The organism is Bacillus sp. FJAT-27245 (assembly GCF_001273955.1).
Taxonomy (GTDB): Bacteria; Bacillota; Bacilli; order Bacillales; family Cytobacillaceae; genus Bacillus_D.
This window is the reverse complement of the sequence record NZ_LIGI01000001.1, coordinates 158,552-209,351: the sequence shown is the minus strand read 5'-3', so window position 1 is coordinate 209,351 and position 50,800 is coordinate 158,552. Positions and strand designations below refer to the sequence as shown.

General features: G+C 42.2%; 43 protein-coding genes, 2 tRNA genes, 1 rRNA gene, 2 pseudogenes and 2 riboswitches. Of the genes and pseudogenes, 6 read left to right on the top strand and 42 right to left on the bottom strand.

The features are described from left to right. Positions 1-619: 619 nt before the first annotated feature. The 7 genes from ptsG to ADU24_RS01055 form a co-directional block, all read right to left on the bottom strand. Entirely contained in the window at positions 620-2,689 is a 2,070-nt protein-coding gene (ptsG, locus tag ADU24_RS01085) for a glucose-specific PTS transporter subunit IIBC (RefSeq protein WP_053364900.1), read from the bottom strand. A gap of 201 nt (positions 2,690-2,890) precedes the next feature. Continuing rightward, entirely contained in the window at positions 2,891-3,733 is an 843-nt protein-coding gene (gene glcT / locus ADU24_RS01080; protein WP_053364899.1) for a glucose PTS transporter transcription antiterminator GlcT, read from the bottom strand. A gap of 248 nt (positions 3,734-3,981) precedes the next feature. Then, positions 3,982-5,313, bottom strand: coding sequence for an NCS2 family permease (locus tag ADU24_RS01075; RefSeq protein ID WP_053364898.1), 1,332 nt, complete (start codon positions 5,311-5,313; stop codon positions 3,982-3,984). A gap of 130 nt (positions 5,314-5,443) precedes the next feature. Beyond that, positions 5,444-5,545: riboswitch (purine riboswitch) on the bottom strand. 96 nt (positions 5,546-5,641) lie between these two features. Beyond that, on the bottom strand, positions 5,642-7,162 hold the full coding sequence (gene guaA / locus ADU24_RS01070; protein ID WP_197277552.1) for a glutamine-hydrolyzing GMP synthase: 1,521 nt from the start codon (positions 7,160-7,162) through the stop codon (positions 5,642-5,644). Positions 7,163-7,319: 157 nt separating this feature from the next. Next, positions 7,320-7,421: riboswitch (purine riboswitch) on the bottom strand. Positions 7,422-7,463: 42 nt separating this feature from the next. Continuing rightward, positions 7,464-9,683 (bottom strand): transglutaminase TgpA family protein, encoded by a 2,220-nt coding sequence (locus ADU24_RS01065; protein ID WP_053364896.1) that lies wholly within the window; start codon positions 9,681-9,683, stop codon positions 7,464-7,466. Beyond that, entirely contained in the window at positions 9,680-10,900 is a 1,221-nt protein-coding gene (locus ADU24_RS01060) for a DUF58 domain-containing protein (protein ID WP_053364895.1), read from the bottom strand. The genes ADU24_RS01065 and ADU24_RS01060 overlap by 4 nt, the downstream gene beginning before the upstream one ends. After that, complete coding sequence (locus ADU24_RS01055) at positions 10,901-11,857, bottom strand: AAA family ATPase (protein WP_053364894.1); 957 nt, start codon at positions 11,855-11,857, stop codon at positions 10,901-10,903. It lies immediately after the preceding gene. A gap of 202 nt (positions 11,858-12,059) precedes the next feature. Between ADU24_RS01055 and ADU24_RS01050 the strand changes: the two genes are divergently transcribed. Continuing rightward, positions 12,060-12,530: a GNAT family N-acetyltransferase gene (locus ADU24_RS01050; protein WP_053364893.1), complete on the top strand. Its 471-nt coding sequence runs from the start codon at positions 12,060-12,062 to the stop codon at positions 12,528-12,530. A gap of 77 nt (positions 12,531-12,607) precedes the next feature. Continuing rightward, positions 12,608-12,916 (top strand): hypothetical protein, encoded by a 309-nt coding sequence (locus ADU24_RS01045; RefSeq protein ID WP_442853730.1) that lies wholly within the window; start codon positions 12,608-12,610, stop codon positions 12,914-12,916. Between the two features lie 103 nt (positions 12,917-13,019). On the opposite strand, the gene ADU24_RS01040 is transcribed toward ADU24_RS01045, so the two are convergent. From ADU24_RS01040 to cpaB, 15 genes are all read right to left on the bottom strand, one after another. Further along, positions 13,020-13,604, bottom strand: coding sequence for a hypothetical protein (locus tag ADU24_RS01040; RefSeq protein ID WP_053364891.1), 585 nt, complete (start codon positions 13,602-13,604; stop codon positions 13,020-13,022). Positions 13,605-13,993: 389 nt separating this feature from the next. Then, positions 13,994-14,197 carry a hypothetical protein gene (locus ADU24_RS01035; protein ID WP_053364890.1) on the bottom strand — a complete coding sequence of 68 codons (204 nt, stop codon included), beginning with the start codon at positions 14,195-14,197 and terminating at the stop codon, positions 13,994-13,996. Between the two features lie 209 nt (positions 14,198-14,406). Next, complete coding sequence (locus tag ADU24_RS01030; RefSeq protein WP_053364889.1) at positions 14,407-15,126, bottom strand: hypothetical protein; 720 nt, start codon at positions 15,124-15,126, stop codon at positions 14,407-14,409. A gap of 2 nt (positions 15,127-15,128) precedes the next feature. After that, a complete protein-coding gene (locus ADU24_RS01025; RefSeq protein WP_053364888.1) occupies positions 15,129-15,938 on the bottom strand; it encodes a hypothetical protein in 810 nt (269 codons plus the stop codon). Positions 15,939-15,950: 12 nt separating this feature from the next. Continuing rightward, positions 15,951-16,754 carry a hypothetical protein gene (locus ADU24_RS01020; protein WP_053364887.1) on the bottom strand — a complete coding sequence of 268 codons (804 nt, stop codon included), beginning with the start codon at positions 16,752-16,754 and terminating at the stop codon, positions 15,951-15,953. Positions 16,755-16,765: 11 nt separating this feature from the next. Next, entirely contained in the window at positions 16,766-18,070 is a 1,305-nt protein-coding gene (locus tag ADU24_RS01015; protein ID WP_053364886.1) for a hypothetical protein, read from the bottom strand. 59 nt (positions 18,071-18,129) lie between these two features. Beyond that, positions 18,130-18,795 (bottom strand): hypothetical protein, encoded by a 666-nt coding sequence (locus ADU24_RS01010; protein WP_053364885.1) that lies wholly within the window; start codon positions 18,793-18,795, stop codon positions 18,130-18,132. After that, complete coding sequence (locus tag ADU24_RS01005) at positions 18,792-19,181, bottom strand: TadE family protein (RefSeq protein WP_082306769.1); 390 nt, start codon at positions 19,179-19,181, stop codon at positions 18,792-18,794. The genes ADU24_RS01010 and ADU24_RS01005 overlap by 4 nt, the downstream gene beginning before the upstream one ends. A 19-nt stretch (positions 19,182-19,200) precedes the next feature. After that, positions 19,201-20,574: a vWA domain-containing protein gene (locus ADU24_RS01000; protein WP_053364884.1), complete on the bottom strand. Its 1,374-nt coding sequence runs from the start codon at positions 20,572-20,574 to the stop codon at positions 19,201-19,203. Positions 20,575-20,600: 26 nt separating this feature from the next. Continuing rightward, on the bottom strand, positions 20,601-20,822 hold the full coding sequence (locus tag ADU24_RS00995; RefSeq protein ID WP_053364883.1) for a hypothetical protein: 222 nt from the start codon (positions 20,820-20,822) through the stop codon (positions 20,601-20,603). A gap of 110 nt (positions 20,823-20,932) precedes the next feature. Then, positions 20,933-21,874, bottom strand: coding sequence for a type II secretion system F family protein (locus tag ADU24_RS00990; RefSeq protein ID WP_053364882.1), 942 nt, complete (start codon positions 21,872-21,874; stop codon positions 20,933-20,935). A gap of 6 nt (positions 21,875-21,880) precedes the next feature. Next, complete coding sequence (locus ADU24_RS00985) at positions 21,881-22,807, bottom strand: type II secretion system F family protein (protein ID WP_053364881.1); 927 nt, start codon at positions 22,805-22,807, stop codon at positions 21,881-21,883. A gap of 5 nt (positions 22,808-22,812) precedes the next feature. Continuing rightward, entirely contained in the window at positions 22,813-24,153 is a 1,341-nt protein-coding gene (locus ADU24_RS00980) for a CpaF family protein (RefSeq protein ID WP_053364880.1), read from the bottom strand. A 20-nt stretch (positions 24,154-24,173) separates the two neighbouring features. Continuing rightward, positions 24,174-25,334 carry an AAA family ATPase gene (locus ADU24_RS00975; RefSeq protein WP_053364879.1) on the bottom strand — a complete coding sequence of 387 codons (1,161 nt, stop codon included), beginning with the start codon at positions 25,332-25,334 and terminating at the stop codon, positions 24,174-24,176. A gap of 120 nt (positions 25,335-25,454) precedes the next feature. Further along, the gene (gene cpaB, locus ADU24_RS00970; RefSeq protein WP_082306768.1) at positions 25,455-26,219 is read right to left on the bottom strand and encodes a Flp pilus assembly protein CpaB; all 765 of its coding nucleotides are present in this window, start codon (positions 26,217-26,219) and stop codon (positions 25,455-25,457) included. Positions 26,220-26,668: 449 nt separating this feature from the next. Between cpaB and ADU24_RS22850 the strand changes: the two genes are divergently transcribed. Continuing rightward, positions 26,669-26,878, top strand: coding sequence for a hypothetical protein (locus tag ADU24_RS22850; protein ID WP_156324481.1), 210 nt, complete (start codon positions 26,669-26,671; stop codon positions 26,876-26,878). A 113-nt stretch (positions 26,879-26,991) separates the two neighbouring features. Here ADU24_RS22850 and ADU24_RS00965 read toward each other — a convergent pair whose 3' ends face one another. From ADU24_RS00965 to groES, 11 genes and pseudogenes are all read right to left on the bottom strand, one after another. Further along, the gene (locus ADU24_RS00965) at positions 26,992-27,966 is read right to left on the bottom strand and encodes a LacI family DNA-binding transcriptional regulator (RefSeq protein WP_053364878.1); all 975 of its coding nucleotides are present in this window, start codon (positions 27,964-27,966) and stop codon (positions 26,992-26,994) included. Positions 27,967-28,123: 157 nt separating this feature from the next. After that, a complete protein-coding gene (locus ADU24_RS00960) occupies positions 28,124-29,371 on the bottom strand; it encodes a mechanosensitive ion channel family protein (RefSeq protein WP_053364877.1) in 1,248 nt (415 codons plus the stop codon). A 338-nt stretch (positions 29,372-29,709) separates the two neighbouring features. After that, the gene (locus tag ADU24_RS00955) at positions 29,710-30,981 is read right to left on the bottom strand and encodes a RidA family protein (RefSeq protein ID WP_053364876.1); all 1,272 of its coding nucleotides are present in this window, start codon (positions 30,979-30,981) and stop codon (positions 29,710-29,712) included. Positions 30,982-31,745: 764 nt separating this feature from the next. Beyond that, positions 31,746-32,143 (bottom strand): annotated as a pseudogene (locus tag ADU24_RS22445) (SF0329 family protein). A gap of 68 nt (positions 32,144-32,211) precedes the next feature. After that, complete coding sequence (locus ADU24_RS00950) at positions 32,212-33,477, bottom strand: lanthionine synthetase C family protein (protein ID WP_053364875.1); 1,266 nt, start codon at positions 33,475-33,477, stop codon at positions 32,212-32,214. Continuing rightward, positions 33,474-36,608, bottom strand: a complete 3,135-nt coding sequence (locus ADU24_RS00945) for a lantibiotic dehydratase (protein ID WP_053364874.1) — start codon at positions 36,606-36,608, stop codon at positions 33,474-33,476. The genes ADU24_RS00950 and ADU24_RS00945 overlap by 4 nt, the downstream gene beginning before the upstream one ends. Positions 36,609-36,834: 226 nt before the next feature. Further along, a complete protein-coding gene (locus ADU24_RS23245; RefSeq protein WP_197277456.1) occupies positions 36,835-36,954 on the bottom strand; it encodes an FDLD family class I lanthipeptide in 120 nt (39 codons plus the stop codon). A 262-nt stretch (positions 36,955-37,216) separates the two neighbouring features. Beyond that, positions 37,217-38,137, bottom strand: coding sequence for a helix-turn-helix domain-containing protein (locus ADU24_RS00940; RefSeq protein ID WP_053364873.1), 921 nt, complete (start codon positions 38,135-38,137; stop codon positions 37,217-37,219). 717 nt (positions 38,138-38,854) lie between these two features. Further along, positions 38,855-39,717: pseudogene (locus tag ADU24_RS22845) on the bottom strand (YitT family protein). 231 nt (positions 39,718-39,948) lie between these two features. Further along, entirely contained in the window at positions 39,949-41,577 is a 1,629-nt protein-coding gene (groL, locus tag ADU24_RS00930) for a chaperonin GroEL (protein ID WP_053364872.1), read from the bottom strand. Positions 41,578-41,634: 57 nt separating this feature from the next. Then, positions 41,635-41,922, bottom strand: coding sequence for a co-chaperone GroES (gene groES / locus ADU24_RS00925; RefSeq protein WP_053364871.1), 288 nt, complete (start codon positions 41,920-41,922; stop codon positions 41,635-41,637). 256 nt (positions 41,923-42,178) lie between these two features. Between groES and ADU24_RS00920 the strand changes: the two genes are divergently transcribed. After that, positions 42,179-42,913 carry a CPBP family intramembrane glutamic endopeptidase gene (locus ADU24_RS00920; RefSeq protein WP_053368716.1) on the top strand — a complete coding sequence of 245 codons (735 nt, stop codon included), beginning with the start codon at positions 42,179-42,181 and terminating at the stop codon, positions 42,911-42,913. Then, entirely contained in the window at positions 42,910-43,110 is a 201-nt protein-coding gene (locus tag ADU24_RS00915; protein ID WP_053364870.1) for a YdiK family protein, read from the top strand. Before ADU24_RS00920 ends, ADU24_RS00915 begins: the two co-directional genes overlap by 4 nt. A gap of 13 nt (positions 43,111-43,123) precedes the next feature. Here ADU24_RS00915 and ADU24_RS00910 read toward each other — a convergent pair whose 3' ends face one another. Continuing rightward, positions 43,124-43,798, bottom strand: coding sequence for a redox-sensing transcriptional repressor Rex (locus tag ADU24_RS00910; protein ID WP_053364869.1), 675 nt, complete (start codon positions 43,796-43,798; stop codon positions 43,124-43,126). Between the two features lie 65 nt (positions 43,799-43,863). Further along, complete coding sequence (gene moaC, locus ADU24_RS00905; RefSeq protein ID WP_053364868.1) at positions 43,864-44,358, bottom strand: cyclic pyranopterin monophosphate synthase MoaC; 495 nt, start codon at positions 44,356-44,358, stop codon at positions 43,864-43,866. Positions 44,359-44,717: 359 nt separating this feature from the next. On the opposite strand from moaC, the gene ADU24_RS00900 reads away from it, so the two are divergent. Then, positions 44,718-46,634 (top strand): ABC-F family ATP-binding cassette domain-containing protein, encoded by a 1,917-nt coding sequence (locus ADU24_RS00900; protein WP_053364867.1) that lies wholly within the window; start codon positions 44,718-44,720, stop codon positions 46,632-46,634. Between the two features lie 217 nt (positions 46,635-46,851). On the opposite strand, the gene tsaD is transcribed toward ADU24_RS00900, so the two are convergent. From tsaD to rrf, 7 genes are all read right to left on the bottom strand, one after another. Next, positions 46,852-47,874, bottom strand: coding sequence for a tRNA (adenosine(37)-N6)-threonylcarbamoyltransferase complex transferase subunit TsaD (gene tsaD / locus ADU24_RS00895; protein WP_053364866.1), 1,023 nt, complete (start codon positions 47,872-47,874; stop codon positions 46,852-46,854). Next, entirely contained in the window at positions 47,871-48,341 is a 471-nt protein-coding gene (rimI, locus tag ADU24_RS00890; protein ID WP_053364865.1) for a ribosomal protein S18-alanine N-acetyltransferase, read from the bottom strand. Before rimI ends, tsaD begins: the two co-directional genes overlap by 4 nt. Further along, a complete protein-coding gene (gene tsaB / locus ADU24_RS00885) occupies positions 48,334-49,035 on the bottom strand; it encodes a tRNA (adenosine(37)-N6)-threonylcarbamoyltransferase complex dimerization subunit type 1 TsaB (protein ID WP_053364864.1) in 702 nt (233 codons plus the stop codon). Before tsaB ends, rimI begins: the two co-directional genes overlap by 8 nt. Then, positions 49,016-49,492, bottom strand: coding sequence for a tRNA (adenosine(37)-N6)-threonylcarbamoyltransferase complex ATPase subunit type 1 TsaE (gene tsaE, locus ADU24_RS00880; RefSeq protein ID WP_053364863.1), 477 nt, complete (start codon positions 49,490-49,492; stop codon positions 49,016-49,018). The genes tsaB and tsaE overlap by 20 nt, the downstream gene beginning before the upstream one ends. A 702-nt stretch (positions 49,493-50,194) precedes the next feature. After that, a tRNA-Asp gene (locus ADU24_RS00870) sits at positions 50,195-50,271 on the bottom strand. Positions 50,272-50,274: 3 nt separating this feature from the next. After that, positions 50,275-50,348 (bottom strand) — tRNA-Met (locus tag ADU24_RS00865). A gap of 43 nt (positions 50,349-50,391) precedes the next feature. After that, positions 50,392-50,507 (bottom strand): 5S ribosomal RNA (gene rrf / locus ADU24_RS00860). Positions 50,508-50,800: the final 293 nt, after the last annotated feature.

Genomic DNA, 50,800 nt, shown 5'->3' with positions numbered 1-50,800 from the left:
AAAAGAGTTGAGTCATGCTCAAAATGTTACGTTGGCTAGTGATCCGAAGATCACTATATTATTGTTTGTTGACGCTTGTTTGTTTAGTTTTCAAAGAGCAATTTTGTTAAGACAACTATTCTAGTATAACATTTCGTTATCTGCTCTGTCAACAAGTTTTTTTAACTCTTTATTAACGAGTGAAACTTGGCTGACGAGGCAACTTTCTAAATATAACACCCTGACTCCAAGCTGTCAACAAGTTTTTAAAAAAATACTTGGAATAAAAGCAGCTTTCAATCGGGTGTTATCTATAATATCATCGCTTTACATTTTCGTCAACAAACTCCACATTACCAATTTATACCTAAATTCAACTTTCTTCAGTTTGCTTTTTCAAAACATTCTTCTATATTATATATTGAGCTTTTTCGACAAGAGCATTCAGTTGAATACTAATTGCAAGAAAGCAGCTTTTCACTGCATAGGGTATTGAGGATTTTCGAGGAGCCGTTTCCTTCCGCTACAATCAACATGCCCCCTAAACCTTATTGCAACTATTTATTTCAACTTATATAGACATTCCTCATACATTTAAAAGAACCGGGTGCAAATTACCCCGGTTCTTTTCATTAAGTAACTACTTTATTTCAATGATCCCTACTTCGCCTTGATCAACAATTCCAGATTTCTTAATCAGAATACTTTCGCCCTCATGAAGATTTGTAAATACGATTGGCGTAATTGTAGAAGTAGCATTCTTTTTAATAAAATCGAGATCGAACCTTAACAGCGGCTGGCCTTTTTTAACCAGTTCATTCTCCTTCACAATGGTTTCAAAGCCTTCCCCTTTAAGGTTTACTGTATCGATTCCAACATGAATCAGAATTTCTTTGCCGGAATTCGATAATATCCCTATTGCATGTTTTGTCGGGAACAGATTAATGACTTTCCCATCTACCGGAGAAACAACAAGCCCTTCGGAAGGCTCGATTGCAAAGCCATCGCCCATCATTTTTCCTGCAAAAACCTGATCTGGAACATCAGTAATTGGTTTGATTTCCCCTTTTAAAGGAGAAACAATTTCAAGAGCTAAATCTGTTTCCGCTTCATTTTGCAAAGCTTCAGGGTTCACTTCCTCAATTTGCTTGCGGACTTCCGTGGATTGGTTTGTTTCGGTCGGCCTAGGCCTCTTTCCACTCATTATATCCTTTATCTGACCTTTGATTGTTTCTGAGCGCGGACCGAAAATGGCTTGGATATTGTTCCCGACTTCCATGACTCCCGCTGCCCCGAGTTCTTTCAGCTTCTTTTTATCTACATCACCTATGTCTTTAACTGAAACACGGAGCCTTGTGATACATGCATCCAGGTGGGCAATATTCTCTTTCCCTCCCATTGCTTCAAGAATATTGTACGGAAGGTCGCCGGCTTTTCCTTTTTCTTTTCCCGGTGTTTCCCCTTCATCTTCTGTTACTTCACGGCCCGGAGTTTTCAAATTAAACTTGGTAATCGCAAAACGGAAGACAAAGTAGTAAACAACGGCAAACCCAAGGCCTAAAATAATTGTTATCCACCAAGGTTCTCTTCCCGGCAGGACACCAAATAGGAAGAAATCAATCGCTCCGCCCGAGAATGTATACCCCAAATTCACGCCGAGCGCGGCCATTAATACGAAAGAAAGCCCATCAAGTATGGCATGGATAACGAACAGGAATGGCGATACAAACATAAACAAAAATTCAATCGGCTCAGTAATACCTGTTAGGAAGGATGTTAATGCAGCCGATCCAAGCAAACCGGCTACTATTTTTTTCTTTTCCGTCCTTGCTGTATGGTACATGGCTAAAGCCGCTGCAGGCAAACCAAACATCATAATTGGGAATTCCCCCGCCATAAAGTTACCGGCAGTAATTTCCACCCCATCCTTCAATTGAGAAAAGAAGATTGTCATATCCCCGCGGACGATTTGGCCGGAAGCTGTCGTATAGGAACCAAATTCATACCAGAATGGTGCATGGAAAATATGATGAAGGCCAAAAGGTATTAGCAAACGTTTAATAAACCCAAAGAAGAACGCCGCAATATACGTTCCGCTCCCCATAAGCCAAAGGGAGGCGCTGTTCATCGCATGCTGTACCGGGGGCCAGATGACCAGAAGCAATAGCCCGGCAACAAGAGAGGCAGCAGCCGTGACAATCGGAACGAACCGTTTACCAGCGAAAAATCCAAGGAAGGACGGCATCTCAATATCATGGTAACGATTGTAACAATACGCGGCAATGAGACCGACAATAATCCCCCCGAATACACCAGTTTGCAGAGTAGGGATCCCTAACACACTCGCAAAACTCGGATCCTCGGCAATCATGTCCGATGTAACGCCAAGCCACGAACTCATAACCTGATTCAATACGAGATAACCAACAATAGCCGCAAGTGCAGCCGCTCCGTCAGCAGCAAGCCCAATTGCAACCCCGGCTGCAAAAATCAGTGCGAGGTTGCCAAAAATAATCCCACCAGCGTCCTCCATTACACTGGCAATCAACTGTATCCAATGCATATCCAGGAATGGCAGATATTGAAGCGTCGATTCCTGCTGCAGCGCATTCCCTATACCCAGCAGTAAACCAGCAGCTGGCAAAAGTGCTACCGGAAGCATTAGGGCTTTACCGATCTTTTGCAGAACGCCAAATATTTTCTTAAACATTGAATAGCCTCCTAACTTTTTTTGCCCATTAAAGTAACCGCTAACAAAAGAGCAAACAAAAAAGGCATGAACATAGAAAGAACTGAACAGAAGACGGATTGCAACACCCGTACAAGAGAAGGATTTTTCCCCTCTTCTTCCCATTCAATTCATTTCTGTGCTCATGCCTGATCGAATCAGTAACACGCAAGAAAATGATTGCTATTTTGTTTTTTTATGAAGCCGCTGCAAATGCATTGTCAGATAAACTGCCTCTGCATCATATACCGGCGTTTTTAATGTTTGCTGCATTATTTTAATGAGCTTCCAGGACAAATTATAGCATTCAGGGTACTCCTTTTTCAATAGCAACGTTATTGCTTCAGGTTCCTCAACCTTTTCACCGGATTTGACACGTTCGATGGCAAAACGCAAGTGGCGTACGAGCCTCATGTACTCAACACTGTCTTTATTAATCGTTATGTCGAGCTGCTCTTCAATCAACTTTACCAAAGTTGCCACAAGTTGAGAGTGCTGGTTCACCTCGGAAAGCTCCCTGTTCGTTATGGCACTATGAATGTGAAGGGCGATGAAACCCGCTTCTCCCTCCGGCAGCAAAATCCCCGCTTTCTCTTCAAACAATTGAAGAACATCTTTAGCAATCCTATATTCGAGAGGGTAAAGGGTTTTCGTTTCTATTAAAAATGGATTGCGGATTTCCATCCCATTTGCAACCCGGCTAACCGTAAACATTAAGTGGTCTGTAAGGGCAACGTGTATATGCTCGTTCAATGAACCGCCGGCTTCTTTCTTTATCAGTTCAATTGCGGAAATAATTAGCCGTTGCAGATCTTCTTCCAGGAATGGCAGAAGCTTTATATAGTTCCGTTGTTCTTTCTCATTTTTGAGGACAAAGACTTTCTCAGCGACTGAGGGATCGAGACGATCATTCTGTTTACGGCTAAAGGCGATTCCTTTGCCAATCAGGACCACTTCCCCATATTCCGGGTGTTCCGCAATCAGGACATTGTTATTCAATATTTTGTGGATAGCCAATGTTGACATAGTTACTCCCCGCTCTATGCATAGTATTTCCATCGTATAAGAGGGGCAAGTTTTCGTCAACTAACTAGAAATTTATGCATTTTTCTGCTCAACAAAAAGCCTTTTAGTGTTTTCCGGAAACTTTTCATGAAGCAATGTTGCATTGGAGTTCCGTTGGGAACGTGTGTACCGGAGGTGGAAATCAACTATTTCGTTTAACAGATTCTTCAAACAAAAAGAACCAGCCTAATAAGCTGGTCCTACAATTATTAATTGGTTAAGAAGATAAAATAAAGCAGGAAGATGATAAAGAAAATATACATAATTGGGTGAATATCTTTTCTTTTGCCCGCCACTAGCATTGTAATCGGATAGAAGATGAAACCTGCCGCAATCCCGGTTGCTATGCTGTAGGAAAGAGGCATCGCAATGATTGTAAGGAAGGACGGCACGGCAATTTCAAACCGTTTCCAATCAATTTTCCCAATGGACGAAACCATCAGGACGCCGACAATGATCAATGCTGGTGCTGTTACCGGCGCTGTTACGATGGACAGCAGCGGATAAAAGAAGAGCGCCAGGATAAAGCACCCTGCAGTAATCAGCGCGGCAAATCCGGATCTGGCACCCGATGCAACTCCGGCACTCGATTCGATGTAGGACGTAGTCGTTGATGTACCAAAGATAGAACCAACCATTGAAGCAATCGAATCGGCAAAAAGAGCGCGGCCAGCACGGGGAAGCTTGTTGTCTTTCATTAGGCCGGCCTGATTGGCAACAGCCACAAGCGTACCAGCGTTATCAAAGAAATCAACGAAAAGGAAAGTCAGGATTATACCGAGCATTGCGGTTGTATAAAAAGAACTATCATTAAAGGAAGTAAACAAAGCACCGAATGTCGGCTCAAGGCTCGGAACCCTTTCGACAACTTTCGCAGGAGGATCAATAAGATTAAAGGCAATGCCTACAATAACGGTAACGATCATTCCATAAAAGACCGCCCCCTTGATGCCCCTCGTCATCATAATAACGGTAATCAACAGTCCAAAGATTGCCAAAAGTGTTTCGGGATTCCCCAAGTGGCCAAGGCCAACGAGTGTTGCATCATTTTTAACAATGATTTTTGCATTTATTAAACCAACAAAGGTGATGAACAATCCGATACCTGCGCCAACCGCATATTTGAGTTCAACCGGGATGGCATTGATGAGTTTTTCACGCCACCCAGAAATGGTCAGCAATAGGAAAAAAACACTTGAAATAAATACAGCGGCTAGAGCGTGCTGCCACGAAGCTCCGTGCCCAAGGACAACCGAATAAGCAAAAAACGCATTAAGGCCCATCCCCGGCGCGAGAGCTATCGGGTATTTCCCGATCAAGCCCATGATAATCGAACCTACAGCAGCTGCAAGGGCGGTTGCAACAAATACCGCTCCATGATTCATACGGACTTCATCAGGAAGCCCATCCACATTTTCGAGTGTTAATATCAGCGGGTTGACTACAAGGATGTAGGCCATCGCCAGGAATGTGGTCAGGCCGCCGATAATTTCACGGCGATAATTTGTGCCAAGTTCTTCAAACATAAAGTACTTCTTCATAAAAATCCCCCTAGATATTGGTTCGGCTTTTCGAAAGCTCTCTCTATATCCCAGGAACGCAAAAGCGCCCCGGCTCAAGTTGCCGGGGCGCTGACATGAAGCATGCAAAAATAAATGGACAGAAGAAGCCCTTTATTGTTACACACTTCGTAGTCAAGCTATTTACGGCAGCCTGGTAGAAACTTCTGGGCCATATCCCCAGTATTATACGAAGCAAAATATAAATAATCAGTACCCTGTCATTTTAACAGCTTCAGGAAATTCAGTCAACAAAAAATCCGAACGTTCGACATATTTTTAGAAATTTCGTTCGACAAAATCCATCCTTTTATTCCCACTCGATTGTAGCAGGCGGCTTGGAGGTAATGTCATAAACGACCCGGTTAACATGGGGTACCTCGTTAACAATCCTCGTGGAAATCTTTTCAAGTAAATCCCACGGAATCCTTGCCCAATCCGAAGTCATTCCGTCTATGGACGTCACTGCCCGAATGCCAATTGTATAATCATATGTCCGGGTATCCCCCATGACGCCGACACTGCGGATATCCGGAAGGACCGTAAAGTATTGCCAGATTTCGCGCTCGAGTCCCGCGTTACGGACTTCCTCACGCAAAATCGCATCGGATTCACGGACAATTTCAAGCTTGTCCTCTGTGATTTCGCCGAGGACACGGATGCCAAGTCCAGGGCCAGGGAACGGCTGCCTCCAGACAATTTCGTCAGGTATGCCAAGCTCTGTGCCCAAAGCGCGAACCTCGTCCTTGAAGAGGGTATTCAGCGGCTCAATTAGCTTAAATTGCATATCTTCAGGGAGTCCGCCTACATTATGGTGTGATTTGATTGTTTGGGCAGTGGCTGTTCCGCTTTCGATAATATCCGTATAAAGCGTTCCCTGTGCCAGGAATTCAATGCCTTCAAGTTTATGGGCTTCATCATCGAACACATAAATAAATTCATTTCCGATGATTTTACGCTTTTGCTCAGGATCGGAAACGCCACGTAGCTTCTCCATGAACCTTTCACGCGCGTCCACTTTAATAACATTCATATGGAAACCGTCAGCAAAAGTTTTCATTACCTGGTCTGCCTCGCCTTTTCGCAGCAGGCCATGGTCTACAAAAATGCAGGTCAACTGGTCGCCGATCGCTTTATGGATAAGGACCGCTACTACCGAGGAATCAACACCGCCACTCAGTGCGCAAAGCACTTTTTTGTCGCCGACTGTCTGGCGGATTTTTTCCATTTCGATTTCAATAAAGTTTTCCATCGACCAGGTGCCACTGCAGCCGCAAACTCCGAGGACAAAGTTTTTCAGCAATTCATTCCCATGGACGGAATGGCGCACTTCCGGGTGGAACTGGACAGCATATAGTTTCCTGCCTTCATCGCTCATTGAGGAAATTGGGCAAGACGGACTGTCGGCATCCGCAGTGAATCCAGGCGGAACAGCGGTAACAAGGTCGCCGTGGCTCATCCAGACGACTTGGCTTTCCGGCAGACCTTTAAACAAAGCCGTTTCATTTTTGACCGCTATTGCCGCCTTTCCATACTCGCGGTTTTTGGCCTTTTCAACCTTGCCGCCGAAATGGACGGACATCAATTGCATGCCATAGCAAATGCCGAGCACAGGAAGGCCAAGGTCAAAGATTCGTTCATCACAACGGAACGAATTTTCATCGTACACACTATTCGGGCCCCCGGAGAAAATAATCCCCTTTGGATTCATCGCCTTGATTTCTTCCGCGGTGATTGTGTGCGGATGCAATTCACTATACACGCCAAATTCCCTAATCCTTCTCGTAATCAATTGGTTGTACTGGCTCCCGAAATCGAGAACCACAACCATTTCCTGTTCATGAAGTTCTGTTTTTCCAGACAAGTTCTCCACCTCTTTCTCACTTATTAGTATACACCTAAAGTTTTGTCGCAATAAAAAAAAACCGGAATTGCCCCCTTTTCATAAAAAAGAAGGCAGAATTCCGATTTATCATGGCGAAACATATCCCCGAAATTACTGCCTTCATAGTCAGGCCATTTACGGCGGCCCGGTAGAGACTTTCGAACCATATTATCGAGGATATATGAAGGGTAAGTACAGATTCAGTTTTTTTATTATCTTACCATTTTATCTGTACGCAATTTACTGGTCAAGAGATTGTCTTTTTAATTAAATTTTCCCACAATTGCCTTGTTTCCTTCCAGGTTCCTTCAGGCATTTCCCTTCTATACAGGAAATGCTCATACTTTGAGGTTAGTTTCCCCATTTCCCTTGTTGTGAAGAAGGAATCAACATAGCTTGCGTAATTCCTGAGCGTCTGTCCATCCTGCCTCGGCAGGCCGTACCGCTGCAGCTGCTTTAGCAAGGAAAGATACGCTTTACCAAATTGCTCGTCATTTTGGGTGAGCTTATATCTGTAAATCAAATAGTACGGAAGCCATCTTCCCCGGTTGCTGTATGCGAACCATATGGCGGCAATCAAGGCGGCGGTGCCTGCGGCAAGCTTTTTCCATTCCTTTTTGAAAAATAGCTTTATTTCCTTTAAAACATTTGTTTTCGCTTTTACCTGCTTCGGAATTGGGTCGTTATCTTCCAGTTTGTTAAGACGGTCCGGCCGGTTCGGGTCATTTTGGGATGAGCCGGGTGAAACAGGGTTGTTCGAAGGGTTGGTTGTCGTTTCATAATCGATGTGAATATTATTTGAAAAGCCCTTTGTTGGCTCAAACGGAATCCAGCCAAGGTTCGGGAAAAACACTTCCACCCATGAGTGGGCATTGTTGTTGGTTACTTCATAAAGCTTGTTCTTCAACTCCCCGTCACCGAATGACTTCAATTCCCCGTACGTATATCCCTTTACCCATCTGGCAGGAATGCCCAGGCTCCTAAGCATGACGACCATCGAAGTCGAAAAGTTATCGCAGTATCCCGTTTTCGTATCGAACAGGAACTGGTCGACATAGTCTTCATCATTGCGTGGAACTGCAACATTTTTCTGGTCATACGTAAATTCACTGCGGTCAAAATAATTTTCGATGGCCCGCGCTTTGTCATACCAGTTTGTTTTTTCTCCAGCTATCTCATTCGCAAGTTCCTTTACCCTTGACGGCAACGTTTCCGGCAGCTGGGTATAGCGGATAATAAACTCCTCTTCGACTCCGCCATTATCCGATCCATCCGCCCATCGCAATTCTTCCAATTTAAACGCTGGTTCATCATAAATGAAGCTATAATTATCGAGCTGGGCCGGTTTGTTCCAAGGTTCCATCGCCTGGATTTTTTCTGTTGCCGTATTAAGGCGGAAGGTCACCTGGCCTCTCGCCATTATTTTTTTAATTCCTAGCGGGTAGACAAGGTGAGGGTATTTTAAATACATATAAACCCTTGAATTATATTCTTTTTTCTTCACACTTTCCGGATATCCCTCGAGGGGAACGGGGTCATCGTATGTAAAGCCGATGCCGCCATTTACGAGTTCGGACAAAATCCATCCTTTCCCTGTATACACATCCTTTGTTTCCACACGCCAATAATGGCGGCTTTCAGCATCCGCGCGGAAGACAATTGTGTTATCAGGCAAAAATGGGCCTCCGAGCCTGGAATCATTCGTCCCATAGCCAATCCGCGAAACACCGCCTGTCCCGCCACCGGCATTCTCATTTAACGATTTCAAAAACGGTACCGGATCCGGCCAAATCGGGGCGGCTTTTGGCGCTGCAAAGCCTGCCGCCGTGCTGAAAGCAATCATCCCTGAGAGCGCAACCGCCCATTTCCTTACATGCCTTTTTCCTTCCCCAGACGATTCGCTGCCGAAAAGACGGAAAAATGTCAGCATTCCCATAACCGAAAAACCGGCTATGACCGTCCTGACAATCGCGCCATCCCCTTTGTATGTCGTAAATGTATCAAGGACGGTAATATAGATGATCGTCATCAGGAAAAACACAAAAATCCGGCGCCTGTTCAACAGCCAATATTGAATAAGGTAGACCATAAGCCATAGAAGGATAAAAAATAAAATAGTCCGGAAGACATTGGTCAGCTGCTGGTAATCCTGGCTTAAAAGCAGGCCTACATTCATCTTCAAATCAGCGATCAGATTACCTAGCCAACCGGCACTGAAAAAACCGCCTTCAAAATAAAATCTGTAAATGGCATAGAGGATATAAAAGCTTTTAATAAAAAATTGCAGCATCTTTCCAAGGTGGAAGATGGATGATGCAAACGCGATGACCAGGAAGATAATAAAGACTTCGATATTATCTGTATCTGTCAGTTCATCAAGCGGCCTGAGCCATTCCCAAATGAGCAGAAAGCCAAATCCGTATAGCAGCAAAGCACTTAAATCAAGTTTGTCCTTCTTGTCATTCATCGCAGGCTCACCTCCGAGAATGCCGAATCAAATTGATTCTCATGCACAAGTATAACCCTAACGCCGCGGGCAATCCCCATGGCTTTCAGAGCCAATTCCTCATTTGTTGGGGATTCTTTTTCATCTTTGATCAAAAACACTGTGGCCATCCCCTTCCTATGGCCAAGCACACCCGCTTTTTCTATTAATGTCCTTGTAAGGCGCGCGGTTACAATCATCATCGTCATATTCTGGCCGGAATAAAAAGTTTCCGCCTCGAGTACGGTATCGATCGCGACCGGACAGGCCGGCTGTACTTTTGCCAGATGGTAAAAGATTTGCTGGAGCTGGGTTTCCCCTCCCCTGACCGGGAACGCCACCCTTTCCTTGCTGACGGAAAGCAGTCCCGCCTGGGCACCTTTTTTCAAAATCGCCCTTGAAATTGAAGCTGTAAAGGAAACAATTCCTTCAAAACGCCGGTCCGGGACACAGTCCATAACAATAAGTACGTCGTGTGACTGCCTTTGCTCGAATTCTTTTGTCATAATTTCATTTCGTTTTGCGGAAGCTTTCCAATTAATCCATGAAAAACGGTCGCCCGGCTGATAATCCCTGACACCGATTGCCATCGTTGTATCACGCTGGACCCTTTCCCTGGAAGCGGCGGCTCCTTGGTCATAATGGTTTTCAAAAGGACGGTATAATAATTCCGTGTACGCGGGATACACAAGTATTCTGTCTTCCGATTGTGCGTTTTGCTCCTTTTCAATCAGGCCAATCAGGTCTCCGGTTTTAAGCATTATTGATTCGAACATATGCTCACCGCGGGGCAGTTCATCAATTGTATAATCAAATACGATTTCCTTTGAGAATCCCGGAAAAAGCAAGGCTTTCGTCTTCTCTTTTGGAATGGCATTCCTCAGCGAACCGCCAATCTGTTCCTCCGCAAGCAGGTAGAAAAGCGGAAAGGACCTTTCCCTTTTTAAAATGGTACGTACTTTCAACGCCTCGCCTGCAACAAATTCCTGCTTTGGCAACCGCCTTTCTGCTTTAATGCCGTCCTGGACCGGGTAAAAAGCTACCGCCAGCGAATAGGCAGCGAAAGGAAGGAAGCTGTAGAATAAAAACCAGCTGACAAATCCTCCCTGGAACATCGCGTAGCTAAACGTAATGACAATAAGAAGGATAAGGATACCCAGTTTCCACATATGGTTCATTGCACGAAGTTTTTCTTTCATTTACTTCACAAGCCTTTGAACGGGAACCGGCACACGGGCGACAATCCTGCTGATGATTTCCTCAGCGGTTATCCCTTCGAATTTTGCTTCAGATTTAAGGATTATCCTATGGGAAAGGACATATGGAGCCAGGTATTGGATATCATCAGGAAGGACAAAGTCACGTCCGCATATAAAGGCGTATGCCTGTGCCGCCTTCATGAGGCCAATTGAGCCGCGCGGACTTGCCCCGAGGTAGACGTTTTCATGGATTCTAGTCCGGTTGGAAATGTCCACTATATACCGCTTAATGGTATCCTCAACAAACACATTTTTTATTTCATATTGCAGCGCCCTTAGCTCTTCAAGGCTGACAACAGGCTCCAGTTCTTCGATTGGAGGAATTTTTTGCGCCCGGTTGAGCACTTCCATTTCCTCATGGACCTCCGGATACCCCATTTTCATTTTTAACAAGAAACGGTCGAGCTGCGCTTCCGGAAGCGGATATGTTCCTTCATATTCAATCGGGTTCTGGGTTGCCATGACGAAGAACGGTTTTTCAAGGCGATGGGTAACACCGTCAATGGTCACGCTGCTTTCTTCCATTCCTTCAAGGAGGGCGGACTGGGTCTTTGGCGATGTCCGGTTAATTTCATCTGCGAGGATAATATTGCCCATAATCGGCCCCGGGCGGAATTGGAATTCCATTTCTTTCGGGTTGTAGATTGACACGCCCGTCACGTCCGAAGGCAGCAAGTCAGGGGTGAATTGAATCCTCCTGAATGTAGCCCCCACCGATTTTGCAAGCGCGCGGACCATCATCGTTTTCCCTACCCCCGGCACATCCTCAAGCAGGACATGGCCCTCGGCAAGCAAAGCAACAAGGCTTAATTCGGCGACCTTTCTTTTCCCAGTCATGACTTTCTCAATATTTGCCAGGATTCTTTCAATATTAAAATTCATAATATCACGCGACATTTTCATCCTCCCGCTTTCATTGATTGTAGTTTCGCAGACCATATAGTAAGTTTAACATATAAAGACAATTCTATATATTCTGTCAAATACCTGTATTCTAACTGAATATGTTAGAAACCCCGTCATTATTTGACGAAAAGGATTGGTAAAAAGTTTCAAATTATTTAAAAAAAGTTAAAGAGTTGTAGAGGAGCTAAAGAGAATGGACCTGAAAATCAGCAAAATGACCGAGCACTATGCAGCTGAAATTACAAGCTGGAAGTATGAACCTCCGTATGATTTTTACAACAACTCTACGACTACTGAAGGGATCGGAGAACTAATGGATCACCCTTATTACGTTATACTGGACGCGACTGGCGAGCTGGCTGGATTTTTCTGCGCCGGTAAATCGGCACAGGTGCCGGCTGGAGAAAAATTTGGAGCTTATTCAGAAGGATTCACTGATATTGGCCTTGGGATGAAACCGGAGTTGACTGGAAAAGGGTTCGGCTTTGCGTTCTTTTCACAGATCCTTGAGTATTTACACGGTACGCTTCCGGGGGAATCCTTCCGGCTTACAGTGGCAGCATTTAATGATAGGGCGATCCGTCTTTACCGGAAAGCGGGTTTCAAGGAGTCGATGCGTTTTTACAGGGGGGACATTGAATTCATTGTTATGGAAAAGGTTTAAGAAAATCGGCTATCGTGAATCTTTTAAAGAATTTATTCGTAAACAATAGTTAACTTATGGAAAGAGGGGAAATGAAAGTGAGAACTTCAACGATTTTAAAATGGGTTACCGGCGGACTTGAGGCGTTGCTGGGAATCCCTGTGCTCGGCGGCCTTATCATTCTTTCTACAGCCTGGACGCCTTTATTTCTTATGGCCATCCTGCATATTGTCACGATTGTATTCGCTGTAAGGGAAGATGAGACAAAAGCGGGAAATATCCTTGGCCTTGTCACATCGGTGATTGGCTGGATTCCTTTCGTCGGCATGGTCATGCATATGATATCCGCCGTCGTCATATTGCTTGATGCCTACAGGGCAAATACAAGAACCTACCATCAGTATTAAAAAAAAGCAGGCTGCCCGGTACTTCCCGGCAGCCTGTTTTTGTCTATAAAAATATCAATTGGTAAAGTGAAGGCCAAACCTATAAACCTTCAATGGGTTGATTTTACTTGTCGAAGGCTCCGTATTTTTTTTCGATGGCCACAAGCTGGAAGCGGGCATGGAAGATGCCCACGACGATAAGCATAGCTGCGAATCCGACAGGGCCTGCGATATGTACGCCAATTGTCTGGGTGGAAATATAGCCAATCATTGCCCCTGCACCGCTTCCGACGGTTCCAATCAAAATAAGCCCTTTGCCAAATTTAGTCTTGGGAGAATGGATTTCATCCAATAATCTTTCGGCAAATTTATGGCTTATAACAATCGCTAAGAGCATTAGTAACAGCAATAGTATGCCGGGAAGAAGTTTGCCGTAAGCCCTGGCGATAGTCAACGCAAAGAAGAGCATCATGGAATCGGTGAATAACAGCACCAATCCCAGCCGCCAATTTAGATAATATTGGAGGTTCTTTACTTTGGTAACTACAGAGGCGGCAACCATCACCGAGCTTGCGATGATGCCAATTATTACAGCGGTATCACTTTTATCCGGATAGAACATAAAGGAAAAAATACTGATGAGAGGGAATAACGCAAATGGGATGACATTGTTCGAAAGCGGGTCCTCCCGGTACGGTCCTAAATTCATTTCGCCACCTCCAGAAATAGTTACTATTGAAATATTTTATCATCATTCCATATTGTTGATTTAATGATACAAGTACCAGCCCAAGGCCGCCTGCTTGGGATTGGGAGTGTTGGAATTCTTAACGTTTCAACCATTTACTCCAGAATTTTCACCTGGATTACCTTCCCATGTTTCCCCTTCCCTGGGGGTTCCTTCCCAGGGAGCGCCCCGCTCAAAGGCTTCTCAGCGAAAAGTCACCAAAAGCCAAAATCAAGCAATGGACAATACAGCAGCTATATTCTCACGTGTTTGTGCACACGACAACCCCAATTCTCCTCTCTATTTTATTTTAATAAGCTAAAATGTCTGGCTGTCCATATTTCCAGGAAAAAGCTTGATTTCGTGGAGAATCAAGCTTCCTCATTTCTCTTTTCCTTAATCTGGATCAAGTGGTTTTTCCGAATGAATGGCAGGCCCACTCCGACCACTACAGCCGCAACGGGAATACCGCTGTCCCCGCCCAGCCATTCCAAAAGCGAGATTGGTACATAAATAGCATAGAAAAAAATCATCATGAACAAATAAAACCTTTTCCAGCTCTTTTCCGATTTCATCTGGCCTCTCCACACCTTTAATTGAGGTTTGATATCCTTTGTATCCAGGGATCTTTTAGTTCTAACATTTGGCGTAAAAACGTAAGAACTAGTTAAGCAGAATCAGAGTTTTTGTAAAAATCATATGGCCAGCCTGGGAATTCTGCATTTCTAAAAATAAAACAGGCTGCCCTTCAATCGCTGGAAGCCTGCGTTTGTCTATAAAAAACTCAATTAGTAAAGCTGAATTGTTTTTCAAGGACTTGCATTTCATTCCTTTCCAATTCCCAATCCACATATAGATATGTAAGCGAAAAAATGAATAATGGCATAATAAATGAATTGATTATAAGCAGTGCCATATTAATGATAAAGAAGGAACTGGTCAATCCAGCACTTAGAAAGAAAACAGTACTGCTTAGGATGGAATCCACAAGGATAAAAAGCAGCAGCAATAAGAGAATCTTTCCAAAGGATTCCCGGGTGAATTTCACCGTTCTCTTGGCTGCCCGCCACGGCCGCCTCTCCCTTAAAAAAAGGATCTGGGTAAAAGCAAGCAGGAAAAATGCTAAAATGATTCCCGGAATTAGGAAAAAGACCAATCCTGCAGCAATCCCGATGGCTGCTAGCAGCCCAGCCACATAAATCCTGTGCGCTTTTGAAAAAAAGTCATCCACTATTTTCCGAAAGCTGACATCATCCTCTTCTTCATCCTGTTTTAAAATGCTGATAAAAGGAATTTCGATTAAAGGGAGCGCAATAAAAATAAACATCACCTGGATTATGCTCGTCCAAAGCTGGTTCCCGAATAATTGGAACGGGGCAGATACATAATTTACAAAAAATGTATTCGTAAGTTGAATAGGCAACGCGAACAGCAAAATCGCCCAGAAAACTTTGCTGAAGTACAGCCGGTATAGTGCAGCTGCTTTTTTTAATGCTAAAAACATATTCATTCACCCCGCTTTGGATTGCGAATAAGCGCAATCAATTCTGACGCGTTGTCTAATTCATCAATAGGCTTATCTTCCCGGACCATCTCCCTTAGTTCCGCCATATCTTCCCCAGTTGGCGAATCGGAGGCCAGCAAATTTTTTTCCTTCTTTTTAATCGAGATGTAATCAATCAGGATGGAAGGACTGGATAGGAGCTGGCTTTCCAGGTAGCTTATCAACGCCTTTCGGCTTCTTTCACAATCTAGCTGCTCCTGGTTTTGCCTGACCGCGGCCCTCGAGGTTTCGACCACGTACTGCCTCAGCTGTTTTTGCTCCGTTTCCGAAACATACTCTGTCTCGTTCGCATGGTCGACCAAGTCAACCGCTTTTCTAAAATACTCTTCGATAAGCAGTTGATCCTCAACTATCTTTTCGCATGCGGTTAGGAATCTTTGAAGATCTTCCAAATTAGACCCTGAGAGTTTGTTCCCTAATTTTCGTTCGACTGATTTTAAATTTTGGACAAGGCTTGAATAATTTTGTTTTGTTTTTGATTTGGCCCATCGCTGGACAGTTTCCAGCATGGAAGTCCAGGAAGTATGATAGACGGTTACAATCAACATCGGCCGTGTCATCTCTTCATGGCCAGGAACCTCGCCATCTTCCCTTACAAATAACATTTCCTTCGATGGGGCGTACACAAAAACATAATAGAATTGCTCTTTATAATGGAACTTCGATGGCAGAACATCTATTTTTTCATTTCTTGTATTAAATTTTTCAGCGATCTCTTTTATATCCACTGGCAAATTCTGAAGGGTAATCATTTTGGAATCTCCCTATTTCCTTGGATTGCGGATCCGCGCAATCAGTGCCTCCGTACCATCCATTTCATCAACCGGCTTATCTTCCCTTACCATTTCTTGGAGTTCAGCCATGTCTTCCCCAGTTGTTGAATTCAGGGTTAACAAATTCTTTTCCTTTGATTTAATTGATAAGTAATCAATCACAATGGAAGGAGTAGATAGCAGCTGGCTTTCCAGATAGCTTATCAAAGCCTTCCGGTTTTGTTCACAGTCCAGCTGTTCCTGATTTTGCCTGACAGCAGCCCTTGTCATTTCTACGACATATTGCCTAACAAGTTTTTGCTCCTCCTCGGAAACGAACTCGGTCTCATTAGCCTGGTTAATTAAATCAAGTCCTTTATGAAAACAATCTTCGATAATCCTTTGATCATTCAAAATTCTTTTACAGGCAGCAAGAAAGCGTTCAAGATTCTCCATTTCATCCCGCGGTGCCTTATTTTTAATTTTGATGCTGATAGATTCAAGGGATTTGATAAGGGCAGAATAATTCTTTATGGTTTTTGAAGATACCCACCTCCTGCCAATGGTCAAAATAGTATTTCCAGAATTCTCATACACTGACACAATTAGCATGGGCCGTTTTACTTCTTCAAATAAAGGAACCTCTCCATCTTCGGTTATAAACAGTGTCTCTAACGAAGGCAGATAAGTAATTGGGTAATAGACAACATTCCCATAATGAAATTTGGAAGGAAGCACATCCAGCTTTTCTTTTCTGTTATTGAACTGCTCGGCAACCTTTTTGATATGTTCCGGTAAGACATTATAAGTAAGCATATAAATCTCCTTTAAAACCAGCCACCAATGGCCTTTCCTATGTTACCTATTCCCTTTGCCACTCTGCCGGCACCATCCATTACTGCCTTTGCCCCGTCCTTGATTCCCTTTATCGGGTTTTTAGCAAAGGCTGCAATTGCTTTCCGATGCTGGTACAGCTTTGCTCCAGCCCACAGCAGGCCGCCAGCAACTGCCATGCCAGCCGCAATTGGTGCTCCCACGCCTGTAGCCGATGCAATTACGGCGCCAGACATCAGCATCTCTCCGATGTTGGCGACTCCTTTGGTAGTTTCACCCTTTTTGAAATTCGAATAGGCTTCACCGGCTGAAAGTACAAGGCTGATTCCTGCGGTCCAAGGCGCAATCTTTCCTCCAATTCCAGTTGTCAGCTTTGAAGGGGCTTTAGAAACATCATTAAAAAAACTACCTGTTGTTGCCAACCCATTTTTAATGCCCTGTGCACTTCTTAAAGTGTCCTTAGCAGATGCAGTAGTTTTGACTGCATTCCAAGCCGCCTTAATTTCATCCTTTGTCTTAAAATAACCCTGGACTGTTTTATAGTTGTCAACTGCGGTAAACGAGTCCAATGTGGCGAGTGCGATTTTGGAACCGTCATCTTTGCCAGTAATGGATGCAGCAACAGCTGCCAGAAACGATTTTTCAGCGACCTTGCCCCAATCCATATTTTTAAGGGTATTATTTGCGGCAGTTTTCTGCCATTCACTCGGCCAGTTCAAAAAATGAGGACTTGCAGTTTTTGCAAATTCGTCTACTGAACCCATTATCATACTTTTCCCGACTACTTTTCCGGTCTTATACCAAGGTGAATCGATATAGGTTTTCGGGGGTCCTTCATCCCCGGAACCACCTGGTGTAACCGTGGTAACGTTGTTGCCGCCTGGGGCTTCGCCAGGAGGAGTCGTGGTATTCCCGCCAGGAAGCTGACCTCCGGGAAACTGGCCGGTGGATGTTCCCCCATTCCCGCCGGGGTTTTGCCACTGAGGTCCGGTTTGCTGTCCTGGATTCTGCCACTCGGGAGCGGTTTTCCAGGAGGAATCCTGCCATTCAGGGGCTGTTTTCCATGAGGGGTCCTGCCATTCAGGGGCTGTTTTCCAAGCCGGGTCCACCCACTGCGGAGCGGTTTTCCATGTTGAATTTTCCCATTGCGGAGCATTGTTCCAAACAGGTCCGTTCCATTGGGGGCCATTATTCCATTCACCCCATGCAAATGCACCTATTAGCCACGGGCCTGATTGAACAAACATAACCGCCATAATGATAACAAAGGAAACTATAACTCTTCTCATTTTTTTCATATCATTCACATCCATTCCTCGGGATGAAAAATTAATAGGCCCAGGTAACGAAAGTTCAATTACGGTAGTGTAAGTTCCCTATTGCTCCAACCTGAAAGGCTCTTAATAAACTCAAACTTTGGCCCCTGCCCGCTCTGTCTGATATTCCTTTTATCATCCGGAAAAAGCTCGTCAAAACCCAGCGCTTTAAATGCTGCCGCTGTCTTGACTTCCACACGATTATTATGATTAAAAAGGAGAATCCTGGTATTTGAAACTTCTCCTCCATTGTCTTCAATATTTTGCTGAACTAGATAGGGGATTTCATTGGATGATTTCCGAAGGCCTGCGCTGATATAATCACTCAGAATTGGATTTCGGCCGAGCTCTCGTTTCAGGACTCGGTCCACAGCCTTATACCGGGCCTCAAGGTCAGAAAAATCAGGATGGGAATTTTTCAGGCGATCTGTTTCCTGGCTGATTTTTTCATTGATGGATTCGGAAAGGAAATCCTCCACCACCCCAATCAATGAACGGTCATAGTCGTCAACTGCGCGCTGAAGATTTTCGTAAATATTCGCACTTGCGACAATGCTGGCCTGTTCCGCATTGTTGGCGGCCTTTTCCTTATAAACGAACACATTGGCAAAACTGCCAACTATGATGAACATCAGGGCCATAATGCTTATTGAACCCAAGATAAACAGCATCGTGTTTCCTTTATCGTTTTGAACTGCTTTTATCATTCCATCACCCGGCCGCTGATTGTTCTTGAAAAATTAATTGGCGGCAGATAGCCCGCCCACTTTTTGGGAAGAAATAATAAATGCATATCTACATTTACGGTCATCGTGAATTTTTTATTGCCGGATGGCGCAGCTGATCTCAAGCTTAGATTGTTCCCGGCATTATCAATTACTTTCCTTGCCGCATTTTCTGCTTCCACCGAATCTTTTGTTACGGAATAAACTTTTGCTGCCTCATTTGCTGCAGACTGTGTAATGATGACAGCATATCCTGCAACAAGGAACTGCCAGAAAATCAGCATGATTAGTAAAACGAGGGGGACCATTGAAAGGAATTCAATGGTCGCCGAACCTCTTTCATCATTCAAAATGGCTTTGCCTTTCACCTGAAAGTCCCCCTGCCCTTTATTTCTGAGAGACATTTTCCTCATAAATAGTGTCAATTTCAGTTAAGGTTGAATTTAAATCCTGCTTGTTAGAATTAAGGAGTGTTTTTTCAAGTTCTTTTAGCAGTGAAAGTTCTTTATCAAAGAATTGTTTAGCTTTATTAAAGACCTCTTTGTTTTGTTCGCTGGTGATTTTCTTTTGGTTTTCGAGGTATACAAGTGAAAATTGAACTAGGTATTGTTCCTCGAAAACTTTGAATTGCCATTTATTCGTTAGATCGAATATATCCATTTGCTGCTGGTTGGATTTATTTATCGCATTCAAAGATTCTTTACTTTTCCAATCAATCCAAGCCTTTGATTCCTGAACGGATTTCTGGAATTCACTCTGGAGGCCGTTTTGGTCTTGAACGTTTTTGTAGACTCCGCCTGCAGCTTTTGCAATTTTCTCAAGCTGTTGGGCATCTTTTGCATTTACGTCAAACCCAATAATATTCACTACCGGGTCAATTCCTGAGGCCTTCAGGCTTTCCGCGGCTGCAACTGGGTTTCCTCCGCATGTTTCAATTCCGTCACTCACAACATAAATGATATTTTTATTCTCCTTGCCTTTATAGGCTGCAAGGTCATTTTGGGCTGCCTTGATTGCCTCAGCAAGAGGCGTCCAGCCAGCTGGCTTGAATTTTCCAAGCGCGGCGTCAAGTTCTGAAGCATTGAAGGTTTGCGGGCTGTAAACCAGCTCATTAGAACCACATGAAAGCTTTTTATCTTTCTCAGATCCTGTTCCTTTATGCCCATACACGCGAAGGCTGATATTTGCTTCTTTCGGGAGGGATGCAGCGAACTTCCGAATTGCCTCCTTGGCCAGCTCCATCCGGGTTTTTGATCCCAGTTTATTGGCCATGCTTCCGCTGGAATCGAGAAGAATTTCAACATTATAGGCCCTTTTTTCAGCCGGTGCATCCTGGGAACCAGGCGTGGTGCCAACCTGCTGGGCCTTAAAGGCTTCCCTCGGATCTTCATAACTTCGTTTATATAAAGAATAAAGATGTTTTAGAAGGTTGTTTAACTCTTCTTCGTTGGCATCTTCCGCTATTTTAGGAATTGCCTCTAATTCAGCCTTGGTATCGTCGTCAAAATCCTGTGCCTTTTTTTCGGAAAATTTCCCGGCAGGATATTCCAATGCCTCTACAAGATTGGCGGGAAGTTCTGGGGCGTCCGAACCAAACGTACTGCTGTTTACATCCGGCTGTTTGGTTGTTTCCTTTTCCTTAGCTTTTGCCGCCTGTTCTTCCTTGACAGGTTTCTTTACTGTCTCCTTATCCTGCTGGCAACCCGTTAACAAAGCGAAACAGAGTGTCAGCGCAGCTAGTTTTCTGTAATGTTTGAACATCAAACTCCCCCAGGTAAAAATTATAGTTAGTCTCCGATTTTACCGATCATGGTTTGTAGTTTCCCGACAATCGTGCTTGCAAGGCTTGCCCCTTGGCTATCCATCGCTTTGGAAACAGTAAACATCAAAGCAACAACAACAGCCGCCAGTCCAACCCATTCAATAGTAGAAACCCCTCTTTCATCCGCAATCCTTTCTTTTACGTTTAGATAAAAACGAGTCATCATTTCATTAAATTTTGCTTTCATGTTAGGTTCCTCCTAATTAATAAATAATAGATTTATAAAATCCAAGAAAAAGACTGCCGCGGACAATTAACTATGAATCCCGCAAAGCACCACCCCTTTCAAGATTTTGATTATGACTCAGTAAAGAAATTAAAAAGGCTGTTCTCCCCATAAATCATGTTTAATATCACAAGCCCAATTATCATGAGCATGATTAAAGGGGCAATGAGAAATGATGTAATGAGTGTTACCTTTGGCGATGCTTTCGCTGCCTGCTCTTTGACCTGTTCCAGGCTGATCCTTCTGATTTCTTCAGCCTGGTCCTTAAAGGTTGCCGCTATAGGCACTCCAAGTCTTGTAGCCTGGATTAATGATTTGATAAAGCTTTGAAATTCTTCATTGTCATTCCTGGATTGAAGGTGCTGATAGGCTATCTCTCTCGGAACGCCCAGTTCGATTTCCTGAATGAACTTGGTAAATTCATCTCTTATTGGGCCAGAAAAGTACTTCAAAMCCTCTTTTAGCGCCCCGTCAAGGCTTGAACCCGCCTGCAGGCTGATGCTAACTGTATCTAAAAAGTCGGGCAGGTCGCGCCTGAGCTGTTCCTGCCTTTTTTTCGCCATCGACCGGATAACCAAAATCGGTAGGAAAAATCCCGCCACAGGAAGAACAACAAACGCCATATTTGCCAATGGAAATCCGATGACTACCATCATTGTTCCGATAATAAAACCGATGATGATACAGACAATCTTAAAGCCTTGAAATCTCGGAACAGACATTTCATATGGATTGCCAGCTTTCACTAACAGATCCTTGACCTCTCCCGATTCACTAAAGAAGTTAACCCTTTCTCCGATCGAGGAAAGATCATCCGCATAACGGGCAAGAAATTTGATTGAACGATCTGTAAATGTATCTTTTTTAGGTTTTATAAAGGAAGACGCTGCAACAATTTCATTGAGATGGCCTGCCAGTATTTCCTTTGCTTTTATATATTGATACCAATTAACAAGGCTTAATAACAGGAACAGCAAAAAGAGCATGACGGAAAATAGAATAATAGAGTCCATGTTTGCTTACACCTTTATATTTGTTACGGCTCTTACCAACAGGAGTGAGATAACCATCCCTACAAGGAAGATGCCGGTTAAAATTGCCCCGGGGAGGGTAAAAATCAAATCCAAAAAACCGTCCATCATGCTGTTCAGCATGAATAATAGAAAGATAGGCATAGCTGGAAGGATATAGGAAACAAACCTTTGCTCCGCTGTCGCAGTTTTTATGGTCTGCTGCAGGATTTTACGTTCTTCAAGTGTGCGGGCCATTTCTGATAATACCTTTGTCAGGTTTCCGCCTGAACGTTTCTGAATCATTAGTGCGGAAATGAATAGTTTGAATTCCCTTGTCGGTACTTTTTTTTCCAGCCCCTTTAGGGCTCGTTCAAACTCAACGCCAAGCCGGAGATTATGCGCAAGTTCCTTAAATTCCTCTTTTGCCGGCGATGCTATTTCCGCAGCCACCAGTTCAATGCCCTGATTAATCGTCAGTCCCGCTCTCGTGCTGTTGCTCAAGAGCCTGCATACTTCGGATAATTGCCCATTCAGCCTTTCAAAATATTTATTGCGGCGAACTAGAAACAGCAGGAAATAGGATGCCGCGCAGGCGATGGCTGAAATGAAAATCCCCAATGAAAACGGAATATCGAAAAACCCGTTCATTAAAAGGACAATCGCAAACCAGACGAACAGCATGATGGCAAAGAATTCAGAGGGAAGAATCGCAATATTGGCATAACTCAACTTCTGTTTAAACTCCTCTGCGTATGGGGTTTCATCGAAACGGTCTCCGAATTTGGAGATAACACTTTTCCGGTTGTCCTTCTTTTCGAACATTCCTTCAAACTGCCTGCGGATTTCCCGTTTTTCCTTCCGGTAGCCCAGGAAATTGTACATCCCCCAGATCAGCGTCAAAACCGACAGGGTCATTAAAATGAATATTTCCATTCCATTCACCCCCTCGAATGAAACAAATTATCAGGAAGATTAATTCCAAAGATTTTGATTCGCTCTATGCATCTAGGCGCCAATCCGGTAGAAGTAAAGTATCCTTCGACCTGTCCGTTTGATTTCATGCCGGTCCTCTTGAATTTAAAGATTTCCGTGATACTGATCTCTCCGTCATCCCGGCGGTGGATTTCACAAATGGAGGTAATCTTCCGTGAACCATCCGTCAACCGTTCCGCTTGGACAATGATGTCAAGTGCTCCGACTATGTATTCCCTAACAATATGGGTTGGCAGGTCCATTCCCGCCATAATAACCATTCCTTCTACCCTTCGGAGTGCATCGAAAGGGGTGTTGGCATGAACTGTTGTGATGGATCCTTCGTGGCCAGTGTTCATTGCCTGGAGCATATCGAACGCTTCTGCCCCGCGGACCTCACCGACGATAATACGGTCCGGTCTCATCCTTAGGGAGTTCTTGACTAGATGGCGAATTGTGATTTCACCTTGGCCTTCCATATTTTCCGGGCGTGCTTCGAGGCCTACCACATTGGGCTTCTCAAGTCTCAATTCCGCAGAGTCCTCTATCGTAATCACCCTCTCCCGCGGAGGAATCGAGTTGCCAAGAACATTTAGGATGGTCGTTTTTCCGCTGCCTGTTCCCCCTGAAATCAGCACGTTCATCTTGGCTTTTACAATCGCGTTAAGGAAAACAGCCATTTCATTACTCAATGTTTGAAATTGAAGCAAATCTTCCATCCTGAAAGGTTCTTTCCTGAACTTCCTGATTGAAACAAGCGGACCATTCAGGCTGATTGGCGGAATAACGGCATTTACACGGCTCCCGTCCGGCAGCCTGGCATCGACCATTGGTGAACTTTCGTCAATTCTTCTTCCAAGGGGGGCGACAATTCTGTCAATGACATGCCGGACATGGCTGTCATCTTTAAAAGAAACGGGAACCTGCTGGAGCTGTCCCATTTTTTCAATAAAAATTTCATTATGGCCATTAATCAGGATTTCTGTTATAGCCGGATCATTCAAGAGTGGTTCCAGAGGCCCATACCCAATGGACTCATCGATAATCCTTGTTAGAAGTATCTCTTTGTCATGCCTTGGAAGAATGATTTTTTCTTCGCTCATGAACGTACTGATGAGCTGCTCAATCCGAAGCTTCATTTCCCCTTGCGGAAGGCTGGTGAGAAGTTCAAGATTCGCTTCTTTTAAGAGCCTTGTTTTATAGTGGTCGACAAGTTCTCCGATATACTGGTTTTCATACGCAGCCTTATTTCGCCCTGAGGGTTGCAGCGTTAATTTTCTTTCGGTTTTCCTTTCGAACAATGACATCTGCCATCAATCCTTTGAGTTTATTCCAAAATAAAGCTGACCCATTTCCTGATTTCTTTTGCAAAAGGAACAAGTTTCTTCTCGTTCGGCTCTTTCCGGAACGGAATGCTCTTATTGATATGCGCCTGGACGCCCTTGACATCCCTTGGGAGTTTCGCCTGGATTGGGTAGTCCGTCAGGCTTGCGATGTCCTTCGGTTTAATCTCATTCTCGCGCCCGACTTCATTCAGCAAAAGTTCCATCCTTCCGTGCTTTTCGATGCCAAGCCTTTCAAAAAGGACTTCTACCTGCTTCAGCATGCTGACTGAAGGAGTATCAAGATTCAGTACATAAAAAATTTTGTCGGACTCCTCGAGGGCCGAGTATGTATGTTCATTCATTGCAACCGGTAGGTCAACCAGGACAAAGTCATAGCTTCTCCGGCAGGTCCTTAACAGCGTCGAAACAAACCCTTCCGGAAGGTTTTCCGCAACTTCCGCATCCCTTGGGCTCAGCAGAATTTCCAGCCTGGAGAATGGTTCCTTTTGGGAAACATTCCGGATGTGCCCTTCATTCAGTTCATTTATGACAGGGAGTAAATCCGCGATGGATCGGTTTGATTCAATAGATAAATAGGTCTCCACTCCCCCAAACTGGAGATTCAGGTCAATGAGAAGGACCTGGGCAGTTGATTCAAATTTCAGCGTCTGGGCAAAGGCAGTAGAAATAATCGTTCTCCCGCTTCCCCCTTTGCCGCTGTAAAAGGAGATAATCCTCCCCCTGCCCCGTTTAAAGGACTGGCTGGCAGAAGCCGTTTCATTCAACTGCTGCTTGTGCTGGAGCGCCATCTGCACAAAGTTTTCCATCCGTCCGAACAGCATCGCATTTTCATCCGGAAGGACAAAATAATCAATGACTCCTGACCTTGTTACATTCCGGAGCATGTCAAAGTCCGGAGATAGTGCAATAAAAACGATTGGAAGAAGAGGGTTTACCAAGTGGATGTATTCGATTAAATCGATTGAGGCATCCTTTTCATCTTCAACGAGGAAAACCAGGTCCGGCGCAATCCGGTCCAATTCGGTCCTGGCCTCCCGGTATGCAAGGACGTCCACACTTTCAAATTCCGTAAAAAAGCCTCTTAGCATATTGATGGATTGTTCCTGATTTCCTATAAGCAGGATTTTAATATCGGCGTTCATGTTCGTCCTCCAAAACAGGTACTTTCTATTTTCGGAAATTTGCTATATCTATAAAAATTAAAGTTATGTTTTTCGCGATGCTCGACCTAAGCTCAAGGCACTTCACTTTCCGCGGGCCGTCTATTTCTTTGGATCTGGATTTTTTGCGGGTTCTGTTGGCTTAGCCTGTTCAGCTGCTTCCTTTTTGGTAGGTTCCGTTTCAGCTTTGTCAGGAGCAGCAGGCGGTGCTTCTGCCGGCTTTTCGCCAGCAGGCTGGGCAGTGATCTCCTCGCCTTGCCCTACATTCGCTTTTAATATCCTTAGGCTGTCCGCGTAATTCTGCATATGTATAAGCCGGGGTGCGTCATCTGCCGGAACCTCCACACTAATTCCTGAAATCTTGCTTTTATTTGCAATGACCGCAGAGACAAGGACGTCTTTCATGAAAACCTCAGTTATTGGTTCCTGCCCCTTAATTCTTTGTGAAACAATGATATCTACCCGGTCCAGGGCCTGGAGCGGCTGATCAGCCTGAGTCCTTTCACCGTAAAACAACGTAACCAGCCGATCGTTTTCACTTCTAGTTTCCGAAACGGGCTTGATCATATTTTTTGTAATCATGTCATCTTCAGATAATGGGACGACCAGCACCTTATTTATTAACTCTTTCACATCGGTGACATGGGCATTGTTAACAAACCGGTTTGGTATCTCCACTACCTTCACCTGGTTAGGCTGGATTAGAGATCTTGACGGAATTTGTGCAGCCGCAACATAAATTTTTGTCATTCCTCCCAATTCCGAATTGATTGCCTTTACTTTTTGCAGGAAAAACAACCCTGCCGATGAAGCCAATAAAAATGAAATAACCAGAAAAATAATAGCTCTTCTTCTAGACTCCAACATCCCTGTTACTCTCTCCCTGAAAAGGTTATTTTGTGTTTTATAAGAAGAAAATGGAAACTAGGGTCATATACCCCGTATTTAACTGTATTAAACTTGTTAATTATAAAAATAGTATTTACCGTTCACAATTTAGTCAAATTTTAGAAAAATGTCATATAGTGAAAAAGTCCTGTTTTCCAAGTGGGTTAGAATGTTTTTACCAGCCCTATATGAAAAATAGGACAGGAAATACTTACTTTGGCTTCAATAATATGGATAATAAAGGTAGGATTAAGTGAAAGAGGAAGGATTTTTTCTATGTGGAGTTTTTAGTGGGGCAGACACTGGAAAAAATAGTTACCTCCTATTTATTCATCAATAAAATTTAGGTTATTTGTCCTGATACGAACGCCTTGTCCCCCCGGTCCTTTTCAGCATACTTTATAGAAACTGAACAAGGGGGGAAGAATATGTCCAGGTATACGTGTAAAGATTTCCGCCGTGACCACCGCTTTTTCTGCAACGAGTTTGCGCCAATTTTGGCCACCGTTGAATCAGATCATAAGTGTGAGTGCGGCCACCCTATCGCAAATCGGGAGTTTTCAAAATGCTGCCGTAAAAAGCACCATGAGCATGATCATCACTGCGGCCACCGCCATCACCATCATCACTGCGGCTGATGAACGGGTATGATCTAGTAACCGAGGCAACCGCCACACCTCACTTTTCCATAAAAAAATATAAGCCGGCATTTTTCCCGAATTAAAAGGGAATGCCGGCTTTTTTATGCGCGCTATGTTGATTGCCTTTCAATCAGCTGGACAGGCAATTTATAAAAATGCTCCATGTCCGGCTGCTGTTCGATAATTTTTACTAAAGTGGTCGCGGCCAGTTCCCCAAGCTCATATATTGGCTGGGCGACCGTTGTCAGTTCCGGGGTTGTCGACTCCGATAGCATAATTCCGTCGAACCCCACAACTGCAATATCCGAAGGGACTTCCTTGCCAAGTTTGTGGATGGCCTTAATCGCTCCAATTGCGCTAAGGTCATTTCCGGCGAAGATTGCATCAATTTCCGGATGCCTCTGCAGGAGCCGGAGCGTCGATTGAATGGACGTTTTCATGTCGTAATTGCCATCGGCGATATAGGTCTCCTCGAACCACGGCTCGTGCCCCACCTCTTCAAGATAACCGGCACAGCGTTCAACAGCATTCGGAATATATCGGGGCCCGCGTAAATGGGCAATTCGCTTCCGCCCTTTTTTCTTTAAAAAGCTGACAGCCATGCTGGCGCCCTTCTTATTATCGACCATGATGCTCGGCAGTTCTTTGCTGATTTCCCGGTCAATGCTGACCAACGGGATATTGTACTTGGTCACCTGGGCGGCGTTCAATGTATTCGATGCGACAATCATTCCATCAATGTATTTCTGCATCATCATTTCAAGGTAGCCCTGTTCCTTCTCCCTGTTCTCGTCCGTATTGCACAGGATTACCGTGTATCCGAGCCGGGACAAGGTATCCTCAACCGCCCGCGCCAGTTCTGGAAAGAATGGGTTCACGATATCCGGGACAAGGAGGCCGATCGTTTTGGACGTTTTTTTGAAAAGGCTCCGCGCGACCGCATTCGGCCTGTAATCCAACTCGTCAATCGCCTTTTGCACCCTTTTACGGGCTTCTTCGCTCACATATCCTTTATCATTCAGGACCCGGGATACGGTCGCAACTGACACCCCCGCATATTTCGCAACTTCTTTAATAGAGGCCATTTTATCACTTCCATCTCTTGTGTAACCGATTACATAAAGTTTACATTTTCTTGGAAAAGAAGTCAATTTAATTACTTGGAAACTTTGTCCTGCAAAATGCCATGAAAAACTCCCTAGCCAAATTCGCGGGCATATTAGGGAAGTTCCCGCCTGCCAACTAAGACAGGTTGCCCGTTCCTCTTACCATGGTTCTCACATCAGCCCCAGATGGATTTTGAAATACTCGAAGGCCAAATTCCGGTGCAACCGCAAATAGATGGTCAAAGATATCGGATTGCACCGTTTCATACACCACCCACTGTACTGAATTGGTAAATGCGTAAATTTCCAGAGGTACCCCATGTTCACTTTGTGCCAGCTGTCTAACCATTAATGACATATTTTGATTGATTCCAGGGTGATTTTTGAGATAATTGCTGATATATGCCCTAAAAACACCAAAATTGGTCAAGCCTCTCCCATTCACCGGATTATTTCGATCGATTGCATTGCTGGCATTGTACTCGGCAATTTCCTTTTCCTTTTGAAGAATATAGTCGGAAAGGTAATGAACGTTTACAAATTTCTCAATCATTTCCTCCGTGCAAAACTTGATACTGCTGGTGTCTATATACAAGGAGCGCTTGATTCGTCGTCCGCCTGAGCTTTGCATCCCTCTCCAGTTTATAAATGACTCCGAAATAAGAGCATAACTTGGTAACATCGTAATCGTTTTGTCAAAATTTTGGACCTTCACGGTAACTAAAGAAATATCAATAACGTCACCATTTGCCCCATACTTTGGCATTTCAATCCAGTCACCAACCCGAACCATATCGTTAGCCGCCAACTGAATTCCTGCCACTAGCCCTAATAACGAATCCTTAAACACTAACATCAAAACTGCCGAGAGAGCACCAATACCACTTAATAGGATAAGGGGGCTCTCCCCTATTAAATTCGAAATAATTAAGATAAACCCGAGCGTCATAATAATAGTGTTAACCACCTGAAGATATCCTTTTATAGGCTTAACCTTGGATATTTCATAGGTTTGATAAATATCATTCAGTGCATTAATTACACTTTGAATGACCGCTAACCCTACAATAATGATATAGGTAATGGCCAATTTTCCGATTGTTGATTGATAGGTTGGAAAGGTTGAAGAAAATGAATAAATTATCGTCGCAGGAACAATGTGGGATAACTTTCGAAAAACTTGTCTTTCCAAAATGATTTTACCCCACTCGACTTTAAAGTTTGTAACCATACGAGTGATAATCCTAATCACGATCTTTTTTGAAATAAAATTTGCTGCGATACAGATAATCCCGATTAGCAGAATCTTAATCATAATCGAAAGAGGTTTCACTAATCTGGGATCTAGTTCCATATCCAGAAGTAGAGTATTAACGAATTGCATGTTTTCCTCCGTTTATCTTTGCATTAAAAGCAACTGTACGGGTAAGTATCAATATTGTCAACGCTATAAAATGACAAAAAATGGTTCATTACCCCATAGACGAAAAATTGCAGGCCTAAATCCAGAGTATCTCGTCACCCTAGATATGAAAAAGAGGCTTCCCATAAGTTTTCACAACATATGGGAAGCCTCTATTATAATCCTCTTTGTTAAAACAATGTAGCATTTTACTCTCATCTTACTAAAAAACCCAATCCCACCAATGTTTGAGGGGCAGATTACATCTGGCCGCCCATAAGGTGAGAGTCGGCATTGATTGTTCCTGTATAAATGCCCGGTTATGCTTTTCGAGGTGTTCCTTCAGCATTTGATACAATTGCATCGATTTGGATTAACGCATCCTTTGGTAAAGCTGACACGCCAACTACTCTTCGTGCAGGAGTACCTTTCGGGAAGAATGTTTTGTAAGCTTCGTCTACAGCATCAATATCCGCGATATTTTTCACGAAGATATTCACTTTAACGACATCTTTCAAAACGTGGTCGATGCTTTCTACAATTGCCTTAATATTTTTCAAGCACTGTTCAGCCTGCTCTTTAACGCCACCAGCAACCAATTCGCCTGTTTTTGGATCCAACGGCAATTGAGCTGAAAGGTGATTGTAATGAGAGAACGCTACAGTTTGTGTAGAAAGAGAATCCTGTGGAGCATTTTCAGTATTGTTTGCCCAGATAACGATGCCGTGTCTGTCTTCAATCTCCTGTGGAGGTGTACCGTCGCCGTGCGACACGACTGCTTCGATTTGAACAGAAGCACCCATAGGTAAAGCAGCAGCTTGAACTGTTGTACGTGCAGGGAAGTAAGCCACAGCTCTAGCAATCGCTGAATCCGGGAAGAATGTTTTATAAACTTCATTTACAGCTTCAGTATCAGCCAAGTCTGTAAGGAAAACGTTGATTTTAACGATATCGTCAAATGGAACGTCGATGCTTTCCAAAATTGCCTTGATGTTCTTCAAGCATTGTGCAGTCTGCTCTTTGACACCGCCAACCACCAATCTGCCCGTTTTGGGATCGATAGGCAATTGAGCTGAAAGGTTATTGTAATGAGAAAAGGATACAGTTTGTGAAGATAGAGGGCATACTGGTGCATTTGCCGTGTTATTTGTAAGTTTTATGAGGTCGCCTGCTTGTGGCGCGTTTGGAATTGTACCTTCACCGTGTGATACAAGTGCTTCAATTTGCACCATAGCATCCATAGGCAAAGCTGCAACTGCAACTGTTGTCCGTGAAGGAACATAGGTTGGGAAGAATGTTTTATAAACTTCGTTTACAGCGTCAACATCTTTGATATCCTTAACGAATACAGTGATTCTGACAATATCGCTCATAACATGATCGATGCTTTCTACAATTGCCTTAATATTCTTAAAGCACTGTTCAGCTTGTTCTTTTATACCACCCGCTACCAATTGACCAGTTTTAGGGTCGATAGGTAACTGAGCTGAAAGATTATTGTAATGAGAAAAAGCTACAGTTTGTGAATAAAGACCGTTACCATTTGGAGCATTTTCCGTATTTCTTCCTAATACTGCGTTAAAGTTGCTCATGATAGTATTCTCCTTTTAGATAAATATTTACTAACCTAAAGTATGCACCAAAAAAGCCGGTTTAAACCATGGTTCCGTGATTGCAATGGCGAAAAACGGATTCGCCGAGAGAATTCTGTTCGTATAAAACCGCAACAAGCAAAGCGAATGGCTGGCTGTGCTCGTACCGATGCGACCTTTTGCAATGAAAAGTGACTTGGAATGGAAGACTGCTTTGGCTCAACCGATGGCTTTCTTCATGCAGTTGAAAACAATTCTCACTAGACACAGACTTCTTTTTTGAGCAAGTGTCAATTATAGCAGTCTTTATTCGTGTTGACTACTATTTCATTTTAATTCTTTTGAATTGAGGTTTTTTTCTGGACAACAACAGTTAAGGGGTGCATCAAACAGATAGAATCCTTTCGACGCACCCCTTGTTAAGCTAATTCATTAGCTATACAGTTACTTGTAAAAGGAACGAAAAAGAAGCTTCCCAAAAGTTTGCACAACTAATGAGAAGCCTCGATATAGCAAAATGTTGGAATTTAACTTTCGGCTTGCATACAAACCCAGTCATATTAAGGGTTCAAACGGCTTATTACATCATGCCGCCCCTAAGGTGAGAGTGTGTAATATCTTTAACGATGTGTGCGAAAAGTGTGGCAAATCTTGATTTTGTTAATTTTTGCCTGTAATATCTTTAACGGGGATTTACATTTTTTCACTGGATTGCGTTAGCAAAATGTTAGCATTTGGGTTTTCAGGTGATGCGTTATTTATTATTATAACGTACTAATTCTTATCTCATAAAAATATTGCACAATTGGATGCTTTAACTTCATCTTCTCGGTCATGTTTAACAATCGCTTTTTTCCAACCCGTCTGTCCACCAAAGCTAAAATATTCAATAGGATATCCTTGCTCTCATGCTTTCCTCTATAGAAATGGATAAAAACTTATTAGCTACAACGATAAAATTTGATCTACTTAATGATGACTGGGCTGACAAAAGCTCCTTCGCATACTCTGATAATTTTCTATTCCTTGCAATTACTTGTAGACGATCCTCAGGAACGTTCTCCTTGATTTCCTTTCTAACCGCTTCAATTTCCTCATTGTAGTTACCGTTTATTACAGAGGATGTCGTCAGCATAATGTTAACATGATTTTCTAAGTTAATGTTTGTATCATGACTAATAAAGTTTTAGTCACCTCAAAATATTCAAAAGTTGATGGTTCTATCCTACTTTAGGAAATTAATAGACTTGAATCCCAACTTGGAGGTGACCCATTTAGTTGACTCACAAGAGTAGTATACATCCCGGTAAGTCCATCTAAGAAACCATTATCATTTTGTTTAGAATTCATAATTAATTGATTAGGAGAAGATTCAACCTTTTCAAGTATAAAATTTATTAAGTTGTCTCTAAGTTTTACAAGATTAGCATTCTTTGTATCTTCATACATTCTATTAATAAGCAAAAGCATCCCAGAATAACCATGACATATAGAAAAGTCTTTGGTTGGCCATGTTTCTATTTTATATCTAGTAAGTCTTTCAAACACATCCGTACTTAGATTCATTAGTCTCTTATCATTAAGTGCTCTTCCTGCTAACCATAGTGCCCTTGCTATCCCTGGTGTCCCATAGCACCATGCATGATAGCTATTCGCTTTTGTTTCTTTTTGAGGATCAATCCTGCCTGGCCATAATAAATCACCTTCTTTATCCGCTACACAATGTTTCATTAGCAAAGTCACAATACTCTTTATCGCTTCTTCTTGCCCTTCGAGTTTTATCCCCATTAAAAAGGAAAGAGATAATAACGCTAACGGACCACTTACACCATGAGCAATACCTAAGTCAATTAGACCACTGGGGAAAGTTTGTTTGTCTCTTTCGAGCTGATTTTCTTGTTTAATATGCCAAAGGAACTTAATACCTGCCTCTGACTGATTAATTCTTGATAAGTCAATAAGATATCTTAAAATTAGCTCTAAATGAATGCACAATTCTTCATTAGTCTTTGCATGAATTAATAAATATCTCCCTATTCCGGTTGCTCCCAATATAGTGTCGTAATGAGAAACACTTAGTTCATTTTTCATATCCTGAATTTGCTTAATGTAGCTTTTTAATTCGATATTCAACTGATTGTTAATTACATTTAATAAGTTATTATAACCAAGATTCCATTCGATACTTTGTGTGGTTGCAAGTCCAAAACCACTCAAACCTTGCCAGAGAGATAATGAATGTAATCCTTCATTTTCAATTATGTTTTTAATCATAAAAAAACATTTATGATGGAACTTCTCATAACCTTGGTCCGGAAATAAATTTGACATTTCTCCTAAAAATAGTGAATGTCCTAATAAACCTTTTGAGAGGCTAATGTCATTCTTAGGTGGTATATATTGGTCTTCAATTAATGATTCCGCAAATAACTGAGCATAATACTTTATTTTTATCTTTTTGTCAGTTTCATTGATACCAATATTTCCAATGCTCATGACTCTTTCCACCTTTCGATATCAACGTTACTAACTAAACCATTAAATGTTTTTAAAGTATGCCTAGCTAGAGTAAGGAGCTTCAATTCATATACTCTATCCCTTCCAATTAGTCTATTTAAATGAAGGTGAACGAAGCTGGCTATTATATCATCCATGGTATTTGTTAATAAGGATTTATCTTCAATAGAAAGGATATATTCTTTTACTATCTTTCTTCTATCACTTAGCTGTTGGAACAATTCAGATTCAAAAGTATCTTTAACAATAGCATTATTAGAATATCGAATAATCACAGGTATTAACTCATCTTTAATTTGTCTGAAGTACATACTTTGATGCTTATGATTAGTTCGTTTGTTGAACCAATTCATCTGTTCATTCAAATCCAATTCGAAACTTTTCAAATAGTCAATAATACTTACAATTGCAAGGTTTTCAAGGCTCATACTAAGTTCTTTTTTTCTATTTTTATTTATCCATACTTCAACTAATTCAGAATCCTTAGCGAAAATCTGTTCAGCATGATTGATTAATCCAGAGCCGCCGTATCTCTCAATTTCCCTTTCATATGTATCAATTGTCACTTTATGTAGCAATCCCTCTTCAAATAATTTCTGTGTCCAATCTGATWTCTTGGGAAGTACTTGATTTGTTAGGATAATAGGATCTCCATTAAACCTTAATCTTATATGAGGGTCAGGGTCAGAATACCTCATAAAATAGCTTTTATTAATAGGAACCTGCGTACACATTTCATTAGAGAATTCAAATAGGTGGTTTCCTATAAGTTCATCTTCCCTCGTATCCGGACAATATAATTTAAGAAAAAGCCATTCACTACCTGGAAAAAAAATACGATCCTGGCTAATAATCGTTGTATTTCTTGGCAAATTAACAATATTCGCTTCCTTTTGTAATTTAACTAATGGAAATACTAGCTCAATTGCATGTTTATTTATATTATATAAATTCGAAAAATCCTCAATAAAAACAAGTCTGCCATCTTCCCCCAATGTATCATATACTTTTTTTAATTCTTTCAAATGCATATTATTATGAATGTCAATTAATAATTTATTATCGGCATAAGTTAGGTAAACAAATTGCTTCATACAATAAGCTTCTGTCCATTTTTTAAACTCAATTTGCCATGCCTTAAAAGTGTTTTCTTTATGAGAAAATTGATTTTTATAAAGTGTCCATCTAGCAGGAGAAAGTATTGTGTTTTTGTATCTTACCCTTGGTAAATATACAAAAGAGTTTAATAAACCCCAGTCAAATGGTAATAAGTTTCTCTGTTTTTCCAAAGAAATATCAAAAATAAATCTTACAACTGAAGGGGCTAAATTTGTGTTAACCATACTATTAAATATTGGTTCTACTATTTTGTTATATTTCTTTGACTTTAGATAAAAGTAATTTCCGTCAAAACCAACAAGCAAATCTTTTAAATCAATTATTTTATGATTATCTAAATCTTTTATGGGATTCTCAGTACAATTTATAAGGTATTTTCTAGAAGGTAAAGCTTGCAGTAAATTATTGATTCTTAATGTTACAGAGTTAAAAAGAACCTCTCCAAAAATGATATCCAATTTCTCTTCTTCGTGATCAATTAAAGGTTTTGAAATATCATTAAATTCTTTTTCCATTAATTTTGCAAAACGTCCAAAAGTTTTACCTGCATTATCAGAAGCAATTGCCCCACCGGATATTAATGTATAATTTCCATTATCGATATCTTCAGTGTTGTCGTAACAAAGGCTAAAATATAATTCCATTGAAGATGGATATTTCTTTTGATTTTTCTCCTGTTTAATCAAATCAAATTTTCCCAGTATTTCCTTTGTTAAAACTAACTCCTCTTTATTACTTTGAATTGCTTTAAAATATAAATCAGATATTATTGTATTCCGCTTCGTTTCCTTTACATGCTGCTTATTCTCATTTTTCATATGAGAATTGGTATAACCTGGAGGTGGCCCGAACTCGGAATCTTGGTCTAGTAATTCTAATAGTGGGACTTCTATATAATTACCATACTTTTCCACGAAATGTCTTTTATATGTCATTAGATTGGAAAAACCTCTACTATCATTAGGAGAAATTCTCCACATGACACTAGTGACCTCTTCAATTTCCTCTTTTACTTTATCGTTAATTTCCAAAGGTTCTTTTGATGTAAATTTCATATCTACATGCAATGGATCTTTAACATCCACAATTTTCCTCATTAAATTTACGGTATCAGAAAATAATTGATTTCCATCCCCTACTTGAACATTATTGTATTTGGAAATCATCTGTGCAATATTTTTTAATTTACTTGTTATATTTTCATTTTTATCTGAGCATTCAAGAACAGATATGATATAATCCAAAGGCTTTGATTCAAAATATGCAGGTTTCAAGTTAGTCAGCAATATATTATTTTTTACTAATGAATGGACATACTCTGCTACTTTCTTATAATCCTTTACCTTAAATTTTTCTATTACAAGATTTACAAGAGTCACAAACTCAATAGGATTTACACACTGGTCTAAAACATAGTTTGTTAGAGCATTTTTCGAAAATGAAAAATTGTTAAGGCTATCTTCATTTTGTGATTGAGCGCCTTTATTTGTAGGTAATTTGTATCTGTTTCCCATAGTATAAATAATATTATTCCTAACAACTTGCAGCTCACTTACAAGTTGCAAATTAGTATGTAAATCCTGAATTAATTTAGTTAGCCATTCCATATCGGGTTTAGCCCTTTTTAAAAAAAATTCAGATGAATTAATAGTAAGATTAGACTTATTAGAAAATGTTCCTATATTAATTCCCCCCATTATTCCGTAGGGAGTACACCGGGTCGACATTCTATTTATGTATTTAAACAATGACCTTTTTACTTTTTCCAGTTGTTTGTCATTTGAATTTAGGAAGTCTATTTCATTTAACGAATTTTTTAAAGAAGGACTAGAAACAGATATAGCTTCTTTTATTATTTCACTAATTCCATTCCTGTCTTTCACCAAATTAATTAAATCCGAATCGCTTTTCAAATTATAAAAATAGTTTAAAGGTAGTAATGGAATTCTGATCATATATTGATCTATACATTTATATAAATCTTTATCCATAGTTTGTATCGTAACATCCTTTACAATTTATTTGCATTTACGAATAAAAAAAAGCACCAAAACTCCCTAGGTGCCGTTTAACTTTATACGTATTACTGTTACGGGGAATTAATGTTAAATTTACCAATTTCCATTAATCCCCCACCTTTTTTAAACAATTAATTAGTAATTTCAAATCACTAAAAAATCGTTATTGAAAATGATTCATTTATACCTTTCGAACTGATTAGGGTTCGATACAATCAAACCAGATTGATGGTACAGTTGAAGTATAGATATTATTTTTTTCCTCTTTATCAGAAGATGGTGTAAATTGAATATCTAAATCAAATAGATCTTTTTCCACTTTTAGCCCTCCTTCCAAATGATTTTTCATAAAAGCTGTAGATAAATTATTTACAACTAAATTCATAATAACAGGTTATTGCAGCTTACGATTTCCCCGTAACCAGACAACTATCTGAATATTTACAAACTAATCAACTGGTAGTTCCATATTTTATTGATAAATATAAATATAGTAATATTAACCTACTAAATATATATAGGTAGGCAAAAAGCCCCTACCTCTTCCAGGCCGGGACTCATGAATAATTAGAATTGATGTATTATTTAATGGGATGTTTACTCTGATAGCCCTTACACTTTTCGCCCATTATTGTATTCATTTTTTTTTCAATAAAATTGATATACTTAATGTCCTCTTGGATATTAAAAATTGTTATCGCCTTTTTATAATACTCCAAACATTTTTCGTGATTCATTTTATTTTTTTCATAATTAAAGCCAAGATGATAATTCAACTCACCGAGAAGATACATAATATTTGTTTCCTTACAGAGATCTATCCCCTTTTCACATAAACGAATGGAAGCATGGTAATCTCCTAATCTAGTTTTAACCTTTGCAAAATTATATATTACACGTATGAATATAGATACATCTTTAATTGGAAGCTTTCTATTAATCAACTTCATCGCAATCAGATAACATTCATGAGCTTCTTCAAACATTTCTTCTTCTGCATGTATTACAGCTAATGTATTAAGAATTTCAATTTCTCTTTCAGTATAAAACTCAGTACCCTCAAAATGATTATTAATAGTCAATGCTTGATTTAATAATTTTTTAGCCTCAACATTATTTTGATGCACGTAGTATGCTACCATCCCTTTATGCCAAAGTAGTACTTGTCTTAATTCCGGCAATCTAAAGACAGGGTTCTTCTCTTCTTTTTTAATTAATTTTTCTACTTCTTTATAATTTTTATTTCTAACTTCCTTCCGTAATTGTTGATAAAAATAATGAATATACTCTTGATTTGGTATTTTAGAAAATCTAAAAAAATGTTCCATTTCGACATCTAATCTCTTAGACAGTTGAAAGAGGATATTTGCGGATGGGTATGTTTCTCCCTTTTCAATTTTACTAATCATTGCTTGGGTGCAAATATCTTTACATAACTTAGCTTGTGTCATCCCAATTACTTGCCTTAATCTTTTAATTTCCTWMCCCACTTGATTATCCATAATATCACCTTTATTTCAAAAATATTCCTATATTTATATTTTATCACAATTATTGACATATTAGTCGGAAAAATTCGAAAAATAGGTAGAATAATCGAACTATTCAATAATTTTTCGTTTTATTAAATATATTATAATGAATTAAAATAGTTGAGATTAATTAGTATATTAGATGAGGTGAATTTAACATGAAGAACTTTTTGATAAAACTATTTACTTTAGGAGTTACTCTTTCCCTTTTGTTTACTTTTAGTATCGAAAATGAACCTTATTTAAAAGAACTTCCCTACGAAAATTAATAGGTGAATGCATATTATAAGAATATGTTCTCTCAGAAAAAATCTAATTGAGAATTTTTTGAAGACCGCCCAGTCACCGTTTTGGCAGGAGTGGTCTTTTGCTTTTATTAAATAATAGTAAAGTTAGCAACATAAAAAAAGAAGCTCCCCATAAGTTTGGTCAACTTATGAGAAGCCCCAGTTAAAAACTCAATGATAGCAAATGTTAGAATTTCACTCAAAACTCCATATATACTATGGCGTTTTAGGAATTCATTACATCATTCCGCCAGTAGGGTGAGGATGTAGTCTATTTTTAGCAAAAAGTCATTTATCGATTAAAATGGGCTGACTCTGCCTCTGGATTAGTAATTAAAACAGGTAGATATTTATCTAATACCAACTGTTCAAATTCAAACTCTTTTAAAACAGGCTCTTATTATGCTTTAGAAATATCAATAAATCCTTCTCCGAACATATCACGAACATCGTGTATAGCGATGAAAGGCATTCGGATCAGTTGATTGAACAATTCCTTTCAACTTTATTACTTCTTGCTTACTAATAACAATATAAAGAATTTCCTTGGGGGTTTTTGGGTAATAACCATGACCCGAGTATACGGTTACCCCTCTGTCCATTGATGTAGTTACCTGTTTGGCAATGTCATCCGGTTTATCAGAAATAATCGTAATGGCCTTCTTCGGATTCAAGCCTTCGATTACAAATTCCATCACTTTCGTTCCAACATATAGCATAATAATTGTCAGCATCAACTTTTTTGCACCAATGATAAAATAAGATGAAAAAGCGACAATTAAATCAAAGAACAATAGACCATAGCTAATATTCCATCCTAAAAACTTATGTGTAATCCTTGCTAAGATGTTAGTACCTGCTGTTGTTCCACCAACCCGAATAATTAAACCAATCCCAGCCCCTATAATGATTCCTCCAAAAATAGCATTCACCATCATTTCATCAGAAGCAATATTCCAACCTTCTGTCAGATGAAGAAATAGCGAATTAAAAACCACTGCAATAATCGTATAAATCGTTGTTACCTTATTTAAAAATTTTATAACCAATTATTAACAAAAATACATTCAGAATTAAGCTGACTAAACCTGGTGACCATTCAAATAAATAGTAGGTAATAATTGTGATACCAGTTACCCCGCCTTCCCCAAGCTCGTTCGGAATAACAAATAAATTAACACCTAACGCAAAAAGAAAGGCACCAATAATGATAAAAATGATGTCTCTGGTTTTTTTTTCATACTCTACCTCACTGCTTAGCACAAACTCTCATCATTATATTGTGGATCATTTAAGTCGTACAATATTATGTTTTTTCTTAGGAGTAAGTTTAAGGGGGTAAGATAGACATAAAAAGAGGTCTTTCATTAAGTTCACTAACTTAATGAAAGGCCTCTCTAAAAATCTCATTAAAAAATATCGGTCAATTTTTCGGACATTCTAGATTTAGTAAAGACTTATAAATTCCTAAATTTCAGGATTTATTCGTCTTTATTACATCATGCCGCCCATTCCGCCCATGCCCATGTCCGGCATGCCGCCACCTTTGTTTTCCTCAGGTTTGTCGGCAACAACTGCTTCAGTTGTCAAGAACATAGCCGCCACGGATGCAGCGTTTTGAAGCGCGGAACGTGTAACCTTTGTAGGGTCGACGATACCTGCTTCGATCATGTTTACCCACTCGCCAGTAGCAGCGTTGAAGCCTGTGCCGATTTCTTCACGCTTCAGGCGCTCAACAATGACAGAGCCTTCAAGGCCTGCGTTTTGTGCAATCGTGCGGACAGGCTCTTCCATAGCGCGAAGAACGAGGTTCACGCCAGTTTGCTCATCGCCTTCAGCCTGGATTTGAGCCACTTTGCTGTATACATTCAGGAGGGCAACCCCACCACCGGAAACGATACCTTCTTCAACAGCAGCACGTGTTGAGTTCAGGGCGTCTTCAATGCGAAGCTTGCGCTCTTTCAATTCCGTTTCAGTTGCAGCGCCAACCTTGATGACAGCTACGCCGCCAGCCAATTTTGCAAGGCGCTCCTGAAGTTTTTCACGGTCGAACTCTGAAGTTGTTTCTTCAAGCTGGACGCGGATTTGATTCACGCGTGCAGAAATTGCAGCAGAGTCTCCTGCACCTTCAACGATTGTTGTGTTCTCTTTTGAAACCACAACCTTGGAAGCACGGCCAAGAGATTGGATTGTTGCGGACTTAAGGTCGCGGCCAAGATCTTCCGTAATGACTTCCGCGCCTGTAAGGGCAGCGATGTCTTCAAGCATTGCTTTGCGGCGGTCGCCAAAGCCAGGAGCCTTAACAGCAACTGCATTGAATGTTCCGCGAAGCTTGTTGACTACCAATGTAGCAAGCGCTTCACCTTCAACATCTTCAGCAATCAAAAGCAAAGGCTTGCCTTGCTGGACAACCTGCTCAAGGACAGGCAGGATTTCCTGGATGCTGGAGATTTTCTTGTCAGTGATCAGAATATACGGATTTTCAAGAACTGCTTCCATTTTATCGGAATCAGTAACCATATACGGAGAAGCATATCCGCGGTCAAATTGCATACCTTCTACTACATCAAGCTCGGTAGCGAAACCTTTGGACTCTTCAATCGTAATAACACCGTCATTGCCAACACGCTCCATTGCTTCAGCGATCAATTGGCCGACTTCATCGTTGTCAGCGGAAATAGCAGCAACTTGAGCAATTGATGCTTTTCCTTCAATTGGTTTGGCAATTGCCTTCAATTCTTCAAGGGCAACTTTTGTAGCTTTCTCAATCCCTTTGCGGAGGACCATTGGATTCGCGCCGGCAGTTACGTTCTTCAAGCCTTCGCGGATCATTGCCTGAGCAAGGACAGTCGCAGTCGTTGTACCGTCACCGGCAACATCGTTTGTTTTGCTTGCCACTTCGGCAACAAGCTTTGCGCCCATGTTTTCGAATGCGTCTTCAAGCTCGATTTCTTTCGCGATAGTGACACCGTCGTTTGTAATAAGCGGTGAACCAAATTTCTTTTCAAGAACAACGTTGCGCCCTTTAGGCCCAAGCGTAACTTTAACAGCATTTGCAAGAGCATCTACACCGCGAAGCATTGCACGGCGCGCGTCTTCACTGAACTTAATTTCTTTTGCCATTGTTCAAAAACCTCCTCAAGTCAGATAAAATTAGGTATATGCCCTGAGTTCAGGCAATTATTCGCCGATAACGGCGTGAATATCGCTTTCACGAAGGATTAGGTATTCAGTTCCCTGGTACTTCACTTCAGTGCCGGCATATTTTGAGAWGATGATACGGTCGCCGACAGATACTTCCGGAGCTACACGCTCGCCGCTATCTAGTACACGGCCGGAACCTACTGCTACAACTTTGCCTTCCTGCGGCTTTTCCTTTGCAGTGTCAGGCAAAACAATGCCGCTTGCAGTCTTTTCTTCAGACTCGACAAGCTCAATGATAATGCGATCGCCAAGTGGTCTTAACAATTTAAACAACCTCCTCAAATGGTTTTATGTAGTCGCTTATTAGCACTCTATACTAGTGAGTGCTAACACAATTATTATAATAATGAAAACCCGTTTTTTTTGCAAGCGCGAAGCATGAATTTTTTCAAAAAAAAATGAACCTTATGAGTATGTCCGCTTTGGCAAAGGCTATACAGGAAGGTTTTCTGATTGAAATAAGTTTGCCTTTGTGAGTAGAATGAAAAGTGATGCAAAAAGTATAAAGGAGCTTGCCATTTTGAAACGTGAATACGGTTGGATTCTTATTGTATATATCGCCATGCAGCTTTCAAGCCTAGTGGGGGTTCCCCTTATGGCAATGGTACTTGACGGCGCCGGAAACAGCGCCCGGGAAACGCAGATGTATGCCTTAAATTACTGGCTGATGATCAGCTTTGCGCTGGCATTCCTGATTACGCTGTTCCTCCTGCGAAAGGAAATGGCCAGCTCAATTGAAAACAGGAATGCGGCTACCTTACCACAGTCGATATCCTGGGCCATCGGCGGAATTTTCCTCGCCCTTTTCGCCCAATGGGCCGCTGCCATGGTGGAGCAGATGCTTGGAATTAAAATGGGGTCGGATAATACCCGTTCGATCATGCGGATGATTGACAACTTCCCCGCGGTGATCATCATCAGTTCGGTCATCGGACCTATTCTAGAGGAAATCGTGTTCCGGAAGATCATTTTCGGCAGCCTTCACAAGCGGTTTAATTTCTTTGTTTCCGCATTGATCAGTTCTGTTATTTTTGCCGCTGCGCACATGGAATTCGAACATATCCTGATATACTCTGCCATTGGATTCACATTTGCTTTCCTTTATGTTCAGACAAAACGGATTATTGTCCCGATCATTGCGCACGTTACGATGAATACGCTCGTCGTTTTGATGCAGAGTGTTTACCGTGAGGAGATTGAGAAATTCCTGCGTGAAGCAGAACAGATGCAAAACTTTATCGGAGGGTTTTTATGAGGCAATCACCATTGTTTTCCGGCATCGTGTACCTCCTGCTCGGGATTTTGTTTACGTATTTTGCCGTGGGTAGCGTAAGGGACGAAGGCTGGGGATTCTTTTCCTATCTCCTAGTGATCTTGGCCACCTTTGATCTTGGGGCAGGCATTCGGATGATCGGTTTCCATTACAAGCTAAAACGAATTCAAAAAAAGTGAGCCCTTATCAGGCTCACTTTTCTGCTTCTTCTGCTCCCTCTTCCGAAAAATCGACTCCAGGATAATTTTTCAGGAAGTAAATCAAGGACTGCAATTCAACCGCAAGATCAATATGGTGGACCCGAATGGAACGGGGGACATTCAGCCTTGCGGGCGTGAAGTTTAAAATCCCTTTCACATTCGTTTTAACAAGCCGGTCAGTGATTGGCTGGGCGACAGAAGCGGGCACGGTTAAAATGGCGACGGTAACATTGTCATTGTTCAGGTATGTTTCCAGGTCATCAAGGCTGTGGATTGGAACGTTGCCGATTTTTGTCCCCACCTTATCCGGGTCAACATCGAAGGCCACTTCTATTTTTGTGTTATTGTTTTTCAGGAAGTTATAGTTCAAAAAGGCAGTCCCAAGGTTTCCGACCCCGATGAGTGCCACTTTTGTAAGCTCATCCTGGTCAAGCGTCTTCCGGAAGAACCCAAGCAGGTAGTTTACGTTATAGCCATAACCCTTTTTGCCAAGTGCTCCAAAATATGAAAAATCCCTTCGTATCGTAGCCGAATCCACTTTAACCGCTTCGCTAAGTTCGGCGGATGAAACCCTCTGCTTTCCTGAGGAATGCAAATTCTTTAAAAATCGGTAATATAATGGCAGCCTTTTGGCGGTTGCCTGCGGTATTTTCATCGTTTCATTCATCCATTGATCCCCTGCCCCGGTTTATTTTTTCTCGCAGGCCCCCCTGGCCATTGGCGGCCAATTTATTATTGGACCTCTTGTTCTCTTTTAAAATCGCCATGCTTGCCGCCTGTTTTTTCAACAAGATAGGTAGGCCCGATCACCATCCCTTTATCTACAGCTTTGCACATATCGTATATGGTTAATGCGCAGACAGAGGCAGCCGTTAGCGCCTCCATTTCCACGCCTGTATTTCCTTTCGTCTTGACAGATGCTGAAATCATTAGCTGTTGTCCTTCCGCTCCCTCTTCCCACCGAAACGCAATATCCACGCCTGTGAGTGGGATTGGGTGGCACATCGGTATGATTTCCCACGTTTTCTTCGCTGCCATCACAGCGGCGACCTGGGCTACTGCAAGCACATCGCCCTTTTTCATTTTATTGTTCGTTATTTTTTCATAAATATCGTGATTTACCGTTATGCTTGAGCGGGCGATAGCCGTTCTTGCGGTTTCCGGCTTATCGCTGACATCAACCATTTTCGCCCTGCCTTCTTCATTGAAATGCGTAAATTCAGCCATCCTAAAAACTCCTTTCCCAAAAACGGAACACCCTGGCGGATTGATCCCGTGTTCGCGAATGGGACCTGGCCGTTTTTCTATCCTGTTATCCTGTAAACTCGTTCTATGTGTTATAAAAATCATACACTATTTTCCGGAAATTGTGTATGATCTTTGTTCCATGTTTCACAAATGTTGTTTCATTTTTATACTATTAGCATGATTATGCCGCCTTTTTATAAAAAAATGGCATATATGGACCCTATTCCCCTGCCTTACAGGCTTAAACCATCCGTGGAAAACCACTACTAGTGGAAGGTTCACACATTGCCGGGCAACCCCTTATGCGTTACACTCAAGATAGTAATGGGGTGAAAAGTATGATTTTGCTTCAAGTGAACAACCTTGAAAAATACTACGGAGCTGAACAGATTTTATCGAATATAAAGCTTGAACTGCAAAACAGGGACCGGGTTGCACTGGTCGGCCGGAATGGCGCGGGGAAATCGACGCTCCTCAAAATAATCGCCGGCCATATCGGATATGATGGCGGTGAAATCATTAAGCCGAAAGATGTTACCATCGGTTATCTCGCCCAAAATACCGGCCTTGAATCGTCATTGTCAATTTGGGATGAAATGCTGAAGGTTTTCGAGCCTGTCCGTAAGCTGGAGGTTTCGTTAAGGGAGCTGGAAGGGCAAATGGCCGATCCATCCATTATCGGCGACTCCGGCAAATATGACAGAGTATTAAAGGACTATGACGAGCTCCAGGTCCGATACAAGGAGATGGGGGGATATCAATACGAGGCGGACATCCGTTCCGTTCTCCACGGACTCAACTTCCATACCTTTGACTATTCAACAAGCATATCAAGCCTGAGCGGCGGCCAGAAAACGCGTCTGGCACTCGGGAAGCTGCTGCTGGGGAAACCGGACATTCTCATATTGGACGAGCCGACGAACCACCTTGATATTGAAACACTGTCCTGGCTTGAGACGTACCTGCAAAATTATCATGGCGCGATTCTGATTGTTTCCCACGACCGATACTTCCTCGACAAGGTCGTCAACCAGGTATACGAATTGTCCCGCCGGCAAATCAACCGGTTTGTTGGCAACTACAGTTCCTACCTTGTTCAAAAGGCAGAAAACTTTGAGCGCGACCTGAAGCAGTACGAAAAGCAGCAGGATGAGGTGGCAAAACTCCAGGATTTCATACAGCGGAATCTTGCAAGAGCCTCAACGACAAAGCGAGCACAAAGCAGGCGGAAAAAACTTGAGAAGATGGAGCTGATGGACCGGCCTTCCGGAGATGAAAAATCAGCCACATTCTCGTTTGAAATTGAACGTCAAAGCGGCAATGATGTTCTGCTGGTTGATGCTTTGGCAGTAGGGTATGAAACTCCGGTTGCGGAGGACATCTCTTTTTCCATCACAAAAGGAGACAGCATCGCGCTTGTCGGGCCAAATGGAATCGGGAAATCAACCTTGCTCAAAACCATTATTAAAAACCTTCCCGCACATGCAGGTTCAATCCACTGCGGGACAAACGTAATGATAGGCTATTACGACCAGGAACAGGCGAACCTTAGGTCGAACAAGCGGGTATTAAATGAACTTTGGGATGATTACCCTATGAAAACCGAAAAAGAGATCCGGACAGTGCTTGGCAACTTCCTTTTCTCCGGTGATGATGTCCTGAAGCCCGTTTCAACTTTAAGCGGCGGTGAAAAAGCGCGCCTCGCCCTGGCCAAATTGATGCTCCAAAGAGCGAATTTCCTTATTCTCGACGAACCGACAAACCACCTTGACCTTGACAGCAAGGAAGTGCTCGAAAATGCACTCATCGATTACCCCGGGACAATCCTGTTCGTCTCACATGATCGCTATTTTATCAACCGGATCGCAACAAAGGTCCTGGAACTGAGAACGGACGGCGGTGTGGAATATCTAGGTGATTATGATTATTTTCTAGAAAAAAAACAGGAAGCGGCAGAGCTTTTAGCAATGGAAAAAGCCGCTTCAGCATCGTTTACAGAGACTCCTGCCTCCAAAAATACGTTCCAGCAAGATAAAGAATCCAAGAAGCTCGAGCGGCAAAGAAAACGGAAGCTAGAAGAGATCGAGGCACGAATTGAGGACCTTGAAGCACTAATTGAAGAGAATGAATCGCTTCTTTGTAATCCAGAGGTTTATCAGGATCACGAAAGGGTATTGGTTATTAATACTGAAAATGATAATGCCCGCCAGGAATTGGACCAGTTAATGGAACAATGGGCGGAACTTGCTGATTAAAGCGCAGGGCTTCCCTGCGCTTTTCCACATTTTTATACACAATAAAGTTGCTGGTATATCAGTTATCAACGGACTTATCCACTTTATCCACAGAACACATCATTTTTATCCACATTATCAACAGGAACACCCGTGCTTATCCACAATACGGTGAGGAGGAGATAAATTTTTATCCACAACAAAAAGGGCGGCGAAATGTTCTCGCTGCCCTACATTGTCAATTGTATTTTTCAATATCAAGTCCCGGGTTTGCATTTAAAGCAAGGCTCCCCCTGACTCCTTTATCAAACATAACACTTCCTGCTGCCGCAATCATCGCCGCATTGTCCGTGCATAGAGACAATGGGGGAATGACAAGCTCGACCCCTTCCTTTTGGCCAAACGCATCCTCAAGAGCCTTTCTCAGCCCCTTGTTGGCTGCCACCCCGCCGGCAAGCAGCACCTGTCCGACACCATACTCATTGGCAGCGCGGACTGTTTTTTCAACAAGAACCTCAATAACACTTTGTTGGAAGCTTGCAGCCAGGTCTTCCGGTGCAATTGACTCGCCGCGTTGTTCCGCATTATGGACAGTATTGATTACCGCCGATTTTAAACCGCTGAAGCTAAAATCATAAGACCCTTCTTCAAGCCATGCGCGTGGCAGCGGGATTTTTGCTGTCCCTTCCTGCGCAAGCCGGTCGATATGCGGGCCGCCCGGGTATGGCATATTCAGGACTCGGGCGACTTTGTCATAAGCCTCGCCCGCGGCATCATCCCGTGTTTCTCCAATTACTTCGAAATGCCCGTGTTCTTTCATAAAAACAAGTTCAGTATGGCCGCCGGAAACAACGAGGGCCAGAAGCGGAAATTTCATCTCCGTCAGCAGCCTGTTCGCATAAATATGGCCGGCGATATGGTGAACGGGGACAAGCGGCTTTTGATGTGCAAAAGCGAGAGCCTTCGCCGCGTTTACGCCAATCAGCAACGCACCTACAAGGCCCGGTCCTTCCGTGACGGCAATGGCATCAATGTCTTCAAGTGTCGCCTCCGCCTGTTTTAGAGCCTCCTCCACAACAATCGTTATTTCTTCCACATGGTGACGGGAGGCAATTTCCGGGACAACTCCGCCAAAACGCTTATGGCTCTCAATTTGAGAAGCCACAACATTCGCTGAAATTTCCCGGCCATTCCTTACAATCGCTACCGCTGTCTCGTCACAGCTTGTCTCAATTCCCAAAATCAATTGGTCTTTCATCATAATTTCACCCACATAACGATTCCGTCTTCCTGGTTGTCGGAATAATATTTTTTCCTTAAACCGCCTTCCTGAAAGCCCAACTTTTTGTATAATGACCTGGCTGGCTCATTGGATACACGAACCTCAAGCGTTGCCGTTTCAGCGCCCTGTTCCCTTGCCACGTCCAGCACTTTTTTCAGAAGCGCTTCGCCAAGCTTCCTGCCGCGGTATTGGGGCAAAACCGCTATATTGGTAATATGAGCCTCATCCAGTACAATCCATACACCGCCGTAGCCTATGATTTTGCCTTTATCTTCGAGCACGATATAAACAGCGTATTGATTATGGTGCAATTCATTGTAAAATGCTTCCCTGCTCCAGGGGAGAGTGAATGATTCATGTTCCACAATCAGGATTTGGTCAATATCTTCTTCCCGCATAAAGCGGAATGTAACTAATCCATTGCCTTCCGCCGCCTGGTTATTCATGTGACCGTCCCCTTGATTCAAGCCATTTTGCTTCCGCTTCCGCCAGGCGAATATAATTAGGGACAAACGAATGGACATCCGCATCAGGTTTGTTTTTACCAAGAAGCGCAAGTTCAGACGGACGCGGATTTCTTTCGGCAGGGGCTGAAATTATTGCCTTTTCCCCCATTACCGGACCGATCGTATCTACATGAAGGGCAACATCATTGCCAATAAACAAGGTCCTCTCATTTAAGCCTGCGAGTCTTTCCGCCCAATCAGCCATCAGAACAAGCCGGTCAGATTCCACTGTGACCAGTTGGCCGTTTTCAAATTTATAAAGCCCTGTATATACCTGGCCCCTGCGGGCATCAAAAACAGGAGAAATATACCCATTGAAATACCGTCCAGCCATCGCAAGCACTTCAAGGCTGGAAACCCCCGAAAGAGGGATGCCAAGTGTCCAGGCCAAAGTTTTAGCAATCGTCACGCCTATCCTGACTCCTGTATAAGAACCAGGCCCTTCAGCAACGACAATTTTATTCAAATCTGCTGGCCTCAATTCCGCTTCCTTCATGGCGGATTCTATCGCAGGCATGATTCTGACCGAGTGGTTCCGTTTCACATTGGTAATATATTCAGCGACCACTTTATCCCCGTCGATAACCGCTACACCAAGCGGATAATTGGACGTATCAATTGCCAAGATCTTCATAAAAAAACTCCTCACATAATCGCTCATATCGCGAGCCCTTTGGGAAAAAAATGATCCTTCTTCCGCCATCGGGTTCATGATAAAGTTGAATCTCTAGCCGTTCTTGGGGTAATTGGTCCCCTATTAAGTGTGCCCATTCAACAACCGTGACACCTTCGCCTTCGAAATACTCATCAAAACCAAGGTCCTCGCTCTCATCCGTAACCCTGTAAACATCCATGTGATACAACGGCAGCCTGCCATGATATTCTTTAATGATTGTAAAAGTGGGGCTGTTGACCATTCTTTTAATTCCAAGCCCTTGGGCAAGACCCTTGGTAAACGTCGTTTTTCCCGCACCCAGATCACCTTCCAATGTTAAAACATCGCCTGGCTTCAGCATGTCCCCCAGCCTTTTGGCAAAAACAAGTGTGTCATCGGGCGAGGAAGATTTATATTCATATTCAAGTGGTTTCATTCAATCACCTTTTTAAAGGAATGTGTTTATGCAACTACGTACGTAAAGCTGGTGGATATACTGGGTACTCTTTACGAAAAATTTATGGATAATCCCAGTCTGGTTTCCCATACATTACTTGCATTGGTCGTTTCCGGTGTATTTGTCCAGTATAAACTTGCCACTAAGGTTAACTTTATAAAGAAACCGGAATCATGTTCAATAGACATTTGCTACTTAGGTTTCATTGATAATGAAAACCGGGAACCTATCCAATATCTTAGAAAAACCCTTAGGATGGCTCCTAAGGATTTTGTCTACATTATGTAGTTTACATGATTTTTGGAGAATGGGCAAAAGTGCCTTGGAATGGAGGGTTTATCCATGGGTGAAGGATTAGTTTACTTTCCCCTAACCCGGTTCTCGTCTTCGCTTGTCAGATACCTGATATAGCCGGCACCTTTTTAATCGGGCATTTAGCTAGACTGAAAATGATTGTAGTTTTTGCCTCATTCTCTACTACAAACCTGAGTTTTCCAATTAAGTTTATATTTTTTGTTAATGAATTGGAAATTATCCAAAATGCTTGCTGTGGATATTCTCACCAAAAAATTAAAATGACCACAGCCAATGACCGTGGTCTATCTCGAATTTTATCCTTTTACCTATAAAAAAAGACGAAACCATGTTTCGTTTTTTTCATAAAAAACTATGAAACTAAAATGGCGGTCCGGACGGGACTCGAACCCGCGACCTCCTGCGTGACAGGCAGGCATTCTAACCAACTGAACTACCGGACCATATTGCGGGGGCAGGATTTGAACCTGCGACCTTCGGGTTATGAGCCCGACGAGCTACCGGACTGCTCCACCCCGCGACGATAAAAAAGTATTTTGTTTCTATATACCTAATAAGGTATAGCCCGGCAACGTCCTACTCTCACAGGGGCAAGGCCCCAACTACCATCGGCGCTGAGAAGCTTAACTTCCGTGTTCGGTATGGGAACGGGTGTGGCCTTCTCGCCATAACTGCCGGACTATGTTGTTTGAGGTTTCATTCCCTCAAAACTGGATAATTTTCAGAAGAAGTTCGGAAGAACACGGTAATCTATTTGGTTAAGTCCTCGATCGATTAGTATCAGTCAGCTCCACACGTCGCCGTGCTTCCACCTCTGACCTATCAACCTGATCATCTTTCAGGGATCTTACTTCTTACGAATGGGAAATCTCATCTTGAGGGGGGCTTCATGCTTAGATGCTTTCAGCACTTATCCCGTCCGCACATAGCTACCCAGCGATGCCTTTGGCAAGACAACTGGTACACCAGCGG

Bases quoted from the DNA above. Each gene is read 5' to 3' on its own strand.
- groL (WP_053364872.1), bottom strand. From the start codon at position 41,577: ATGGCAAAAGAAATTAAGTTCAGTGAAGACGCGCGCCGTGCAATGCTT.
- ADU24_RS00995 (WP_053364883.1), bottom strand. From the start codon at position 20,822: ATGAAAGCAAAATTTAATGAAATGATGACTCGTTTTTATCTAAACGTA.
- ADU24_RS01015 (WP_053364886.1), bottom strand. From the start codon at position 18,070: ATGAAAAAAATGAGAAGAGTTATAGTTTCCTTTGTTATCATTATGGCG.
- ADU24_RS01040 (WP_053364891.1), bottom strand. From the start codon at position 13,604: ATGAATTTAGGACCGTACCGGGAGGACCCGCTTTCGAACAATGTCATC.
- ADU24_RS00915 (WP_053364870.1), top strand. From the start codon at position 42,910: ATGAGGCAATCACCATTGTTTTCCGGCATCGTGTACCTCCTGCTCGGG.
- moaC (WP_053364868.1), bottom strand. From the start codon at position 44,358: ATGGCTGAATTTACGCATTTCAATGAAGAAGGCAGGGCGAAAATGGTT.
- guaA (WP_197277552.1), bottom strand. From the start codon at position 7,162: ATGGTTGTGGTTCTCGATTTCGGGAGCCAGTACAACCAATTGATTACG.
- ADU24_RS01060 (WP_053364895.1), bottom strand. From the start codon at position 10,900: ATGAAAGAAAAACTTCGTGCAATGAACCATATGTGGAAACTGGGTATC.
- ADU24_RS00965 (WP_053364878.1), bottom strand. From the start codon at position 27,966: ATGGCCTCTATTAAAGAAGTTGCGAAATATGCGGGGGTGTCAGTTGCG.
- ADU24_RS01000 (WP_053364884.1), bottom strand. From the start codon at position 20,574: ATGTTCAAACATTACAGAAAACTAGCTGCGCTGACACTCTGTTTCGCT.
- ADU24_RS01035 (WP_053364890.1), bottom strand. From the start codon at position 14,197: ATGAAATCGGAAAAGAGCTGGAAAAGGTTTTATTTGTTCATGATGATT.
- ADU24_RS00960 (WP_053364877.1), bottom strand. From the start codon at position 29,371: ATGCAATTCGTTAATACTCTACTTCTGGATATGGAACTAGATCCCAGA.
- ADU24_RS01075 (WP_053364898.1), bottom strand. From the start codon at position 5,313: ATGAAGAAGTACTTTATGTTTGAAGAACTTGGCACAAATTATCGCCGT.
- ADU24_RS01010 (WP_053364885.1), bottom strand. From the start codon at position 18,795: ATGATAAAAGCAGTTCAAAACGATAAAGGAAACACGATGCTGTTTATC.
- ADU24_RS01065 (WP_053364896.1), bottom strand. From the start codon at position 9,683: ATGAATGACAAGAAGGACAAACTTGATTTAAGTGCTTTGCTGCTATAC.
- ADU24_RS00985 (WP_053364881.1), bottom strand. From the start codon at position 22,807: ATGGAAATATTCATTTTAATGACCCTGTCGGTTTTGACGCTGATCTGG.
- tsaB (WP_053364864.1), bottom strand. From the start codon at position 49,035: ATGAAGATCTTGGCAATTGATACGTCCAATTATCCGCTTGGTGTAGCG.
- rimI (WP_053364865.1), bottom strand. From the start codon at position 48,341: ATGAATAACCAGGCGGCGGAAGGCAATGGATTAGTTACATTCCGCTTT.
- ADU24_RS00950 (WP_053364875.1), bottom strand. From the start codon at position 33,477: ATGAGCATTGGAAATATTGGTATCAATGAAACTGACAAAAAGATAAAA.
- glcT (WP_053364899.1), bottom strand. From the start codon at position 3,733: ATGTCAACATTGGCTATCCACAAAATATTGAATAACAATGTCCTGATT.
- ADU24_RS22850 (WP_156324481.1), top strand. From the start codon at position 26,669: ATGTCCAGGTATACGTGTAAAGATTTCCGCCGTGACCACCGCTTTTTC.
- ADU24_RS01055 (WP_053364894.1), bottom strand. From the start codon at position 11,857: ATGTCGCGTGATATTATGAATTTTAATATTGAAAGAATCCTGGCAAAT.
- ADU24_RS01030 (WP_053364889.1), bottom strand. From the start codon at position 15,126: ATGTTTTTAGCATTAAAAAAAGCAGCTGCACTATACCGGCTGTACTTC.
- tsaE (WP_053364863.1), bottom strand. From the start codon at position 49,492: ATGAAACCACTTGAATATGAATATAAATCTTCCTCGCCCGATGACACA.
- ptsG (WP_053364900.1), bottom strand. From the start codon at position 2,689: ATGTTTAAGAAAATATTTGGCGTTCTGCAAAAGATCGGTAAAGCCCTA.
- ADU24_RS00975 (WP_053364879.1), bottom strand. From the start codon at position 25,334: ATGAACGCCGATATTAAAATCCTGCTTATAGGAAATCAGGAACAATCC.
- tsaD (WP_053364866.1), bottom strand. From the start codon at position 47,874: ATGATGAAAGACCAATTGATTTTGGGAATTGAGACAAGCTGTGACGAG.
- ADU24_RS00910 (WP_053364869.1), bottom strand. From the start codon at position 43,798: ATGAATGAAACGATGAAAATACCGCAGGCAACCGCCAAAAGGCTGCCA.
- ADU24_RS00955 (WP_053364876.1), bottom strand. From the start codon at position 30,981: ATGAGCAACTTTAACGCAGTATTAGGAAGAAATACGGAAAATGCTCCA.
- ADU24_RS00900 (WP_053364867.1), top strand. From the start codon at position 44,718: ATGATTTTGCTTCAAGTGAACAACCTTGAAAAATACTACGGAGCTGAA.
- ADU24_RS01050 (WP_053364893.1), top strand. From the start codon at position 12,060: ATGGACCTGAAAATCAGCAAAATGACCGAGCACTATGCAGCTGAAATT.
- ADU24_RS01020 (WP_053364887.1), bottom strand. From the start codon at position 16,754: ATGCTTACTTATAATGTCTTACCGGAACATATCAAAAAGGTTGCCGAG.
- cpaB (WP_082306768.1), bottom strand. From the start codon at position 26,219: ATGTTGGAGTCTAGAAGAAGAGCTATTATTTTTCTGGTTATTTCATTT.
- ADU24_RS00980 (WP_053364880.1), bottom strand. From the start codon at position 24,153: ATGTCATTGTTCGAAAGGAAAACCGAAAGAAAATTAACGCTGCAACCC.
- ADU24_RS01025 (WP_053364888.1), bottom strand. From the start codon at position 15,938: ATGATTACCCTTCAGAATTTGCCAGTGGATATAAAAGAGATCGCTGAA.